Annotated in this window: 35 protein-coding genes and 2 pseudogenes (1 of these 37 cut by a window edge); 17 read left to right on the top strand and 20 right to left on the bottom strand. The window is 52.9% G+C overall.

The genetic code is table 11. From position 1 onward, the window contains the following. Window positions 1–154 precede the first annotated feature (154 nt). The gene (locus HMPREF6485_RS02005) at window positions 155–1,153 is read right to left on the bottom strand and encodes a helix-turn-helix transcriptional regulator (protein WP_004344304.1); all 999 of its coding nucleotides are present in this window, start codon (window positions 1,151–1,153) and stop codon (window positions 155–157) included. Window positions 1,154–1,524: 371 nt separating this feature from the next. Here HMPREF6485_RS02005 and HMPREF6485_RS13150 point away from each other — a divergent pair, with 371 nt between their 5' ends. From HMPREF6485_RS13150 to HMPREF6485_RS01995, 3 genes are read left to right on the top strand one after another with little or no spacing between them, the layout of a single operon-like run. Further along, entirely contained in the window at window positions 1,525–2,529 is a 1,005-nt protein-coding gene (locus HMPREF6485_RS13150) for a hypothetical protein (protein ID WP_004344302.1), read from the top strand. Beyond that, entirely contained in the window at window positions 2,439–3,122 is a 684-nt protein-coding gene (locus HMPREF6485_RS14085; RefSeq protein WP_169310379.1) for a hypothetical protein, read from the top strand. Before HMPREF6485_RS13150 ends, HMPREF6485_RS14085 begins: the two co-directional genes overlap by 91 nt. Before the next feature lie 35 nt (window positions 3,123–3,157). After that, on the top strand, window positions 3,158–3,355 hold the full coding sequence (locus HMPREF6485_RS01995; protein ID WP_036927118.1) for a hypothetical protein: 198 nt from the start codon (window positions 3,158–3,160) through the stop codon (window positions 3,353–3,355). A 418-nt stretch (window positions 3,356–3,773) separates the two neighbouring features. On the opposite strand, the pseudogene HMPREF6485_RS14300 reads toward HMPREF6485_RS01995, so the two are convergent. Further along, window positions 3,774–3,893 (bottom strand): annotated as a pseudogene (locus tag HMPREF6485_RS14300) (IS982 family transposase); the annotation flags it as partial. Here HMPREF6485_RS14300 and HMPREF6485_RS14520 point away from each other — a divergent pair. Further along, a pseudogene (locus HMPREF6485_RS14520) lies at window positions 3,862–3,984 on the top strand (IS982 family transposase); the annotation flags it as partial. The pseudogenes HMPREF6485_RS14300 and HMPREF6485_RS14520 sit on opposite strands and share 32 nt — an antisense overlap. Window positions 3,985–4,637: 653 nt before the next feature. On the opposite strand, the gene HMPREF6485_RS01980 reads toward HMPREF6485_RS14520, so the two are convergent. Together HMPREF6485_RS01980 and HMPREF6485_RS01975 are read right to left on the bottom strand one after the other, a co-directional pair. Continuing rightward, window positions 4,638–5,369: an ABC transporter ATP-binding protein gene (locus HMPREF6485_RS01980; RefSeq protein ID WP_004344296.1), complete on the bottom strand. Its 732-nt coding sequence runs from the start codon at window positions 5,367–5,369 to the stop codon at window positions 4,638–4,640. A gap of 52 nt (window positions 5,370–5,421) precedes the next feature. Then, window positions 5,422–6,801 carry a DUF5687 family protein gene (locus tag HMPREF6485_RS01975; protein WP_004344295.1) on the bottom strand — a complete coding sequence of 460 codons (1,380 nt, stop codon included), beginning with the start codon at window positions 6,799–6,801 and terminating at the stop codon, window positions 5,422–5,424. A 1,170-nt stretch (window positions 6,802–7,971) separates the two neighbouring features. Between HMPREF6485_RS01975 and gpmI the strand changes: the two genes are divergently transcribed. The 4 genes from gpmI to HMPREF6485_RS01955 all read left to right on the top strand — a co-directional run bounded on the left by gpmI (window position 7,972) and on the right by HMPREF6485_RS01955 (window position 11,078). Beyond that, window positions 7,972–9,495: a 2,3-bisphosphoglycerate-independent phosphoglycerate mutase gene (gpmI, locus tag HMPREF6485_RS01970; protein WP_004344293.1), complete on the top strand. Its 1,524-nt coding sequence runs from the start codon at window positions 7,972–7,974 to the stop codon at window positions 9,493–9,495. 92 nt (window positions 9,496–9,587) lie between these two features. After that, entirely contained in the window at window positions 9,588–10,253 is a 666-nt protein-coding gene (gene ung / locus HMPREF6485_RS01965; RefSeq protein ID WP_004344292.1) for a uracil-DNA glycosylase, read from the top strand. A 21-nt stretch (window positions 10,254–10,274) separates the two neighbouring features. Next, window positions 10,275–10,472 (top strand): hypothetical protein, encoded by a 198-nt coding sequence (locus tag HMPREF6485_RS01960; RefSeq protein WP_248622195.1) that lies wholly within the window; start codon window positions 10,275–10,277, stop codon window positions 10,470–10,472. Window positions 10,473–10,484: 12 nt separating this feature from the next. Continuing rightward, a complete protein-coding gene (locus HMPREF6485_RS01955) occupies window positions 10,485–11,078 on the top strand; it encodes a DUF3109 family protein (protein ID WP_004344290.1) in 594 nt (197 codons plus the stop codon). A gap of 21 nt (window positions 11,079–11,099) precedes the next feature. Here HMPREF6485_RS01955 and HMPREF6485_RS01950 read toward each other — a convergent pair whose 3' ends face one another. From HMPREF6485_RS01950 to rpsT, 5 genes are all read right to left on the bottom strand, one after another. Then, window positions 11,100–11,978: a helix-turn-helix domain-containing protein gene (locus tag HMPREF6485_RS01950; RefSeq protein ID WP_004344289.1), complete on the bottom strand. Its 879-nt coding sequence runs from the start codon at window positions 11,976–11,978 to the stop codon at window positions 11,100–11,102. A 94-nt stretch (window positions 11,979–12,072) separates the two neighbouring features. Beyond that, entirely contained in the window at window positions 12,073–13,083 is a 1,011-nt protein-coding gene (locus HMPREF6485_RS01945; RefSeq protein WP_004344288.1) for a hypothetical protein, read from the bottom strand. A gap of 11 nt (window positions 13,084–13,094) precedes the next feature. Further along, window positions 13,095–15,485, bottom strand: coding sequence for a glycoside hydrolase family 95 protein (locus HMPREF6485_RS01940; protein ID WP_044125724.1), 2,391 nt, complete (start codon window positions 15,483–15,485; stop codon window positions 13,095–13,097). A 119-nt stretch (window positions 15,486–15,604) separates the two neighbouring features. Continuing rightward, entirely contained in the window at window positions 15,605–17,575 is a 1,971-nt protein-coding gene (gene gyrB, locus HMPREF6485_RS01935; RefSeq protein WP_004341587.1) for a DNA topoisomerase (ATP-hydrolyzing) subunit B, read from the bottom strand. A 146-nt stretch (window positions 17,576–17,721) separates the two neighbouring features. Then, the gene (rpsT, locus tag HMPREF6485_RS01930) at window positions 17,722–17,976 is read right to left on the bottom strand and encodes a 30S ribosomal protein S20 (protein WP_004341586.1); all 255 of its coding nucleotides are present in this window, start codon (window positions 17,974–17,976) and stop codon (window positions 17,722–17,724) included. A 206-nt stretch (window positions 17,977–18,182) separates the two neighbouring features. Here rpsT and recO point away from each other — a divergent pair, with 206 nt between their 5' ends. The 9 genes from recO (at window position 18,183) to HMPREF6485_RS01875 (ending at window position 32,498) form a co-directional block, all read left to right on the top strand. Then, window positions 18,183–18,908 (top strand): DNA repair protein RecO, encoded by a 726-nt coding sequence (gene recO, locus HMPREF6485_RS01920; protein WP_004344286.1) that lies wholly within the window; start codon window positions 18,183–18,185, stop codon window positions 18,906–18,908. Between the two features lie 687 nt (window positions 18,909–19,595). Next, entirely contained in the window at window positions 19,596–22,973 is a 3,378-nt protein-coding gene (locus HMPREF6485_RS01910) for a TonB-dependent receptor (RefSeq protein ID WP_004344284.1), read from the top strand. 45 nt (window positions 22,974–23,018) lie between these two features. After that, complete coding sequence (locus HMPREF6485_RS01905; RefSeq protein WP_004344283.1) at window positions 23,019–24,548, top strand: RagB/SusD family nutrient uptake outer membrane protein; 1,530 nt, start codon at window positions 23,019–23,021, stop codon at window positions 24,546–24,548. Between the two features lie 17 nt (window positions 24,549–24,565). Further along, window positions 24,566–24,847 carry a LysO family transporter gene (locus tag HMPREF6485_RS01900; protein ID WP_004344282.1) on the top strand — a complete coding sequence of 94 codons (282 nt, stop codon included), beginning with the start codon at window positions 24,566–24,568 and terminating at the stop codon, window positions 24,845–24,847. Continuing rightward, a complete protein-coding gene (locus HMPREF6485_RS01895) occupies window positions 24,837–25,439 on the top strand; it encodes a lysine exporter LysO family protein (protein WP_004341581.1) in 603 nt (200 codons plus the stop codon). The genes HMPREF6485_RS01900 and HMPREF6485_RS01895 overlap by 11 nt, the downstream gene beginning before the upstream one ends. A gap of 25 nt (window positions 25,440–25,464) precedes the next feature. Beyond that, complete coding sequence (locus tag HMPREF6485_RS01890; protein ID WP_004344281.1) at window positions 25,465–28,581, top strand: glycoside hydrolase family 2 TIM barrel-domain containing protein; 3,117 nt, start codon at window positions 25,465–25,467, stop codon at window positions 28,579–28,581. A gap of 12 nt (window positions 28,582–28,593) precedes the next feature. Further along, on the top strand, window positions 28,594–30,501 hold the full coding sequence (locus HMPREF6485_RS01885) for an MGH1-like glycoside hydrolase domain-containing protein (protein ID WP_004344280.1): 1,908 nt from the start codon (window positions 28,594–28,596) through the stop codon (window positions 30,499–30,501). Window positions 30,502–30,634: 133 nt separating this feature from the next. Continuing rightward, window positions 30,635–31,207, top strand: coding sequence for an RNA polymerase sigma factor (locus HMPREF6485_RS01880; protein WP_004341577.1), 573 nt, complete (start codon window positions 30,635–30,637; stop codon window positions 31,205–31,207). A 316-nt stretch (window positions 31,208–31,523) separates the two neighbouring features. After that, complete coding sequence (locus tag HMPREF6485_RS01875; protein ID WP_004344278.1) at window positions 31,524–32,498, top strand: FecR family protein; 975 nt, start codon at window positions 31,524–31,526, stop codon at window positions 32,496–32,498. Between the two features lie 687 nt (window positions 32,499–33,185). On the opposite strand, the gene HMPREF6485_RS01870 is transcribed toward HMPREF6485_RS01875, so the two are convergent. The 11 genes from HMPREF6485_RS01870 to murD all read right to left on the bottom strand — a co-directional run. Then, a complete protein-coding gene (locus tag HMPREF6485_RS01870) occupies window positions 33,186–34,607 on the bottom strand; it encodes a RagB/SusD family nutrient uptake outer membrane protein (protein WP_004344276.1) in 1,422 nt (473 codons plus the stop codon). 40 nt (window positions 34,608–34,647) lie between these two features. Then, complete coding sequence (locus HMPREF6485_RS13300) at window positions 34,648–37,908, bottom strand: SusC/RagA family TonB-linked outer membrane protein (RefSeq protein WP_004344275.1); 3,261 nt, start codon at window positions 37,906–37,908, stop codon at window positions 34,648–34,650. A 392-nt stretch (window positions 37,909–38,300) separates the two neighbouring features. Then, window positions 38,301–38,894 (bottom strand): porin family protein, encoded by a 594-nt coding sequence (locus HMPREF6485_RS01860; protein ID WP_004344274.1) that lies wholly within the window; start codon window positions 38,892–38,894, stop codon window positions 38,301–38,303. Window positions 38,895–38,983: 89 nt separating this feature from the next. Further along, a complete protein-coding gene (locus HMPREF6485_RS01855; RefSeq protein WP_004344273.1) occupies window positions 38,984–39,436 on the bottom strand; it encodes a GatB/YqeY domain-containing protein in 453 nt (150 codons plus the stop codon). Between the two features lie 97 nt (window positions 39,437–39,533). Next, window positions 39,534–40,847: a cell division protein FtsZ gene (gene ftsZ, locus HMPREF6485_RS01850; RefSeq protein ID WP_004341570.1), complete on the bottom strand. Its 1,314-nt coding sequence runs from the start codon at window positions 40,845–40,847 to the stop codon at window positions 39,534–39,536. Window positions 40,848–40,902: 55 nt separating this feature from the next. Beyond that, on the bottom strand, window positions 40,903–42,354 hold the full coding sequence (gene ftsA / locus HMPREF6485_RS01845; RefSeq protein ID WP_004341569.1) for a cell division protein FtsA: 1,452 nt from the start codon (window positions 42,352–42,354) through the stop codon (window positions 40,903–40,905). 15 nt (window positions 42,355–42,369) lie between these two features. After that, complete coding sequence (locus tag HMPREF6485_RS01840; RefSeq protein WP_004344272.1) at window positions 42,370–43,200, bottom strand: hypothetical protein; 831 nt, start codon at window positions 43,198–43,200, stop codon at window positions 42,370–42,372. Further along, window positions 43,200–44,576, bottom strand: a complete 1,377-nt coding sequence (gene murC / locus HMPREF6485_RS01835) for a UDP-N-acetylmuramate--L-alanine ligase (protein WP_004344271.1) — start codon at window positions 44,574–44,576, stop codon at window positions 43,200–43,202. The genes HMPREF6485_RS01840 and murC overlap by 1 nt, the downstream gene beginning before the upstream one ends. 6 nt (window positions 44,577–44,582) lie before the next feature. After that, window positions 44,583–45,695 carry an undecaprenyldiphospho-muramoylpentapeptide beta-N-acetylglucosaminyltransferase gene (gene murG, locus HMPREF6485_RS01830; protein ID WP_004344270.1) on the bottom strand — a complete coding sequence of 371 codons (1,113 nt, stop codon included), beginning with the start codon at window positions 45,693–45,695 and terminating at the stop codon, window positions 44,583–44,585. Between the two features lie 87 nt (window positions 45,696–45,782). Next, complete coding sequence (locus tag HMPREF6485_RS01825; RefSeq protein ID WP_004344269.1) at window positions 45,783–47,069, bottom strand: FtsW/RodA/SpoVE family cell cycle protein; 1,287 nt, start codon at window positions 47,067–47,069, stop codon at window positions 45,783–45,785. 111 nt (window positions 47,070–47,180) lie between these two features. Continuing rightward, on the bottom strand, window positions 47,181–48,022 hold the 3' portion of the coding sequence (gene murD / locus HMPREF6485_RS01820; protein ID WP_004344268.1) for a UDP-N-acetylmuramoyl-L-alanine--D-glutamate ligase. 490 nt of this gene lie beyond the right edge of the window; the window shows 842 of its 1,332 coding nt (coding positions 491–1,332); its start codon lies off the right edge, out of view; it ends in the stop codon at window positions 47,181–47,183.

Here is a 48,022-nt window from a genome sequence, read left to right as displayed (position 1 = left end):
GTTGGTAATCTCGCTTATTTCTTTGTAATTTTATAGTTGAAAATCAATTAATTACAAATAATATAAGCGATGTTCTCCAATCCCGCATCCTACAACCGCTTTGTGGAACTGATGCCTCGTGTGTTCTTCCAACTTATCAGCTGCTCCCCATCACTTAAATATCCAACACCCGCTCTTCCAGAAACTCTTTCAGATCACGGTTTGAGGGTACGTTGAGCTTTTTGCGGATGTGGTTGCGCGTCACGTCGACGTTGTTCTCTGTCTTGTCGAGCAGCAGGGCGATTTCGCTCCGTTTTTTCCCCGCGAGGATGAGACGACACACGTCCGTTTCTGATTTAGTGAGACTGGGGAAGAGGCGAGCAAGAGCGCAGTCGTCCGTCAAGTGGTTCTTCAAATGCAGACGCACGGCGTTGACGAGGTTGCGCTGTGATTTCGGCTTAATCATGGAAAACAGGCGGTCGATATCCTTGGGCGACGGGTGGTCGTTGCTGCTCATGCGCAGATAGGCCTCTATTTCCCGTTCATTAAGCCTGACGGCGTGCATCAGTGCCGTCTCACGGTGGTGCAGGTCGGTATTCTCCTTCGATACGCTCATCACGTTGTATCGCAGCAGTTCGCCCAGCACGCAGAGAAAGAACTCTATGCCCAAGAAGAAACCGAAAATTTTCCATAGGGACGGCTCTTTCAGGTAGGCGGCGACGCTTCCGTACGCGACCAGACTGATGGCGGCAATCGCGAACGGCGTATACTTCACAAAACACAGCACGAGGAATACCACCGCCAGCACCGACACCATCTGGTTGAGGATGATGAGTTGAAGGAAATGCTCAGGGCGCACGTAGGCAAAATAGGCGAAGCGGCACATAATGGTGGCCTGTGCCACAAGGGATACGAGCGAGAGAGCCGCAGGTACGGACAACCTTCGGAAGAGATAGAGCGGCAGGGTCGTGAGGCACGTCGCCAGATGGACGACACTCATCGTCTGTGGCACCGCTTCCTGAGAGCCTCCCAATCCTATGAGCTGCATCATAATGACAATGACGACGATGGCGGAATGGAGCAGATAAACGATAATCTGGTGCCGCTTGAAGGTGCTCGCGGCGCGCGACCGCAGAAATGCCGAAACCTTTTCGGTGAGATAATGAGTGATCATGGTTGTCGTCTTTACTTTTTATAACGACAGCAAAGATACGTTTTTATTTTCTCTTTGTCAATCTTTTCGTTAAGTGTTTTTAAGGGGGATGTTAAGTTTTTTAAGGTGCAATGACACATTAAAATTGTCTTTCTATTAAAAAAAACAAATTCACAACTCTCTTTTTTGTTATCTTTATATAGCCTTTTGCTGTTTTTGCACAAATGTTTCTTGAGGAACAGCCCGGAAGAGAAGCATCCGGCATGCGAAATTCAAGAGACAGGAATGTGGAATGCACGACAGAGGCACGGCGAGGATGGCGCGGCTGTGTGTCCTTCCCTTTCCCCTACACTTCTGACAAACGCTCATTTTAACTTCAAATATTCAGCAAAATGAAAACAGAAAAACTCATTCCGAGACTCAGCCTTTTTATCTTTGCCATGGCACTGACCATGTCGGCATGGGCACAAAACGCCTCGGGCAACGAGGATTACCTTAACATCGCCACAAAGGAAGACTGGAAAGCGTTCGGTGACCGCGTGAGGAGCGGGGAAAGAGACCTCAATGCCAAGTTGACGGCCGACATCAACCTCGGCACGGATATTTGGAAGATAGGCAGCGAGGGCACCGGCTATTCAGGCACGTTCGACGGACAGGGGCATACGATTACGATCAACTGGAGCGACACAGCCGGTGGCTGCATGGCGCTATTCCCGTTTGTAACAGACGCCACCATCCAAAACCTGCACATCAAAGGGCAAATGACGTCTGACGATGTTCCTTTGAGCGTATTCTCTTATGAGGCGAGTGGCACGACCACTTTCTCGGGCTGCATCAGCGAGGTGAATATCACGAGCGGCAACACGAAGGACAACAGCTGCGCCGCAGGAATGGTTATCACTGCAGGCCGTGACGCCCGGCTTACCTTTAACGACTGCCTCGTGATGGGCGACATCACCGGCACGACCGCCAACAGCAAGAGAGGAATGGCGGGCTTTGTATGTTATCAAGATGACAATGCCACCTGCACCCTGACCCACTGCCTCTACCTCGGCACGAACAACGCCGACGGCGGCGGCTTCACCTTCGCCCCCAACCCCACCTTTGAGAGCTGCTGCTTCTACCTCAACGCCTGCGGCGAGCCAGATGGCATATATATAGAAGAGGATGAGCTGTTCACCGGCATTCTGGCGTGGTACCTGCAGGACTACCGCACCGACCGGTGCTATTGGGCACAGGTGTGGGCAAAATGCCGATTCTCTACCGCGAAGCCGACAAAAGCAAGACCAACTACGTGTATTACGACGTGGCGAATGAGCAGTGGGCGTGCGACGACTTCCGACTCACCGACGGCACGCTACTGCCCATCGGCCTCAACTTCACCGCAGCCAGGGTAACCTACGACCGCACGCTCTCCGTGGGGAAGGCCACGGTGTGCCTGCCCTACGAGCTTCCCATCCGGGGTTTCAAGGCCTACTTCCTCTCGGGCGGCAACGACAGTAAAGTCTACTTCGAGGAAGTAGACATGCTTGAAGCCTACTTTCCTTATCTGCTCGTGGCCGACGGCGTGGTACAGCTTGACGGCGAGAACATACAGGTGAAAGCCTTTACCCCCGAATTCATACATATGTCTACCGGCAATTATACCTTCAATGGCACAATACACAACTTCTATTTCTGGGAAGTTGACAAGCCTGCCTACATCCTGCAGAACGACGGCAAGTTCCATAAGGTAACAGGTAATCCCGCCGCCGTGATTCCTCCCTATCGTGCTTTTATCACCCGCCGCAACAGCCAAGAGGCCAAGGAACTCTCCATCATCCTCGACGGCGAGACCACCGGCATCCATGGCGTGACGGACGACGCGGCAGGCCTGAACGGCGGTCCGGTGTATGACCTTCAGGGTCGGTGTGTGGCTGACCGCCTCATGCGTCGCCAACTGCCCGCGGGCGTTTACATCGCCGGCGACCGCAAGGTAATCGTGAAATAAACCAAATGAATAACCAAGAGATAAAAACAAGAAAAATGAAAAAGTACATCAAACCGGGCATCAAGGTCAAGCGTATTGAATTGGGAAACAGTATCCTCGCCGGCTCCATCGGCGTGGGCATCGACGACGATCCCGCCACAGGACCGGCCTTGTCGAAAGGGTCTTTCTTCTCCGACGACAAAGAAGAGGGTGGCAACAGCGACCGTTCCTCGTCCTCGCTGTGGGAGGATTAAGGCTCTCTTATTTTCATCGGGAGCGCGTCCAGCAACGAGGGACGCGCTCCCCGAAAATCGAAAACTTGATGCGCCGATGGGCATGATTTATTACGTTCAGAATTGGCAAACAGACCTTATCAATTATTAACCATCAAAACAACCCGATACTCTGACGAATAAATTCCACGCTATGACAGGAAGCAAATACAGAAATGGATGTGGCAAGAGCCAAATGCAAAAACGAAACGTGATAAATCACACCCCTACGGCTCACGCCATTTACAAACGGACGATTTTATTTGCAAATATATGGAATCTTAGTGACTATTAGACCTTTTTTATGAGGGAAAAATATGTTCCTGACACGCAGCAGCTTAGACCTTTCGCTTTAATCTATTACTAACTGATACTACTTATACTTGAGTTCGGGATAAGTTTAGCATGAAAAAAGTTCCAACTGCCTTGATTTTTCCACATACACCGGCAGTGCCTCCGGCTTGTTCTCAAAGAAGCAGTATGCTGTAAGGGCAGAACACAACTTCATCATGAATCTGTGTGCAGCACTTGCTGCTTATTGTTTCTTCGACAACAAACCGGAGGCACTGCCGGTACATGTGGAGAAGTCCAGACTGTTGGAGATATTTTAAGTGAACTCTTATACCGAACTGGCGTATAATACAAAAAATCTCTGCAATTTTGTTTTCGGTAATCATTGCTTATAATGTCTGTAATTGATTACTATAAAGTTACAAAAACAAGCGAGATTACCAACTTTTTAAACAACTTTCTTATCCCGGACTGGCGTATTGGTGAAAGATGTCTCTGCAAAATGCCGGACAACGACGAATAATCTCAACAAAAACACACGCGCGAGAAATCTCCAAACAGATAGGGAAAACGGTCTTGAAAGGCCGAAAAAGTCGCTCCGACTTCCCGTTTGGGTCCTTCGGGTTTGCGAAAGGGCTACACTTGCACGCCGAAAGGGGCACAGTTGCGCTTCAACTGTGGCCCTTTTGCAAGTCCGTTCGGGATCTTTCAGACCCATTTTGGGGATAAAGCATGTGTCAATAAAATTCAACTGGCTGATTGTCAATGTCTTAAAAGTGTCGCCAAAATCGCCTATTTGCGGCCGGGCGGCTGTTCGTTGCGAATATCGCAAGCAGAGAGGCTGAAAATGAATAAATAGTTTGACAACCATTCTGCCGCGAAACATGAATTCCCCCAACACATTCGCCATCTCCCTGTCTGCCGCCTACGCCCTTGGGGAAGTCTCCCCCACTCAACATCGACTGAGCCTATATCAGGCCGTGTCGGCCGGCTTCTCCTCGTTTTCCATGCCGAAATACTCGTTGAGTTCGGCCTTGGCTGCACCGTCTGCGTTGGGCAGGTCTTTCACGATGAGCCCTTTTTCGAGCAGCAGGATGCGTGTGGAGATGTCGGCTACGAAGCTGAGGTTGTGGCTGGAGAGGATGACGGTAGTGCCGAAGTCCTTGCAGGTGTGTTCGATGAGGCGGGCGATGGTGATTTGCGACGACGGGTCGAGATAGTTGAACGGCTCGTCAAGGATGAGCACTTGAGGCCGGATGAGCATGGCCCCGATGATACCCACCTTCTGGCGGTTGCCCTCGGAGAAGTCGCGCAGGTATTTTCGCGTGCCGAGTATCTCGCCGTGCATGAGCCCTTCGAAAGTTTGCAGCCGCTGTTCGAGCGTCTCCTTGGAAATGTGGTAGACATCGGCGATGAACGAGAAATACTCCTCGGGTGTGAGATAGTCGATGAGGAAACGTCCGTCAATGAACGACCCTGTGTAGTTTTTCCACTCCTCGGTCTCGCTGACCGGCTGGCCGTTGCTCGTCACCCGCCCCTCGTCGGCCTTAATGAGGTCGACGATGAGACGCATCAGCGTGGTCTTTCCCGCCCCGTTGTTGCCCACGAGGCCTATCAGTTCGCCCGAGTGCAGTGTGAGTTCGGGTATGTCGAGCACGGTGATGCCACCGTACACCTTTTTCAAGTTTTCTATTTTTATTTCCATTGTTATGGCTGTTGGTTTGCGTGTATTTTATAGTTGGTTGTGTGCGGAAGCGTCATTCCATAAAAGTCTCCATCCGTTCATATCGCTTGGCTATGAACATGGAAGCCAGTTTGGCGATGACCGGCCGGTGGAGGGCAAAGCCCAAGAGGCTCGCGCCGAGAAGGACAAGATCGGCCTGCCACTCGCTGAGCAGTGCGAAACACACGGCTGACAGTCCGATGGGCACTAAGAAGGCGATGCCGTAGACATTGATGCGGAAGTTGGCCCCCTGATAGTTGAAGAACGCCGAGGAAAAGAGATTGAGCCGCGAGGAGAAGAGGCACGTGGGCAGCATCATGAGATTGAGCACGCCGGCGGCGAAGGCAAATGTGGCGAAAAGCGTGAGCGGCGACAGGGAATACAGGAACACGAGTGGCAGGAAGAGCATCGCCATGCCGGCATTGAGCATGGCGAAGAAGTAGAACTTGTTGCGCAACATGCGCTCTATGCTCACGGGTTTGCTCCACAGACCGTGGAAATAGTTGCCCTCCACGCCGAATGTCCACTGTCCCAGCACCAAAGAGGGGCCGCACACGGCAAATTCCAGAAAGACCAAACTGGCGACTTCGTGTTGCAATTCGCCATCCATGAAAAACATGTAGCACTGAAACAGGAATACCGCCACGATGGTTATAAACATCTGCCGCAGGCGTTTGGCCCGCAGCAGGCTGATATATTCGGTGCTGAAAAGCGAACCGTGCCCGAGACTCCGCACGTGTCCGGCGTTGCCCCTACGTTCGTCATAGCGTTTCAGCCGGAAAAGGTAGGCCATCAGTCCGGCCAGTGTGCCCAAAGCTATGACCACATAGCCGAGTGTGTGGATCCACACGTTGAGTCCTGCAAAGAGCATGATGTAGGCCCCCACAAACATGAAATAGCCCCACCAGCCCAGCACCAGCGGCCATCGGAACATCCACTCGTCGGCCTTGCGCAGGCAGGTGATGAACAGCCCGTTGACCAGCGAAGTGAGAAGGAGCAGTGCCAGCGTTGCCACACCGGGCCCCGTGGGCATGAGGAAAAACACGATGGGGATGAGCATGACCGGCACCACGAGATTCCAAAAGCTCCCAAGGTTGGTGAGCAGCAGGAAGCGGTTCCACACCTTCCCGGGCATGGGGCGCGACTTGAGATAGTCATCCGGAACGGTGACATCGTGCTTCATGAGCAGTTTTTGGATGATGTCGGGCAGCATCATGCCCACACACAGCATCAGCCCCATGCTGCCCACATCGCTCGCTCCCTGCATCTTCGACAGCGCATCGCCTGACTGCATGTAGGTTATTGTGAGTATCACGGCATAGAGGAACACGAAGTAGCAGGCCACGAATACGTTTTTCCACGAAAAACTTCGGCGTTGTTGCAGCCACCAGAGCCGCAAGAGTATCTTCATCATAACTGTTTCGGATAATCGGTTTTCAGAGTTCTGAGGTTACGGTTTTTTATCTCTGTGTCGGCAAAGATAATGAAAAAGCATGAAAGGTGCTCGCTCTGTTAAGTTTTTTTAGAGAGATAATGTGTGCTTGGAGGGTGTCCTGCGCGGGTGCGCATTTCTCCGTGGGGTGGGAGAGAGCGTTCTGCCGACAAGAGCACTTGTGTCAAAGGGATGCCGTTGATGAATTGTAAATACTTGTATGTCTGTTGGTTGAGCCATCTTCCGTATGTCAATGGCGGAGGGGGTATTGCACCTTTTCCGCCGGTAGCGTATCTTTGCATCGACGTATTACCAATACTCAAATCTGCAACTCGCGACCCTGCGGAGAGGCCAGTGGCATGGGACTTCCGGGCAGGGTCGCGTTTTTTGTGCCCTCGAGTGTGCCGCTTTGTATTTGGGAGACGGGATGGGAGAGACTTGGCCCCTACCGTAGGGCATACGCTCCATTCCCTTCCTTTTGTCCTTATTTTTCTTTCTCGATTTGCATTTCGCCCCGTTTTGTTGTATCTTTGCACAGGCAAAGGAAGCACGCGTGTGTTTCCTTTTTTCATTTCTCCAGCCCATCACTGCCCCCAAAACCCGGAAATGGCGTACCTTCCGGGCTGAATGAGCCGATGAAACGGCCTCTTTTGGATTGTCGTTCGGCCCAAACGAGCTTCCAAGTGTGGCCCTTTTGGATGATCGTTTGGGCCGGATGAGAATTTTGATGGGCCGGATGAGGAAAACAAGGCGGATAAAAACAGGCGGCCGAATGGGCGTGGAAAAATCGTGTGTAAGGCTTTTTCTCAATCTTAGTAAGTTTCGCGCTATATTATGGTATTGTTCCCCTTGTTCAGACCCCCAACCCCCTAACTTAGGGGGCTTAGGCTTTTTCGCAATCTTGGTAAGTTTTGTGCTATATGCCTTTTGCCGGTGAATTGTGCAGATTATACGAATTCATCCTCACAGTCCGTATTCGCTTTATTCGCACAATTCGCCGGCAAATGGCTTTGTCTCCGAATGACACGCGTTATCGTCTCCGCAGTATTCGCTTTGACTCGCAACGCAAAAAAGAGCGTTATTCCTTTGTTTTTCGCACGATTTAGCGTAACTTTGTATGCGAATTTTGATTTTTAAGGTATTTATCTAATTATGGCAAAAAAAGCTCTTTTGATGATTCTCGACGGATGGGGAATCGGCAAGCATGGCAAGGGTGACGTGATATACCGCACGCCGACACCTTTTCTGGATTATTTGACAGCAGTTTCAGCTCATTCGCAGTTGCGCGCTTCGGGCGAAGATGTCGGCCTGCCAGACGGCCAGATGGGCAACTCTGAGGTGGGCCACCTCAATATCGGTGCCGGCAGAGTGGTGTATCAGGATCTCGTGAAGATCAACCGCGCCTGCAAAGACGGTTCCATTCTGCAGAACAAAGAGGTGGTGGCAGCCTACAGCTATACCAAGGAGAAAGGCAAGAAACTCCACCTGATGGGACTCACCTCGACGGGTGGCGTGCATTCTTCGCTCGACCATCTCTTCAAACTCATCGAGATAGGCAAGGAATACGGCCTCAAAGACCAAGTGTTCGTGCATTGTTTCATGGACGGTCGCGACACCGACCCGAAGAGTGGCAAGGGTTTCATCGAACAAGTGCAGCAGTGCTGTGAGCAAAACGATGCCCACATTGCCCACATCATCGGCCGCTTCTATGCCATGGACCGTGACAAGCGGTGGAATCGGGTGAAAGAGGCCTACGACCTGCTCGTGAAGAACGAGGGCAAGCAGGCTACCGACATGGTGAAGGCTATGCAGGAAAGCTACGACGAGGATGTGACCGACGAGTTTGTGAAAGCCATCAACAATGCCGGCGTGGACGGCAGGATAGAGGAGGGGGATGTGGTGATTTTCATCAATTTCCGCAACGACCGTGCCAAGGAGCTCACACAGGTGCTCACGCAGCAGGACATGCCCGAGGAGGGGATGACAACCATCAAGGACCTGCAATACTACACGATGACTCCCTACGATGCCGGTTTCAAGGGTGTGCATGTGCTTTTCCCGAAAGAGAATGTGATGGACACGCTCGGCGAATATCTGTCGCGGCTGGGCAAGAAACAGCTCCACACAGCCGAGACGGAGAAGTATGCACACGTGACATTCTTCTTCAACGGCGGACGCGAGGAACCCTACGAGGGGGAAGACCGCATCTTGGTGCCGTCACCCAAGGTGGCCACCTACGACCTCAAACCGGAGATGAGTGCCTACGAGGTGAAGGACAAGCTCGTGGCAGCTATCCGCGAAGACAAGTACGACTTCATCGTGGTGAACTTCGCCAACGGTGACATGGTGGGCCACACGGGCATCTACAATGCCATCGCCAAGGCCGTTTGGGCGGTCGACCAATGTGTGCATGAAGTGATCGATGCCGCCAGAGAGACCGGCTACGAGGCTATCATCATTGCCGACCACGGCAATGCCGACAATGCCATCAATGAAGACGGTACGCCAAACACGGCCCACTCACTCAATCCGGTGCCGTTCATTTATGTGACCGATAACAACTCGGCCAAGGTGAAAGACGGACGGTTGGCCGATGTGGCTCCTTCCATTCTCCACATCATGGGCCTCGAACAGCCTGCCGACATGACGGGTGAGTGCCTGATAGAAGACAAGTAAACAATGAAATGGAGTTGCCCAAGCCTTGACCGGAACGCAACGCGGGAAACCGATTGCGCCCATGGTAAAGACTTGGGCAGATTTTTTAGAGTATGAATGTACAGATAGAACCTTCATGGCAACGGCAGCTTGGGGCGGAGTTTGAGAAAGACTATTTCGCCCGTCTCACCCATCTGGTGCGCGAGGAGTATGGCCGCTATGCGTGCTATCCGCCGGGCCGGCTGATTTTCAATGCCTTCAACCTTTGTCCGTTCGACAAGGTGAAAGTGGTCATCATCGGTCAAGACCCCTATCACGAGCCGGGGCAGGCCATGGGACTTAGCTTCTCTGTGCCGGAAAGCATCGCCATGCCCCCCTCCCTCATCAATATCTATAAGGAAATAGAGCAGGACTTGGGCAAGCCGATGCCGCACTCGGGCGACCTCACCCGTTGGGCGGAGCAGGGTGTGCTGCTGCTCAACGCCACTCTCACCGTGCGTGCCCATGAGGCCAACAGCCACCAGAGGCTGGGCTGGGCTACATTTACCGATGCCGCCATCAAGGCACTCAGCGAGGGTCGCGAGCACTTGGTGTTCATGCTGTGGGGAGGTTTTGCGCGTTCAAAAAAATATCTCATCGACCAGTCCCGCCATTGCATCCTCGAGTCGGTGCATCCCTCTCCGCTGTCGGCCAACCGTGGCGGATGGTTCGGCCAGCACCAGTTTTCGCGCTGCAATGCCTATTTGGCAGAGCAGGATATAGAACCTATAGATTGGTAGGTGAACGGGAAGGAAGAGACAATGGAAGAAAAAGAAAAGTTGATTAGGCAGACGCTCTTGTCTTACCTCATCACCTATACCATCTATGCGGTGCTCTCGTCGGTGCCCGTGTGGCTTGGTTGGTATGACTATGAAGAGGCTTTCCGGGTGTTTCTTACGCTGGCGGTGGTCGACTTTGTGGTGACGCGGTTTGGCAAGAAGTTTAACAAGAAGAAGTAAAACGATGCATCAATGACAGACAAACCGATGATGCCCATTCTGCAAGTGGGCAATGTGCTGGTCTCTCCCGACATCGTGACGGAGAGATTTTGTTGTGATTTGGAGGCTTGCAAGGGACAGTGCTGTGTGGAAGGCGATGCCGGAGCGCCTGTCACCCTTGATGAAATAGGAGGTATGGAAGACGCCCTCGATGAAGTGTGGGGCGACATGAGTGCCTCGGCCCAGTCGGTGGTTGACAGGCAGGGGGTGGCTTACACCGACCGTGACGGCGACCTCGTGACGAGCATTGTCGGCGGCAAGGATTGTGTTTTCACCTGTTATGAAGGCGGTACGTGTCTTTGTGCGCTCGAAAGGGCCTATCGTCGGGGGTGTACAAAGTTTGTGAAACCTATCTCCTGTGCGCTCTATCCCATCCGTGAGAAGCGATTGTCGGGCGGCTTTATCGGACTCAACTACAACCGGTGGGATATTTGCAAGGCAGCCGTGGCCAAGGGCAAGCAACTCGACTTGCCCATTTATAAGTTTTTGAAAGGTCCGCTTGTTCGCCGCTTTGGCGAAGAGTGGTATGCCGAATTGGAGGCTTTCGCCCGTGAGTTGGGGCGATAACCTGTGTCCGGCCGGTCGGACTTATGACCGGCGATAGGCAGAGGGGCTCATGCCTACATGTTCCTTGAAGTATTTGCCAAGGAAACTCTGGTTGGCGAATTGCAGTTCCTGCGCTATTTCCTTAATGCTTTTGGTCGTGTTTTTCAGTTGCACCCGCAGTTCCAGCGTGATGTAGTAGTCTATCCATTCGTTTGGTGTGCGGTGGCTGACCCCTTTCACCGTCTCCGAGAGATACTTCGGTGTGATGCACAGTTGCCGCCCATACCAGCTCACCCTGCGCTCACTTTTGAAGTTGGCTTCCAGCAGTTGGATAAATTTCGAGAAGATACTCTCTGCCCGGGTCAGTTTGCGTTCGGGGGTGTTCTGTATGCGGTAGATCACGTTGGATAGGTCGTAGACCACCATCCCCATGAGCATACGCACCATGTCGCGGCGGAAGTGATGATGCTTGTCATTTACTTTCTCTTTGAGCAGATGATAGTAGCTGATGATGTTTTTGGCTTCATCGTTGTGCAGGCTGCACACGGGATGGCTTCTGGAAAAAATGAACAACGACGACATCTCATGCACACCGGCTATCACTCCACGGAAGAAATCGCCGCTGATCATCACGGCTATGCCGCTGCAGTCGCGACTCATGAGGTAGTCGGCTATCACTTGCCCTTCGCTGATGATGATCATGTCGCCCGCATTCACAGTGTGTTCCACGGTGTCTATCGTGTATTGCACCTTTCCACGCAGACACAGAGCCATGAGTATGCAGTCCATTTTGCGCGGGTCAGTGGGCAAAGGCAATTCTGCCACCTCGTCAAACAGCAGCAGGTCGTTGTCCATGTAGCTGCCTTTCCTATAGAGTTTCTTCGTGTTGGTGATGTTGATGATGTCCGTTCCCTTGTCCATGTGTGTGAGAGTTTGGATGCAAAGATAGCATTATTTCCTTCTTTGACAAAATAAAGTGGGGGGAAATAGGATAGTTTTACAGGGTGTAAAGTGTCTAAAAGGAGAATCCAAAGGCGCGTTGTGGGGCTATCTCGAGTCCTTCCACGGCTTGTATCTGTTCAGGTTTGAAGTATTTGTCGCCCGTCACAGTGACTTCTTTCTGTCGGGCGATGGTGAATTTGCGACACATTTGCTCGTCCATTTCCCCGCTGCATATATAGGTCAGGCCTCCCATTTGCAGGCACTGACCCTTTCGCGCATCGCGGATGGTGAGGCGCACCCAACCGTCGAAAGCGCGTCCGAAATCGTATTGCAGACCTTGTTCGGTGGAAGTGATGCGCACGGGAGAGAGCAGGCTGACGATGCGGTAGGTGTAGGCAGCGGTTGTCAGGTCGGTGAGTGCAAGGCGCGTGTGGTCGGATGAAGGAGTGGGCCGCACCCATCCGCGCAATGAGAGCGTGGCAGCCTTCCACCTCTTGTCGTAGTCTGCAGCGGAGATTTGTTCCCCTCCGGCAGGCGTGGAAGCGGCTCCGGCTTTCTTGCAATCCCAACTCACGTCGGCCTGATGGCAGAAACTTGCCCCCCGGGGCATGGTTCCATAGTAGGTGAGTGACAGTTGTTTGTCTGAATGGAAGCCTGCAACGGGAGCATACCATACAGCAATCACGTTGGAGTCAGGCCTCAGATAGCGGGTTACATCTATGGTCAGTTGGCCTGCTGTAGGTCTGTTGATGTCGTCAGTCGGCTTGTTGCCATTGTGTGGCGGCCTGTTGGAGATTCCCCTTGCACCGCCCGCTTTTTCGTGGAGCGTCTGTGGTATGCGTTCGGTAGTGGGAAGCAGCACATCCCCCGACACATTACGCTCATTGACAAACAGCTGAAAGCGGCCTGTGCTGGCTATAGTGACAGCGGTGCGGGCAGGCCTTTGAAGGGTTACGAAGGTCTTGCGAAACCATATCTGCGACGTGTCATCTGCGGCAGGATGGCACACCCACTGCGTGCCGAACTCCTGTGCGGAGGCATGGCACATCCATAACAGCATGGCGAGAAGGGTTGAGGCACGCATGGCAGATATGTTTAGAGGTTCTTTCTTTCGCCGGTCTTGAAGCTGAGCACACGCTCCCGCCCGTTGTATTTTACGGTCAGCTTGCCACCTTTAAGTGCTGTTATCGTGGCCAGGGTCACTTTTCCGTTTTTCCAAGTCATGTCCACCCGGTAGTTGCCACGGGCCTTCAAACCGCTCACCGAGCCTGCCGGCCACGCCTCGGGCAGTGCCGGAAGCAGCTCCATCAGCGTGCCGTCACTCTGCACGAGCATCTCGCACACTCCGGCTGTACCTCCGAAGTTGCCGTCTATCTGGAAAGGCGGATGGGCGTCAAACAAGTTGGGATAGGTGCCTCCGGCCGGCCGGTGTTTGGGATCGTTGTAGTTGGCCGGCCTGACGTATGTGAGCAGTTTGCGCAGCATTTGGTAAGCCTTGTCCCTGCGGTGCAGTCGTGCCCACAGACTGATGCGCCATCCGGTGCTCCATCCGGTGGAGTTGTCGCCCTTTATCTCCAATGTCTTGATGGCGGCATTGGCCAACTGCGGTGTGTGGTACACCGAAATCTGCTTAAAAGGATACACGCCGAGCAAGTGACTTTGGTGGCGATGATGCCAATCTTGGTCGTCCCAGTCGTAGTACCACTCTTGTAGATTGCCCCGTTTGCCTATTTTATAAGGAGCGAGGTGGTCGAGTGACGACCGCAGCTGTTGCCGGTAACCGGCATCTATATTGAGAATTTCGGCCGCCCGGAGGGTGTTGGTGAAGAGTTCCCTGACGATGGCGAGGTCGCTTGTCCCTCCGTAAAACGTGCATCCCTGATATCCTTTGTCGTTGATGTATTCCGCTTCGGGCGACGTGCAGGGAGCGGTGATGAGTTCGCCCCGCTTCACCGGACTTTCCACGAGCCATCGGAGCATGAAGTCGGCCGCCCCTTTCATCAGCGGATAAGCCGTGTTGCGGAGATAGTGTGTGTCGCGTGTGAAGTCGTAGTGATCCCACAGTGTCTGCACGAGCCATGCTCCCCCCATGTTCCAGTTGCTCCACTTGGGACTTTCCTTACCCGTACCCACGGGGTTGGTCATGGCCCAGATGTCGCTGTTATGGCCTGCACACCACCCTTCGTCGATGCCGTAGTAGTGTGCCGCCGTGTGCCGTCCGGTAGCAGCCATTGCCCTCACAAGTCCGTCTACGGGCATCACCAATTCGCCGAGGTCGGTCATTTCGGCCGGCCAGTAGTTCTCTTCAAGATTGATGTTGATGGTGTAATTGCCCCGCCACGGGGAGTATTTCTGCGGTGCCCACAGCCCTTGCAAGTTGGCAGGTACCCCCGGTGTGCGTGAGCAGGAGATGAGCAGATACCGTCCGTATTGCATGTAAAGCATTTCGAGATAGGGATTCCGCTCTCCTTGGTCACTGTAAGCCATGAGCTGTTCTTCGGTGGTGCGGCTGTAGTTGGGCTTTGCCCCGCTGAGGGTGAACTTGAATCGATCGAACAGCCTTTTGTAATCGGCCACGTGGCGTTGCCTGCACTCATTATAGGTGATGTTCTCCGTGTGCCAAATATCGTCCGTGGCTTTGGCCAAATAGGGTGCTCCGGCGGTCACGGGATGCTTGTCAAACCCGTTGAAACTCGTCCGGTTGACGAAATAGACGGTCACTTCGGAAGCTCCGTTGACGGTCAGTGACGAGTCGGAGGCGGCCACCTGCCCATCGTCGGTCTTGACCTTTAGGATGGCGCAGAAGTGTATGCTTTGAAGCGGGTCGCCTATGGCGTGCCCCGTCATGGTGAGTTGCCGGCCTGTCGCTTTCACCTGATGCGGGACTACTGAGGTTAGGGCCAGACGACAGTTGATGGCCCCCGACCGATTGGCCCTGAAGCGTATGGCAATGAGACTGTCGGGAGCCGAAGCGAAATATTCGCGGATGTAGGTGACGCCCCCTCTGTGGTAAGTGTCGCTGCAGACGGCACTGTCAATGTCGAGGCTGCGCTTGAGTTCTCCGAAATCCTCTCCGGAACGCCCTTCTGCCGGCGATGCGTTGAGGTCGGTGAGGGTGAGTAGAGCCAACGACTGGTAGTATTCGGAGTTGTGCCCCTGCACAAGATGTTGCAGAATGTCGGCATTCTTGTAGTTGCCTGCAAAGAGTTCTTTTCTGATGACCGGTATCCAGCGGTGTGCATCGCCCCCCTCGTTGAGCTCGACAGGCTTTCCGGTCCATAGCGTGAGGTCGTTGATGTAGATGGAGTCGGTGTCGGCACCTCCGTAGACGAGGGCCCCAAGTCTTCCGTTGCCGATGGGCAGGGCCTCTTCAAAGGCGGTGGCCGGCCGGTTGTACCAAAGTTTCAGCGGAATGTCGTTGCCGGCATACAGGCACGAGGTCGATGCCGACAGCAAGACGGTCAGTAGAAATCTGAATGCTTTCATGTCGTTGATGTAGAAAGAAAAATCCCCTCTCATGCCGGGTAGCGGTCGGGCAGCGGCCGGCACACGTGCCGATTGCCATGCCCTTGCCGATTCCGGTAGGAGAGGGGATTGCCGTTATGTTATGCGTCGATGTTGGCGTAGGTGGCGTTCTTCTCGATGAACTCGCGGCGCGGTTCCACGTCGTCGCCCATGAGCATGGAGAATATCTCGTCTGCCTCAGCGGCATTTTGTATGTTCACCTGTTTGAGCAGACGCGTTGCCGGATCCATTGTTGTCTCCCAAAGCTGCTCAGGATTCATTTCGCCGAGACCTTTGTAGCGCTGCGTGTGGAGTGCCTTGTCGTCTTCGCGCCCTTCCACATACTTGTCGATGAACGCCTGTCGCTGCTGCTCGGTGTAGCAATATTCGCTCGCCTTCTTGTAGGTACACTTGTAGAGTGGCGGCGTGGCGATGTAGAGGTGTCCCTCCTCAATGACTTTAGGCATAAACCGATAGAACAGCGTCATGATGAGCGTGTCGATGTGAGAGCCATCGACATCGGCATCGGTCATGATGATGATCTTGTCATAGCGCAGTTTGTCGATGTTGGCTTCTCGGTCGTCTTCGCCTTCCACGCCGAAGCGCACGCCAATGCTCTGGATGATGTTCATCACCGATTCGGCCTCGAAGACCCGGTGCCACTGCACTTTCTCCACGTTGAGAATCTTTCCCCGCAGCGGCAGGATGGCCTGCGTGTAGCGGTCGCGGCCCTGCTTGGCCGAACCGCCGGCCGAGTCACCCTCCACGAGGAATATCTCGCAGTCTTTCGGGTCTTTGTTGGAGCAGTCGGCGAGCTTTCCCGGCAGGCCGCCACCACTCATCACACTCTTGCGCTGCACGCTCTCGCGGGCTTTTCGGGCCGCGATGCGGGCTGTGGCGGCCAGCACCACTTTCTCGCAAATCTTCTTGGCCTCAACGGGGTGTTCCTCCAAATAGTTGTTCAGTGCCTCGCCCACAGCCTGCTGCACGGCACCTGCCACCTCGCTGTTGCCCAGCTTGGTTTTGGTCTGTCCCTCAAACTGTGGTTCGGCCACCTTGATGGAGATGACAGCCGTGAGCCCCTCCCGGAAGTCCTCACCGGCTATTTCTATCTTGGCTTTTTCTATCTGCTTGGATATCTGTGCATCGTTGTCGGCGTAGGCCTTCAGCACGCGCGTCAGGGCAGCGCGGAAGCCCGTGAGATGGGTGCCGCCCTCGATGGTGTTGATGTTGTTGACGTAGGAGTGGATGTTCTCGCTGTAGTCGGTGTTGTACATGATGGCCACTTCGATGGGCACACCCTGCTTCTCGGTCTTGAGATAGATCACATCATCGAACAAGTGTGTGCGATGGCGGTCCACATAGCGTACAAACTCCTTGAGTCCCTGTTCGGCGTGGAACACCTCTTCACGTGTCTTGCCCTCCTCGTCGGGGCGCAGGTCGCGCAGCGTGATGCGGATGCCGGCGTTGAGAAAGGCGAGCTCGCGCATACGGCTGGCTATGATGTCCCACTTGTAGACCGTGGTGGTGAACACCGTGGGGTCGGGCCAGAACTGCTGGCGGGTGCCCTGGCGGTCGGTCTCGCCCACCACCTTCACGGGATAGAGGGGCTTACCCTTTTCGTACTCCTGCTGGTAGATCTTGCCGTCGCGGAAAACTTGGGAGAGCATGTGCGAAGACAGGGCGTTGACACAACTCACACCCACACCGTGAAGGCCACCGCTCACCTTGTAGGAGCCTTTGTCGAACTTGCCGCCGGCGTGGAGGACGGTCATCACCACCTCCAGTGCGCTCTTGTGGAGCTTCTTGTGTTCGTCCACGGGGATGCCTCGGCCATCGTCTTGCACGGTGATGGAGTTGTCCTCGTTGATGGTGACCTCAATGTTCTTGCAGTATCCGGCCATCGCCTCGTCGATAGAGTTGTCAACGGTCTCGTTGACCAGATGGTGCAGACCTTTTTCGGAGATGTCGCCAATGTACATTGCAGGGCGCTTGCGCACTGCTTCAAGTCCTTCAAGGACCTGAATGTTACTGGCCGAATAGTTATTCTCGGTGTTAAGATTTTCTGCCATTTTCAGATAAGTGTTATTACCTTGCAAAGGTACTAAAAAAATGGCAGACGGGAAAACATATTGTTGCTAAAAAATCACAAAATGACAAGGCTGCAATTCGCGGAGAATTGCAGCCTTAAAGCTATGAATCGTACAAGCCGGCGCAGTTAACCCAGCTTGTTGATGTGCAGGCAGAGGCTGGACTTGATGTTGGCGGCCTTGTTCTTGTGGATGATGTTGGTTTTGGCCAACTTGTCCAGAAGTTTTTGTACAGCAGGATAAAGCTTAGCAGCCTCTTCCTTGTCAGTTAAACCGCGGAGTTTGCGTACAGCATTACGCATCGTCTTTGCATAATATTTATTGTGCAAAGCCTTTTTCTTGTCCTGGCGGATTCTCTTGAGTGATGATTTGTGATTTGCCATCTTTATTTGCTTCTTTTATTTTCTTGGTAGTCCCTAGCAGAGTCGAACTGCTCTTTAGAGAATGAAAATCTCTCGTCCTAACCGATAGACGAAGGGACCAAGCTTCTCATTTTGCGGGTGCAAAGTTAAGACTTTTAATTCATCCTGCCAAATTTTCCTGCATGATTTTTCTCTAAACGGTTGATTTTTTGTAATTTTGCCCCTCTATGTTGGTTAAAACGAAGGCCATAGTGCTTCATTCCATCAAATTAGGTGAGTCGAAGACCATCGTCGATATGCTCACCGAGCGGCAGGGACGCGTGTCGTTTGTCTGCCGGATAGCCTCGTCGGGCAAGGCCAAAATCAAGAAACAGTTTTTCCAGCCTCTCACGCTGCTCGAACTGGAGTATGACTCGCGGCCCGGCCGGACGCTCCGCCACATCGGCGACATCCGCATTCTCACGCCTTTCCGCACGCTGCCTTTCGATGCTTTCAAGCTCTCGATAGCACTCTTTCTGGCTGAGTTCTTATATTATAGTACGCGCGAAGAACAGGAAAATGAGCCACTCTTCGCCTACGTGGAAAACAGCATCTTGTGGCTCGACGGGGCCGAACGGGCCTACGCCAACTTCCATCTCGTGTTCATGATGCGCCTCTCGCGCTTCATCGGCTTCTTTCCCAATCTTGACGACTACCGCCCCGGCGACTATTTCGACCTTCGCGAAGGGTTCTTCTCCGTCCAACCGCCCCTCCATACCGACTTTCTCCAGCCTGCAGAATCGGCCACGCTCAGACAGTTCATGCGCATGAACTACGAGACGATGCGTTTCTTCCGTCTCTCTCGCGACGAGCGCAACCGCTGCGCTGAGGTGGTGATGACCTATTACCGGCTCCACATTCCAGGTTTTCCGGAGCTCAAAAGTTTTCAGGTGGTGAAAGAACTTTTCGTGTGATTTTGTTTTTTCGTTGTCGTGACGGTGGATTTCCAACAAGAAGAATATATGACAAATCATAGCTCGTTTTTATAGGGCAAATAGCTCGGAAAAGTGCTTCCGTCTCCTCTTGAAATCCCTTCTTTTTATTCTTTTCATCCTTCGGGCCTGCTCGTTCGGCCCGAACGGGAAGCTCGCACGGGCCATTTCACCGTGCGAAACAGGCTCCGCTGTGTCCTCATTCGGGCCGATCGAGAGGTCTTTTTCGTTGTTTGGAGGTGTCAAGAAAATACAAGTTGTTGAGTGCCTGCATTTTAGAGGTGGTCTCATTTTTGCGTTATTTCCATCTGCAGGGTGTTTCGTTGCAAATTCGCCAAACCTGAGGGCGGTTTTCGATGAAATATTTTTAATAAATGGATGTGCCTGAACACGTGCATGAAAAAAACTTCCGTTTTTCTCGGTACTTTTCCGATTCTTTCTTGTCTAACCTTCCGAAAGTGCCCCCTTGGGGGCGGCGAACCTTGAAAAATAGCTGAACGGCGGATAAATAAGAATGTCGCAGAACGCGATGTTAGCGTCGGCAAATTTCGCGGATTGTGCGGATGCAGCCGTGGTTTCCATACACCGACAAAGCCGATAAACACGTAACCGCCGGCATATAAAGCTGTGAAGAAATGCAATCAATAACTAACCTAATCAATCGCTGTTATGACAGTACATCTAAACCTTAAGTATCTTTTGACAGTTTTGCTGTCGTGCCTGTTCGTGCTGTGTGCCCATGCACAGACACAGACGGTGACCATCAATGTGAAGAAAGCCTCGCTCAGGCAAGTGTTCAAGGCGATAGAGGCCCAGACCACCTATCGCATCTCCTATCGCAACGAGTTGATAGACAACCGTTCCGATGTTACCATCCAATGCACCAACGCCCCCGTGGAGCGCGTGCTCAACGATGCCTTGAAAGGCCGCAAGTTGAGTTTTGTGGTGGTTTCGTCCCACTCCATCGTCATTTCCGACCGCAAAGACGCTGCCGTTTCCCAACCCTCGGGTCCGGGCAACACCATCAGCGGAGTGGTGAAAGATGATGCCGGCGACCCCATTGTGGGTGCCACGGTGAAGGTGAAAGGCACCAATAACGGAGCCATCACCGATATCGACGGACAGTTTACCGTTGAGGCGCCGCAGGGCAGCACCATTGTGGTGTCATACGTGGGCTTCTCCGACCGCGAACTGCGCGCCTCCCGCAACATGGACATCACGATCACGGAAGATACCAAGGCACTCGACGAAGTGGTGGTTGTGGGCTACGGCACCATGCGCCGGGCCGACATGACGGGAGCCATCTCCTCGGTCAACACCAGCGAACTGGCCAAGCGCACCACCACCAATCCCGCCGAGGCCCTGCAAGGAAAGATTGCAGGCGTGAGCATCATGAAGAGCGGCGGCAATGCCGGAGCCGGCATGAGGGTGAAAATACGCGGTGTGAAGACCTTCGGGGACAATGCACCGCTCTACATCATAGACGGTTTTCCGGGCGACATCGAGAACGTGAACCCGCAGGACATCGAGTCTATGCAGGTGCTGAAAGACGGTGCTGCGGCTGCCATCTACGGTTCGGTGGCCGCTAATGGCGTGGTGCTCATCACCACCAAGAACGGCAAGCGTGGCGACCTCAAGGTGGATTTCCACTCCTACATGAGCCTCACCTCCATCTCCAAAAAACTGGAGATGCTCAATGCTGCCGAATACAAGCAGGTGCACAAAGCCATGTATGACAACTACAATGCCCAAAATCCTGCCAACCCCGTGACATTGCCCCTCTATCTGAGCAAGGACACGGGGGTGGACACCGACTGGCAGGATGCTGTGGAGCGCAACGGACTCTCGCAGAGCTATATGGTGAGCCTGCGGGGAGGGTCGGACAAGGCACTCTACTCCGTGTCCTACAACCATGCCTACGACAAGGGCATCTTCAGGGGCAACGACTACCGGCAGGACAACGTGCGCATGAAGCTGCAGATGAAGAAAGCCTTTATGACCTTCGATGCCAATCTCAACTTCAAATACACCGACAGCCACCAGCCCCAGTATTCGCTCAAAGAGATGTATATGCTTTCTCCCCTCTTGCCTATTTATAATAAGGAAGAACGCTACGGTTTCGGACTGACCAACTTCGACGGACTGCCCAACAACCGCAACATCATGGCCGATCTCCACTATCGGAAGGCCGACGACCGGGCCTATCACACGGATGCCAACATCGCTGTCACGTTTGACATTGCCCCCTGGCTCTCGTTTAAGACGAGCTACTCCTATCGTGGCGAGCACGGACGCTCCTCCTACCATGCCCCCGACTATATCGCCGACATCAAAGGCAAGAACGAATATCCCCTCAACTCCTCCGGTTCGTCCTATTGGGAGGAGCAGCTGTGGGACAATGTGCTGAGCATGAACAAGGTGTTTGGCCACCATAAGGTGGATGCCATGGTGGGTTCGTCGGTCACCGGCCGCAAATACACTTGGGACAACGTGTCGGTCGAGGGCAAGACCATCGTCTATAAAGTGGAAAAAGGCAAGCTCGTGACCATGGAGAAACCTGCAGGTTTTCTCTCGCCCGACTTCGAGACCATCAACGCCGGCAAGGGCGGCACCTTCAGCGGCAGCGGTTCCAACTGGAAATACAACCGGGTGTCGTTCTTCGGTCGACTCAACTACAACTATGCCGACCGCTATCTCATGCAGTTCACCATGCGCACCGACGGTTCGTCCAAGTTTGGCAGTGGCAGCCGTTGGGGCACCTTCCCCTCCATGGCCGTGGGCTGGAGAGTCTCCGAAGAGCCTTTCTTCCCCAAGCACACAGCCGTGAGCAACCTGAAGCTCCGTGGCAGCTGGGGACGTTTGGGCAATGAGAATGCACTGGGCTACTACGACTTCTTGGCCCTGATCTATAACAACAACACGATGTATCAAGGCTCCGTGCGCGGCACGGGAGGCACGGCACGGCCCGGAAGCATAGCCTCCGAACTGGAAAACCGTGACCTCAAGTGGGAGACAACCGACACCAAAAACCTCGGAGTCGACTTTGGTTTCTTCGACAACCGGCTCTCGGGAAGCCTCAACTACTATTATAATGAAACCAGCGACCTGCTCATCACCAAGCGGCTTGCACCCAGTACGGGGCTCGACAGTCCGGTGCTCAATGTGGGCAAGATGCGCAACACAGGCGTTGAATTGGAACTGAACTGGACACACAGCGTCGGCGGTTTGCAGTACAATCTGGGTTTCAACCTCTCTACGGTAAACAATAAGGTGATCGAACTGGCCGACGCCTCGCAGGTGCTCTATGGCGAAGGACTCAAATTTGGGGATGAACATTTCCCCACACAGACCCGGGTGGGCAAGCCCATCGGTGCTTTCTATCTCTATCAGGCACAGGGCATCTTCAACTCGGAGGATGAGGTGAAGGCTCATGTGAACAGCGAGGGCAAACTCCTCCAACCCGACGCCCGGCCCGGCGACATGCGCTTTGCCGATGCCAATGGCGACGGTGTGCTCGATGAAAACGACAAGGTGTATTCCGGTTCGGGTATTCCCAAGGTGGAAGCCAACATCAACTTCGATGCCGCCTACAAAGGCGTGGACTTCTCTTTTGTGCTGGGCAGCGGCTGGGGACACAAACTCTACAACGGCAACAAGTATTTCTATGAGGCCATGAACTCCGGTTCCAACATGCTCAAGTCTACCCTTCGGGCATGGACACCGGCCAACATGAATACCGATGTGCCCCGGGCCGTGTATCAAGACCCGTCGGGCAACAGCCGCGAGTCTACCCGTTTCCTCGAAAAGGGCGACTTCGTGAGACTGCGCCAAGTGCAGTTGGGCTACACCTTCCCCACCGTGCTCACACGCAAGATATACATGGACAAGGTGCGCCTTTACGTCAGTGCCGAGAATCTCTTTACCATCACCGGATACGACGGAATCGACCCCGAATTCTCGCGGGCCAGTGTGCTCAACACGGGCATTGACAAGTTCGTCTATCCCTTCACCCGCTCGTTCACCCTCGGAGCCCAGATTACATTCTGACCGTGGGAGGCAGACAATACCATCATTTAAAACAACGAATCCATTATGAAAAAGATAGTATGTATAACGGCCGCCTGCATGGCTTTAACCCTGACGGCCTGCGATGATTACCTGACGGTGAGTTCACCCGACAATCTCACCTCCGAATCTTTCTGGAGAGACAAAACCGATGTGGAGGCGGCAATCTCGGCGGCCTACTCGCAACTCTATTTCATGGACAGCAGCAAGGACAAATGGACCATGTGTGAAGTGTTGTGGCCCGTGGAAGCCTACCGGGAAGACCTCGTGAAACCGGGCAACGATGCCATGAACTACCAAAACTGGGTGGAACTCTACAATTTCACCTATACCAACGGCAATTCCCAGTTCTCCAACTATTGGCGACATCTCTATCGTGGGGCCAACTTCGCCAGTCAGATATTGGAAAAGATGGCCAAGGTTCCGACCGACAAACTCTCCGAAGACGAGCGCACCCGGTTGCAGGCCGAGGCCCACTTCCTGCGTGGGTACTACCACATGCGGCTGCTGCTCAACTGGGAACAGATCATCATTCGCGACAAATACATCACTTCGGGCGACCGTGCAGCCCTCGACAAGGCACTCTCCGCGCGTCCCGACTGTTGGGACTTTGTCATCGGCGAACTCCAAGCGGCTACGGCACTTCCCAAGGCCTACGGACCCGATGATGTGGGACGGGCCACCAGTGGCGCCGCTTATGCCTATTTGGGCTGGGCATGGCTCACCCGTGCGGCCGAGGAAAAGAAGACCGAATATCTCACCAAGGCGGTGGAGGCCTTTGACAAGGTGACGGGCTATGAACTGGTGGGCGACTTCGCAAGCATGTTCAACGGACAGGACAAGAACTCCCGCGAATCGATATTCGAGGTACAGTTCACCCTCAATGATGCCAACGGGGCCAACTACCGCACCCAAATGCACCGCTGGATAGGGTGCAGTGAGCTGAAGGGATGGGACGAGATTCTGCCCTCGAAAGCGTTGATGGATGAGTATATGAAGGAAGGTCAGACGGCTCTCAACGGCCTTTATGACAACCGGCTCTATAACACAGTCTTCTATCAGTGCGACTATTGGAACGATGCCTCGGGCCGTGTGTATGGCAAGAAATATGACGACTGGTTCCGCAACGACGGTGGGGCCTACAACCGGCCGGCCTTCCGCAAGTTTATGCCGGCCACGATAGAGGGGCTGGAGCAGGACAATACGGCCATCAACATCCCGCTGATGCGCTATGCCAACGTGCTGTTGATGAAGGCGGAAGCACTGAACAATCTCGGTGAGACGGCCAAGGCCATCACACTCATCAACGAAGTGAGGAAGGTGCATGGCAACATGCCGCCCATGCAGGGCACCGGACAGAGTGAGGTGCAGGCCCAGATAGAGCACGAACGGGCCATAGAATTCCCTTTGGAGAATCTCCGCTTCTATGACCTGCGGCGTTGGGGCAAGCTCGGAGCGGTACTCAAAGCCGACGGGCGCACCAATTTTGATGAGGCCACGAATTCGTTCTATCCCGTTCCGCAGACCGAGATCAACTCCAACGGACTCGTCAACTGACTATAAGAACCAACACAATGCTTCAAATAATTTGCGTGATGCTTGGCGGTGTCGGCGTGGGCTATGTGCTCCGCCGGCACTCCTTGAAAATCATTCCCCGTCTTGTAACCTTTTTAATATGGCTGCTGCTGTTCTTCCTCGGCATGGAGGTGGGCGGTAACCAAAGGCTCATTCGTGGAATTAGCACGCTCGGTGCCGAGGCTTTGTTGCTCACTTTAGGGGGTGTTGTCGGCAGCACGTCGCTGGCTTGGGGGCTTTGGGGCATCGTCATGCGGAAAGGGCAGGCCCATGAAAGGTAGTCTGACCATTATTCTGTTTTTCATCCTCGGCATTGCGGTGGCCCTTGCCGGCATCGCTCCCCGGTGGGTAGTTGAGAGCGACGTGAGCTATTATGCGCTCTGTCTGTTGATGTTCTGTGTGGGTATCACGATAGGCTGCGACAGTCAAGTGCTTGGAAAGTTCCGCCAACTTGATCCCAAAATCATGCTGTTGCCTTTACTGACGGTGCTCGGAACGCTTGCCGGCTGTGCGGCGGTGGCATGGCTGCTGCCCGAAAGACACCTTGCCGGTTGTCTTGCCATCGGTTCCGGCTTCGGCTATTATTCACTCTCAAGTATTTTCATCACCGAGATGAAAGGGGCCGAATTGGGCACCATCGCGCTCTTGGCCAATATCATGCGCGAAATCATCACGCTGCTCTGTGCCCCTTTGCTGGCCCGTTGGTTCGGACCGTTGGCCCCCATCTCGGTGGGCGGGGCAACCTCTATGGATACCACACTGCCCATCATCACCCGTGCTGCGGGGGAAGAATACTCCGTGGTGGCTGTCTTTCATGGTGTGGCGGTGGATTTCAGCGTCCCGTTTCTCGTTACATTTTTCTGCACTTTATAGTTCCATCCATTCATCTGTTTCTATAATGACTGAACGTTTGACCTTTTTTTTGGCCGTGCTCCTGTTTCCTTTGTGCAGCATGGCCGATGCCCGACCGTGGCAGAATCCGCATGTTTCGGCCCTCAACCGAGAGCCCATGACGGCCCATTTTATACCTTATAAAAATGATGTTTTGGCTCTGTCGCGCCTCGCGATGGGCGATGCAGAGCGTCTGAAATGCGACCCTCGGGCCGAACGGCGCATATCGCTTGACGGCACTTGGAAGTTTCTTTACTCGCGCAATGAGCGGCTCGTGCCCGACGGTTTCTTCCGCCCCGGTTTCGATGTGCACTCGTGGAGCAACATCCAAGTGCCCGGCAGTTGGGAGTTGCAGGGCTTCGATGCCCCCATCTATACCGATGTAAGCTATCCCTTCCCGGTGAATCCGCCTTTCGTGCCGGCCGACTATAACCCCGTGGGAGCATACGTGCGCGAGTTTGAAGTGCCTGAGGAGTGGCATGGGATGGACATTTTCATCGACTTTGAAGGCGTGGAGTCGGCTTTCTATTGTTGGATAAACGGGCACTTGGTGGGTTATAGCGAAGACAGCCGTTTGCCTGCCCATTTTAACATCACGCCCTACCTGAAGTCCGGTTCCAACCGGTTGGCCATGAAGGTGTACAGATATAGCGACGGTTCTTACCTCGAAGATCAGGACTACTGGAAATACAGTGGCATTGAGCGGAGTGTCTTCTTGCAGGCGCGCCCGGCCTATCGGCTACACGATTTCCGCCTTGTGGCCGGTTTGACAAACGGATATAAGGACGGCGAACTGTCACTTGACGTGTTTACCAAGGGCCAGCGGCGCGGGTGCTCGGTGGAGGTGAGTGTGCTCGATGGGGACAATCGTGCTTTGCTTCGGTTTTCCCATAGAGCCAAAGGACCGGCCGATTCCGTGTTTTCCATCCGACCGACCCTGCGGGATATCAAGCTTTGGAATGCCGAAACGCCCCACACCTATCGGCTGCTTATCACGACGCGTGACGGCAAAGGCAAAGTCACGGAGGCGACCGTACACACCTTCGGCTTCCGGACGGTGGAAATCACCAACGGTCAACTGCTCGTCAACGGGGTGGCCGTCAAGATAAAAGGAGTGAACCGGCACGAACACGATCCGCTCACGGGGCGCACTATCACCGTGGAGAGTATGCTCGAAGATATTCGTCTGATGAAGCAGACTAACATCAATGCCGTGCGCACGTCGCACTATCCGAACCGCCCGGAATGGTATGACCTCTGTACGAAATACGGACTTTACCTCGTCGATGAGGCCAATTTGGAAAGTCATGGCATGGAAAACTCCCCTCATCCCACCTTGGCTGACAACGAAGACTGGACTGATGCTTTCCACCAGCGCATGTACCGCATGATGATGCGCGACCGGAACGCCACCTCCGTCATTATTTGGAGTCTGGGTAACGAGTCGGGCTATGGCCCGCTCTTCGAGCGCAACTACGCAATGGCCAAACGGCTCGACCCCACCCGGCCCGTTCAGTATGAAGGGGGAGGATATGAAGGCAAATCAGACATCTACTGTCCCATGTACGCTCGGATTTGGGCTTTGCGCCGACATGTGAACCGGCGGGATGCCCGTCCGCTCATCCTGTGTGAATATGCGCACGCCATGGGTAACAGTGTGGGCAATCTGCAAGACTATTGGGATCTCATCAACCGCTACGACCAGTTGCAAGGGGGCTTCATCTGGGACTGGGTGGACCAGACATTCGAGCGGCGCGACAGTGCCGGCAACCACATTTGGGCATACGGGGGTGACTTGGGTTTTGTAGGGGTCGAGAACGACTCCAACTTCTGTGCCAACGGTTTGGTGGCTGCCGACCGCACCCCGCATCCGCACATCAGCGAGGTGAAACGGGTGTATCAGAACATTCATTTTGCCCCGGAGCCTTTCACGCCCAATCGGGTCAGGGTGCGCAATGCGTTTGACTTCACCTCGCTTGCCGGCTACGAACTGCACTGGGAGGTGAAGCGCGAGGGGCGCATTGTGAGTCAAGGCGTGTGCGATTTCCCGTTGGTCAAGCCACACGGGGAGGCCACGTTGCCGATACCTTTTGCCTGTGACACGACCTTGCCCGGTGAACATTTCCTCACTTTACGGGCTGTCACTAAACACGCCTCAGGTCTGCTGCCCAAGGGATATGAAGTAGCCAATGCGCAGTTTGCGCTTCCCACGGAGGCCCCGGGTTTGCCCCCGACAGTCCCGGAAGGCGGCCCCTTGAAGCTGACAATCAAGGGCGATGCCGTCACCGTGGCCGGGGACGGATTCTCCGCCGCTTTCTCCCGTCAAAGCGGCCAACTCGTCTCGCTCCGTTACGCCGGACGGGAGATGCTGATGCAAGGACCCAAGCCCAATTTCTGGCGACCCTTGACCGACAACGATGTGGCCAACGGCACATCTGTGCGTTGTGGCACGTGGAGGCAGGCAGGTGAGGAAATGCGGCTGAAAAGTATGGAGGCAACGGCCGGCAAATCATCGGCCAGCATCAAAGTCTCCTACGACATGCCCCGGCAGGAGGCACGCACCGACATGGAATATACGGTTGATGCAGGTGGCAATGTGCGTGTCACGATGCACTTTGTTCCGGGAAACAAACCACTGCCCGAGATGCCCCGTTTGGGCACAGCAATGCTGTTGCCTGCTGCTTTCGACCAAATGAGGTGGTACGGGCGCGGGCCACAGGAGAACTATGCCGACCGTAAGGAGTCGGCACTGGTGGATGTGTATGCCCAAAACGTGTGGGAGCAGTATCATCCCTACGTGAGAGCGCAGGAGACGGGCAACAAGTGTGATGTGAGGTGGGTGGAGATGACCGACCGGCAAGGGCAGGGCATCAGAGTCGCAGGCGACGAGGTGCTCAACGTGAGTGCATGGAATTTTCTCCAAGACGACATCGACTACATTCCCGCCAAGAAGACCCACCGGCATGGGGGAAGCGTGAATCGCAAGCCACTGGTGTGGCTGAACATCGACCACAGGCTCATGGGCGTGGGCGGTGACAACACTTGGGGGGCCGAGGTGCATCCCGAATACACCATTACGCCACGGGAGTGGAGATATTCTTACACCATAAGTCCTTTGAAATAACCGACTGAAGAGATGAAAAAGACCTTTCTGATAGTATGTGCCTGCCTGCTGACGATGCTCGGCGGGCGGGCGGAAAGCAAATCGGCTGGCGGCGGATTCACCCGCGACGACTACGCCGGCATCATTGATATAAGCCTCACGCCCACGGGACAGGAGAAGCAAATCGGATGTTTTACCGACCAAGGGGCGTGGATGGGCTTCACGCTTCCCGGCCGCGACAAGCCCGCGGGAGGCTTTTGCGGCCCTTTCAGCATCAATGGGCGGTGGTGGTTTGCCAAGTCGGCCTTGAGTCTGATGGCGGGCGGAAAGCCCTTGCCACACGAGCGTGCCGACTATGTGCCGGGCAAGATAGGCCTGTGTCTGAAGGCGGATGACGGCTGCGTGGAGGAACAGTTGCTGTTTGCCGATTCGCGCACGGCCTTACTCCATGTCACGAACACCGGTCGACGGCAACTCACTTTCTCGGCACTGGAGCCCCACCGGGCACTCACAGTGAGGAAGGAGGGCAACCATCTGGTGCTGGGTGGGCTGCCGGGTGAGACACTGATGTTGACCTTTCCGCCCTCTGCCGAATTGCGCGTGGCGGGCAACAACTACACGGCTACGCTGCCCCCGGGTCTCGGGGAGGCCGATATTGTGGTCTCCATGCTGCTGCCGGGCGACCGGCAGGAGGCGCAGAGGTGTTATGCCAACTCGCTCTTGGGTAACTACCGTGCGTGCGAAAACGACAATCTCGCACGCTGGAACGGCTATCTCAACAAGGTGTTGCGCCCAGACATGCCGACCGACTACAACCGCGTGGCCGTGAAAGCCGTCACCACGCTTGTTTCCAACTGGCGCTGCCTGCGCGGCGGACTGCTCCACGACGGCATTATGCCCAGTCATGCCGTGGGCTATTTCGTGGGCTGTTGGGCGTGGGACTGCTGGCGTTTTTCGGCTGCCATGGCATCGTTTTTCCCCGAATTGGCCAAGGATAACATACGCGTGATGTTCGATTATCAGCAGTCCGACGGTATGGTGATAGACTGCATCTATGTCGATCCGCGCGAAAACAATGCCCGCGACAGCAAGCCTCCTTTGGCCTGTTGGGCTGTAGACAGGGTGTTTGAGGCCACCGGCGACACGGCTTTCGTACGCGAGATGTATCCCAAACTGCTGCACTACTACCGCTGGTGGTATCGCCATCGCGACCACAATGCCAACGGCATCTGCGAGTTCGGTTCCGCCGACGGCACGCTTGAGGCGGCTGCATGGGAGAGCGGGATGGACAATGCCATCCGCTTCGACGGGGCCAAGATGCTGCACAATGGCGGGGCGGCATGGAGCATTGATCAGGAGAGTGTCGACCTGAATGCCTATCTGGCCTACGAGTACACCCTGCTTGGGAAGTTTGCCGCACTGCTCGGCATGGCTTTCGACGAGCCCGACCTGCGCGGGAAGGTCGCCGACTACTTCTTCGACGATGCGGAGGGTTATTTCTTCGACCGCCGACTGGCCGACGGCCGTTTCGTGCGCGAGCCCGGTTGTGAGGGCTACCTGCCTTTCTGGACGCGCATAGCCACCCGCGCCCAGTGGCTCAAGGCCCGCCGGTTGCTGGAAGATCCGCGCAAGTTTGCCACCTACATCCCCTTTCCCACCATCGCCGCCGACAACCCCAAATACGATGCCAACGGCTATTGGCGCGGCCCCATCTGGCTCGATCAGACCTACTATGCCATCGAGGCTTTCCGCAACTATGGCGAACCCCGCAAGGCCGATGGCTACACGCGCCGTGTGTTCGACAGGCTGCAAGGACTCTCGGGCGATGCCCCCATCTACGAAAACTACGATACTTTCACGGGCCGCCCGCTTCAGGCGTCCCACTTCAGCTGGAGTGCAGCCCACCTGTTGCTGCTCTATGAGCGTTACGGGAAGAAATGATATGCGGTTTCGCTTGTTTTATTGACCAATTCTTTATATCTTTGTCGCTGTCGGGGCTGCGTGTGCAGAAGAATCCGCCTGCCCGCATACGCTGCGAAGGGCGGCAGCCGACGATAAAGATAGCTGAAATAACATGACGGAAACAAACGAGGCATTGCTCATCCAACAGTTGAAGAAAGACTCACAGCAGGCTTTCCGGCGGTTGTATGACAAATATGCCGCCCGCCTCTATGCCTTCGGCATGCAGTACACCCACTCGCGGGAAAGTACGGAAGAATTGGTGGAAGACACGTTCATCTGGCTGTGGACCAACCGTCGCAGCATACGGCAGACCGAGACGCTCAAGTCGCTGCTCTTCATCCGTATGCGCCACTATCTGGTCAATGCCTACCGGGCCACGGTCAATGCGCCCGCCTTTGAGAGTTATACCGACTATCTGGGCCATCTCTCCGAGTCCTCGTCCGACAGGGTGGAGTATGATGACTTCCGGCGAATGTTCTTTGCGGCGTTTAGCCGGTTGCCCGAAACGCAGCGCCGAGTGGTGAGGCTGTCGCGGTTGGAGGGGAAGACCAATAAGGAGATTGCGTTGCAGCTCAACCTGAAAGAGCAGACGGTGAAAAACCAACTGTCGCTGGGCGTTAAGGCGTTGCGCCTGTCGTTGGGGACTCTTTACGTGTCGTTGGGATTCTTATATTTTGTTAATTGAAGGTACTTTTCGTCCTTTCCGTTGTTATAACTAACAAACAGAACTTTGGCAAGTCCGGCAGGAGTTAAAGGAGAAGTTCCTTGAGCGATAGCGAGAAAAGGAGTGACAGGGAGGAGTGCCTTGAGCGATAGCGAAAAAGACGACAGCTCTACTCCTCCTATTCTCCAAGGGAATCAAGCAATAAGGCTGTTGTCTTTTTTCGCTATCGCTCAAGGAACTTCTCCTAACGAGCGAAGTGAGTGCTAACTCCCTTTAACTCCTTTAACCCCTAAAATTGAGCTTGCGAAACTTAAATAACAAACAAAAGCAAAGAGAAATGGCCGAACTGGAAGATAAATATTTCAAAGGCGACCTCACCGTGGAGGAGTTGCGGGAACTGCGCCGGCAGGTCAATGCCACCGACGACGACGCGCTGGGCGAAGCCATGCGCCACCGGTGGATGGACGGCGACCTCTCCGAAGATGACTACACGGTTGCCACCCGCCCGATATGGCAGCGCATAGAGACAGCGACCCGGACTGCCGGGCACGACTGGCGCCGCCGTGCGTGGAAGTGGATGCAAGCGGCAGCTGTGTTTCTTGTACCCGTTTTGTTTTTCTCCACCTATTGGTTCTACCGGCAAGAGGCGGTGTCACCGACCGGTGTGGCCATTTTCCGCACCGATGCCGGAGGCAGAGCCACTCTCGTCTTGCCCGATGGTACGAGTGTGGTGCTCAACGAGCGGTCGAGGCTTTCCTATTCCCCGGCCGATTTCAACGGCACTTCGCGCCGGGTGAGCTTTGAGGGCGAAGCCTTCTTTAGCGTGGCCAAAGACAGTCTGCATCCCTTCTCCATCCGTGCCGAGGGGCTCGATGTGCGCGTCGTGGGCACGAAGTTCAATCTCTTTGCCCGCAAGGGTGTCGCCCTTTCGCGATTGTCGTTGGAGGAGGGCAAGGTGCTGTTCACCTCGCTTGCCTCCCACCGTCAGACTGCCGTTTGGCCCGGTCAGGTGGCCGTGCTCGACAAGCAGACGGGCCGCATCTCGGTGGAGCAGAAGCCCGAGGAGGTGAACGACGCCACGGCATGGCAGCGCAACGAACTTGTGTTCCGCAATGCGACGCTCCGTCATGTCATAGCTGTCATGGAAACCACCTACGGCGTGAAGTTCCGCTTCTCCGGCCGTCTCAACATGGATGATATTTTCACGGGCACCCTGCCGAGCAACAACCTCGGCGAAGGGCTCGAAATCATCAGGCATTCCTATCATGTCAGGGCCGAGCAACGCAATGGTGTGGTCACCATCACAAAATAAGTGCCTCGCTTTTCCGCCGTGGCACATCCTCCGGGCATCCGCCCTCTCGCCCTTTCCTCATACTGATGGCAGGGAAAATATACGACAAATTCTTGTCCGCTTTTATCGGTCAAATAGCGCGTAAAACTCCTCCTGCATCCTGCTAACATCCCCTCCATTTTGCCTTTTTGCCCTTTGCTTTTGTGAAACGGCCCGAATGAGAAGTTCGTTCGGGCCGTTTCGTCATCCAAAACAGCCTCTTTTGCATCCCCATTCGGCCCGTTTTAGGATCCTTTTCCGTCGTTGAATCGTGTCAAGAAAATACAAACCTCTGATTGCCATCCTTTTATGAATCCCTTCATTTTGCGTTTTTCCCATCCACCGGCACATTGGTTGTAAATTCGCCAAGCACAACCGCGTTTTTCGCTGAATTACCTTGACTAATTCCCCGTGCCGCACTGCATGAGCGGAAAGGCATAAGCAACCATTCGCTTCCTCCGCTCCATTCGTCGAATAACATGATTATCGCCGGCGAATTTTGCGAATTAAGCGAATCAGACGACTAAAATAAATTCGCCTCATTCGTATCATTCGCCGATAGTTTTTGGTCGGCGAATGGTATGAATGAGGCAGTAAGAAGGTGTTTATTGGATTTGCAATCCTCGTCACGGACTCTTTATTTTAACACTATAAAATAAAGGGATTGGTTTATTTATAGGCATTGTTCTGTCTGATGACGGTGGGATTCTGGTCTACCACATATTGGGGAATTGGTAGTAAGAATTGGTTGGCATTGGTAATTTTGCCATGCTCTTTAGAGCATTGATTGATAACGGTCATGGCTGTACCATGGCGCAGCAAATCAAACATGCGATGGAACTCACCTCCAAATTCCACTTGCTCCTCATGCTGCAAGGCTGCTTCAAGTGTATTGTAAGCTGTGGGATAGTTGGGGTCTCCATATCCGGGAAGTCCTGCCCTTGTGCGCACTTCGTTCATATATTTGGCCTCGCCTGTAGCCTCAGTCAGCATGAGCAATACATCAGCATAACGCAAGATTATGAAATTATTGTTTGCTGCCTCTGTCAGTTTGTCGAGTTCGGCCCCATTATCTCTCCATTTAACGAAAAATTTGTCAGCAATAAAATTTCCATTGGTGTTTGTATATCCGTTTTGCACAGTGGCTTCTCGTCGTGGATCTCCCTTTTCAAATGCTTGGTATAGATCTTCAGTCACTTGATTGGCCCCCATTCCCCAAGCTGTGACACATCGATTGTCAAGTGGGGCGAAAACAGCCCAATACTTGCTATAAGGATTTGATTTTCCACCGAGATATTGAACCTCAAATATAGACTCCCGACAGTTTTTATTTTTTGGATTCCATAACTTGGCATACTCAGTTTCAAGCGAAAATTTTCCATATTCTTTCATCAGTACCGTTTTGGCAGCCTCTTTGTTACCCATTGTGAGATAAACCTTTCCGAGTAGCACGTTAGCTGCGTCTGATGTTGCAGCACCTGCGAAACGTTCGCTGGTTTTTGGGGGGAGGTTGGAAGCTGCAAATTCTAAATCGTCAATAATGGCCTTGTAGATATCGGCGGTAGAGGTGCGGGCCATACCGTATGACTGTGCCACTGTCACGGGTACCAGCACCAAAGGTATATCGCCCCAAGCGCGTACCATATCGAAATAGTAGAGTGCACGGATGAATCTGCATTCGCCTTGTATCTGTTTCTTAGTGGAAAAGTCCGAGCCTTCCATCTTATTCAGCACATTGTTGATTTTAAACATGGCTTTGTAATAAGTATTCCAGAAATCGAGAACGATAGCATTAGCCGTTGTCAAATTCTGATGTTTGGTCAGTGCATATTTGTCATTGTAGTCACCTGCCGTTTCATTGCAGTAAGCATTGTCCGATGCACACTCCCCGAAATAGGAAGGTAGCGACTGGGGGCCGTAAATGGTATGTAGGGTAGCATAGACGGCATGCATAGATGTTGTGAAGTCCTCTTCCGTCTTGTAGTACCCGTTTTCATTGACCTGAGATTTGGGGGATAATTCAAGGAAACTGTTGCATCCGGAGAGCATGAGAGCGAGAAGGGATGCTATGATGTATTTTAATTTATTCATGATTTCACGGCTTAATAATTGTTTGAAAGAAAGTGTTGTGTTAGAAAGAGACATTCAATCCGAACGTAGCGCTGAACGGGGTAGGGTAGGCACCATAGTCATAGCCGACTCGGTAGCCACTTTGGAAGGTGGAGTTTTCAGGGTCGTAGTTGCGATAGTTGGAAAATACATGCACGTTTTCCAAATTGACATAGGCACGGAGTCCACTTAATCCTATTTGTTGTATGAGTTTTACAGGAAAGGTGTATCCCAAACGTATATTCTTGATACGGACAAAAGAGGCATCTTCTACCCAATAGCTTGTGCTTTGCCCACGCACACCGGTAGATACTGTTCTGGGCTTGGGAGTCATGCCGTCTCCGGGTTCTGCATCAGACCTCCAGTAATTGGCCACTGAAGCGTAGACATTGCGGTTTCCGTTGAATTCACCGAGAAAACGCGCATTCTGGTTCATTATCTCCCCACCTTGCGCGCCTGTGAGCATGAAAGAGAAATCGAAGCCCCGGTAAGAAAAAGTGTTTGTAAGTCCCCAAGTGAAGTTAGGCTGGTAGTTGCCAAGAATAGTTCGATCATTGGCATCTATTTTCTTGTTGCCGTCCACATCGCGCACCAATGGATCACCGGCTTCACTTCCTGCCGGAGCTGGTACGCCGTTGGCAATATCTTGGCTGCTTAACACGCCATCTATCTTGTAACCGTAGTAGCAACCGATGGGGTGTCCCACTTGGGTGATGGATAGTGCCGAATTGGTGTTGACGAGAATGGGCTCGTTATTGTTGCCCAGTTTCAAAACTTTGTTGCGATTGGCAGAGATATTGAAATCTGTTGTCCATGTAAATTTACCTACGAAGTTATGGGAAGTGAGATTGAACTCTACACCTTGGTTGCGAAGTGAGCCGATATTGTTGAGTGATGTCTCAAAACCGGTAATAACGGGGATGGGAACATTTAGAAGCAAATTGTTGGTTTTCGAATAATAAAGGTCGAGAGCGACATTCAGTCTGTTGTTGAGTATTGTTGCATCCAGTCCGAGGTTAACTTGCCATGTTTTTTCCCATTTTAAATCGGGTGACGGATTGGTAGAGGTGTACAGACCTTGAGCGATGGCTCCATTTACGACATAGGATGAATAACTGAGCAGACCTATGGAGCCATAGTTGTCAATCTGATTATTGCCTGTTTCTCCATAACTAAGGCGAATCTTGAGGTTGTCAAGCCATTTGAGGTTGTTTTTCAGCAAAGATTCTTCTGATAGTCTCCATGCAAGCGATGCTGAGGGGAAGTAGCCCCAACGACTGTTGGCTCCAAAACGTGAACAACCATCAGCACGAAGAGCGGCCGAAGCCAAGTATTTGCCTTGGTAGGCATAGGTTATACGAGACAGATAGGAAATTAAGCTCCATTGGGTTTCAGAGGTACTGCCGTTGTTCACTTTGCCGGCATTTAGCGTATGCACCATGTCATTGGGAAAATCGGTAGCCGACATATTGCTTACTTCGAGTGTCTGTTTTTGCATGGTGTAGCCGAGCAATCCCGTGACGGAATGCTCACCGAAGGTGTGGATATAATTGAGTGTGTTTTCCCATGCCCAGTTAAATTGGTGCAAAGTCTGATTGGATCCCGTTGCATGCACCCAACCTGAGTAGCCCCAATTTTGTCCTTCGTTCCAATAAGAGTTGAAGTGCATGTCTTCATTGTCGGCATTCAGCGCTGTGCGGAAAGTGAGTCCATCAATGATTTTCCAGTCAAGGTAGGTGTTAAGTAGTTGTGTGTTGGTTATGCGTTTTTTCGTCATCTCTCGGGTGAGGGAATAAGGATGCCAAAGTTGAAAACCATATTTGACAAAAGTATTCCAAATAGATTTTGGATCTTTGAAACCGAGACTTCCTGTTTCCACGTGTAATGGAAATATTGGATCACTTTGGCAAGCTAAAGATACAACATCAGATTTTCCGTTTAACCCGTTTGGGAAATCCTTACTACGGGTTAAGGCGAGTTTGATAGAGAGGGAAAAGCGATTATTGAATCGATGGTTTAAATTGCTGCGCACGCTGTACCTCTGATAAAATGTACGGTCTACGACACCATTTTGATCAAGAAAATTTCCGGAGACCATGAATTGTGTATTTTCACTACCTCCCATAACGCTGGCTTGAACATTGTGAGATTGTGCGGTGCGGAGCATTATATCTTGCCAATTAGTACCATTTCCAATACGGGTTAACCATTCGGGATCTGAAAATTCATCGGGCACGTAATAATTAGTCATACTTGATGAAGGCTTAAGATTTGGGTTGTTCAATTTTGCCGTATTGAAACTATTGGTACGTGCTGCTGTCTCGAAGTCAATCCATTGCCGAGCATCCATCAGATCTATTTTACGGATAACTTTTGATATGCCTGTTTCGTAGCTTATATCTATTTTAGTCCTTCCGGCCTTACCCGTCTTTGTTGTAATAAGAACTACACCATTGGCTCCTCTAGATCCGTAGATTGCAGCTGATGAGGCGTCTTTTAGTACCTCAATACTTTCTATATCATTGGGGTTGATGTTGTTCATTGGGTTACGATTAGCAGTCAACACGTTTCCTCCATTGGTGCCTGTAGAACTTGTATTGTCTTCTAGGGGTATGCCGTCAATAACATATAAAGGAGATGTCCCCGAGTTGATGGATGACATACCGCGCACTTTGATAGTAGGTGCCATTCCGGGTGCTCCCTGTGTTTGCGTGATGTTGACTCCTGATACTTGCCCTGCCATCGATTGTAGGGCATTTCCATAGGGCCGATTTTTAAGTTTATCGGCTCCAACGGCTGCTACTGCTCCCGTGAGATCACGTTTTTTTACAGTACCATAGCCGATGACTACAACATCGTCAAGTCCTTGGATATCAGGTTGCATAGTTGCATTTTCTCCGGCTCGTATCTGCATGTCTTTATAACCGGTATATGAAAGCTTGAGAGTTGTTCCCTTGGGGACGCTCAGGGCATAGTTTCCATCAAGGTCGGTGATGGTTGCGGACTGGCCGCCAACTTCTCTCACCGTGACTCCTATCAATGGTTCACCGTTTTCGTCTACAATGTGACCTTTTGTTGTGTTGTTTTGTTGAGTACTCATATTGAGTACTGTATTTTCGAAAGTGGGAAAAGAGGGTGCTTTGTCTGGCAAGGTGTGTGTTAAGGCATTGCCCATAGCCAAAGTGGTAATTGGAATACTTGTGAGAGTTCCTATTGTAATAAAAGAACTCAATGCTGCCATGTATATAGGCAGACATGTTTTGTGTTTGATTTCATGTTTCATAACCGTAATTTTAGTTAACCATATTGTTTAAGTTATTCGGTCAGTAGATTGTGAAAGAAAAAGAAAGCTTTTGTTATGTGTCGATTTGTTCTGTAGATAGCGCAAATATAGTATTAATTATTAAAAGTTCAAAGAAAAATAAATAAATATTTTGTTTTGTAGCTTAAAAATTTTCCAGAAATCTTCTGTGTGAAGAATTACATAGGCAGTGCAGGAATATATGACACTTCTTACTGTTGTCAGAAAAAGAATTGAAGTGAGTAAAGAAAATACAAAAATGTAGATGGGAAAACAGTTAACTCATAAGTTATAGTCTAAGCGTAGTCGATTATCCTGATGATATTGCCGGACGAGTCATGGTACCTGACGGCTCGCCCGGTAAGGTAGTGCGACTAAAAATGGAACCTCACGCCGACCAAGGCGTTGAGCCTGACGAAGCCGTCGATTTCGTTATCATTGTAGTCGGATTTGCCGTAATTGCCCGACATGGAGTTGAGTTCGGCACCAATGCCGAAGTGGCGGGTGAACTTGTATTCGATGCCTCCGGAGAGATTGGATCCCAAGCCGTAGTGGCTGGCAGCCTCATCGTTGTAGTAAGCCAAACCGAGGCCGGCAGAGGCTTTCACCCGCCAATGGTCGCCCAAATCGTGGGCAAAGACAAACTCGGGGGCTATGTGCAGCTGAGTGATTTGTGCTGCGGGATACTCGGTCCAGTTGAAAGAACCGACGAGCCCGAAGCCCAGACCTTGGGCAAACACGCAGGTGTACTCGGTTTGCAACTCCTGTCCCTCTCGCCAACGGTAGTTTTTGTACGCCCGATAGTCGTAGACTTTGGAGACGATCCATGAGAGGCCGTAGTTGAACGAGATGGTGTGTTGCGCGGAACGTTGATGCCCGGTGGGGCTGTCGAGGTGGATGGTTTCTGCCTTGCTGCCGATCGGACTTGTGGCAATGGATAACGCCAAGGCTAAAAAGAGCTTTTTCATGTTTGTTGGATTTTAAAGTGGAAAGTGGGGGCAAAGCCACACGCCGGTAGTGCGTGTGGCTTTGCCATAAACTTACTGCCGGATAGTCTTCAGGCCCCGAGTAATTGTTTCACGATGGTAGAGATGGCTTTGCCGTCGGCCTTGCCCGCCAGCAGTTTGCCGGCCATGCCCATCACCTTGCCCATGTCCTTCATCGAGGTGGCTCCGGTCTGGGCGATGATGTCTTTCACGGCCTTTTCTATCTCCTCGGGTGAGAGCTGCTTGGGCAGATACTCTTCCATGACAGCCACTTGGGCCAGTTCCTCGTCGGCGAGGTCTTGCCGGCTGTTGTCAGTATAAGTCCGGGCGGTCTCGCGGCCCTGCTTGGCCAACTTCTGAATGATTTTCAATGCGGCCGCATCGTCGAGTTCGTCGTTGGCACCGGGAGCGGTCTTGGCCTCGATAAACACTTTCTTGATGTTGCGCAGCGTCTCCAAGCGCACTTTGTCACGGGCTTTCATGGCAGCCTTGATGTCTTCACTGATTTTGTCGAATAGTGTCATAGTTGTTTTCCTTTCTTATAGATTTTAAAAAAGGGCCGACTAAGTGAATAGCCGGCCCGTGGTTATTGATCATTCATAAACTGTCAAAGGAGTTGGTTCAGGCAAAGCTGATGGTTCCCTGAATGGGTTCGCCGGCCTCCTTGTCGCTCTCCTTGTTGCTGATGCCGGTAGCCTGACTGCGTATGTCGTCGAGCATCTGGCGCGTGCGCTTGTAGGTGGGCGTACTCTCCACGGCCATGATGACATCTTCGTTGTCGAGATCTTCGGGGCGGAAAAGGAAGATGTGGGGGCGGCGCTTATACTGGTTGTTTTTGCCGATGGAGCCATAGTAGCGTCCACGGCGCTCCTCGTTCTCGGCCCTGCGCTCCTCCTCTTGGGCTATGCGGTCGGCCTCTTCCTGCGTGTGCTTCTTCAAGTGGCCGTTCATGCCGTCCACATCTTCGATGCCGAAGCCCGTGGCAAGAATGGTCACTTTCACTTTTTTCTCCAGTTCGGGATCGATGGCTACGCCCCATTTGATTTCGAAGTTGCTGTCGAAACGCGCCATGAAGTCGTTCACGTCGTTCATCTCGTCCATCATCAGTCCGCTGTCACCGCTCTTGTCGCTGGCGTAAGCAATGCTGAGCAATATCTTCTTGGAGTTGTAAATGTCGTTGTCGTTGAGCAACGGCGAGTTGAGTGCATCGTCGATGGCCTGCTTCACGCGCCCCTCGCCCTCACCGTAGCCGGTGCTCATGATGGCCACACCGCCGTCTTTGAGCACGGTTTTTACATCGTTGAAGTCGAGGTTGATGAGTCCGTGGGTGGTGATAATCTCGGCAATGCTCTTGGCTGCCACGCTCAGTGTGTCGTCGGCCTTGGCAAAGGCGTTGAGCAGGGAGAGTTCAGGATAGATTTCGCGCAAGCGCTCATTGTTGATGACGAGCAGGGCATCTACGTGTTTCGACATCTCCTCCACGCCGTCGAGGGCCTGATCGATCTTCTTGTCGCCCTCGAAGCGGAAAGGAATCGTGACGATGCCCACGGTGAGGATGTCCAGCTCCTTGCTCACACGGGCTATCACGGGAGCGGCCCCCGTGCCTGTGCCGCCACCCATACCGGCCGTGATGAAAGCCATCTTGGTGCCGTCGTTGAGCATGTTCTTGATGTCGTCGATGGTCTCCTCGGCCGCCTGACGGGCACGTTCGGGTTTGTTGCCGGCACCGAGTCCCTCCTTGCCCAGTTGCAGATGCACGGGCACGGGAGAGTCGTTGAGTGCCTGATTGTCCGTGTTGCAAAGCACGAAACTCACGTCGTGGATGCCTTCACGATACATGTGGTTGACAGCGTTGCCGCCGCCTCCACCCACACCAATCACTTTGATGATGCTGTTCTCTTTCTCGGGTTCACCGAAATCTAATATGTCTGGCATGTTCTTATCTGTACTTTAAAGGATTAGTAATGTGCTGTCTGTCTCGTGTGTGTGGTCACTCCTCCTCCGACACCATCTGTTTGATGAACTTCTTCAAGCCGGTAGACATCTTGTGCAACGGGCTGTTCTCCTTGCGCTCCCGCTCTTTACGGGCGGCCTCTTCGGCAGCGGCTTTGCGTGCAGCCTCCTCCTCAGCCTCCCTCTTGCGGCGGGCCTCCTCTTCGGCTTTCTGCTTTTCGGCCGCCGTGAGCACCACGCCTGTGCCGCTGGTCTCGTTGGGAGTGCGCGGGGTGGTGTGCAGTGTGCCGGTTGTGGTTGTGGGGCGTGGCTCACCGGTGCCGAAAAGGTCGGCTTTGATTTCGCTGCCCGCACAGTTCATGTCGCCTTTGGCAAGCAGACTGAGCACGGTGTTCATCATCCCGTTGTGATCAGTAATCTTCGGGTCGTTGGAGTTGATGGTCTGTGTGACAAACTTGGCTATGCGTATCTTCTCAATATGTGTGTGGTTGCGCACGGCCCGTTCCAGATTGGGGATATTGGAACCGCCGCCGGTGAGTATGATGCCGCCCAAGAGTTTGTCGGCATACTCACTGGGCACCTGAAACCACGCGTTCTCGATGATTTCTTCCAACCGCCCCTCCACAATGTCGATGAATTTGCGGCTCTCCACCTGCCGGTCTTGATCGATGGGGTAGGTGAGGGTGCTGTCGATGTCGTTGTTATCGGTGAAAGCCTTGGCATATTTGAGTTTCATCTTCTCGGCATCGCGCTCTTCCATTTGCAGGGAGGCGATGTCCTTGGTGATGTTGTTGGAACCGAGTGGAATTACGGCCAGATGGCGGAGGATATTCTTGTGATAGACGGAGACGGTGGTGGTGTCGGCACCGATGTCTACAAGGGCACATCCCGACCGCTTCTCGGCCTCGGTGAGTACGCTGTCGGCCATGGCCAAGGGGGCGAGATACATCTCGGCAATGGCTATGCCGGCATTGTCGAAACACTTGTTGAGATTGCGGTAGAAAGTCTTGCGCCAGAGAATGTTGAGGAAATTGCCTTCCAGTCGTGAGCACTGTATGCCTACGGGGTCAAGCTGATACTGGTTGTCTATCTTGTATTCCTGCGTGGCCGCATCGAGGATTTCCTGGTCGGTGTAGCTCATGTTGCGGTTTCCGTCCATGAGGGCGTTGATCATGTCTTGGGTGACTACCGTCTCGTTAGGCAGTTCTTTGACAATGACATTTTTCACACTGCGGATAGACTGTCCGCCCACACCGACATACACGTGGACAATCTCCTGCTTGAGGATGGTCTTGAGCCTGTTGATGATGTTGGTGAGGCACTGGCCGGTCTTGTCGATGTTATATACTACACCTTTCCGAATGCATGACGTGGAATCTTCGGTGACGACGGCCAACACAGTGATGCTGCCATCGAGATTCTTCTGTCCCGCAATGCCGGTCATCTTGGATGAACCGAGTTCTATAGCTACGATAAATTCTTTTGGCATAGGTTTATGTGATTATCAATTCGTTTGTGATGATGTTGCCGGAGTGGGCGTGGTGTCGGCTGCATGTTTCTTGCAGATGATTTGGTTGTCAAACTCCAGACTGATGTATGAGTATTTGTTCCACCCGGCCTGCGAAAGACCGTATTTGTAGAACTTCTCCAGCCGCGCCATCTTTTTCTCCACGTAGGCTTTTATCTCTCCATCGCGTACCGACTGCCGGTTGCTTTCGGGCAGATGGCCTATGAAGATGATGTGGTTGCCCACACGGGGAATGAGTTCGATGCCCCGGTCGGGAAGCACATTGATCTGCTCTATCTGGTTTTTCCAGAGGTCTTTCTCCATGAGTGCCTTGCTCAGCACGGAGACATATTGGCGGGCAAAGGGGCGGTTGATGTAGCCCGTGGCAATGATGAGATCGCTGGTGTACTTGGTGCCGGGCATGATGCTGTTGTGGTCGTCGATGTAATAGTCGTCGCCGTTGATGCTTTTGATGCGCACAATGGGCATGCGCTGGGTGAGCGAGATGCACACCTGCCCGTCCTGCGTTTTGTAGCATTCGGCCGTCTTGACAAACGGGGTGGCTCTGAGCATTTCTTCGATCTTGCGCCCATTGACATAACGCATGGGCTTCTCCAGTGGATAGAGTTGTTGGGCCACAAGTCGGTTTTTAATCTCCTTTACGTTGAGAAAACCGTTTGTCATCTCGTCTTGGATGTTGATATTCACCTTGATGCACAAGGCGTTTGATTCATCCGGTTTGTTGAACGAGGTGAATGCCAGTACAAGATAGGCAGCCAGAACGGCATCAAGCACTACAATGGTCGTTTTCTTCCAGTTGATGTGCATTATTTGGATTCGAGCAGTTTGGCTATTTGCGGCACGTAGTTGTCAAGATCGCCGGCCCCGAGGACGAGCAGCACGTCAAAGTCGCGCGACTTCACGAGGTCGAGTACATCTTCCTTATGTATCATACTCTTTTCCACACCCGGCTTCAGGTTGTCGTAGATGAGCTTAGAGGTCACGCCTTCAATGGGTTTCTCCCGTGCCGGATAGATGTCGCAGAGTATCACTTCGTCGAGTAGGCTGAGGCTGTTGGCAAAGTCTTGATAGAAATCCCGTGTTCTTGTGTAAAGATGCGGTTGGAAAATGGCCGTAATCTTCCGATCCTTGTAGAGTTCGCGTATGCTTTTGGCACTCTGGTAGATTTCCTTCGGGTGGTGGGCATAGTCGGAGAGGAAGACATGGCGGTCGTTCTTGATTTTGAAGTCGAAGCGGCGGTCCACGCCCGCGTAGGTCTTCATGCCGTAGCGCAATTCCTCGGCCGTGCAGCCGTTGAGCTGAGCCATGGCCATGGCTGCCACGCCGTTTTCGATGTTGATGGGAACGGGTTGACCGAGCATGACATTCCTTACACATTCCACGGGAGAGATGAAGTCGAAGGTGATTTCACCATTCTCTATCTTAATGTTCTCGGCATGGAAGTCGCCTTCGTCGAGACTGTATTCGTAGACGCGTACCCCTTCCTGCACATGTTGCTGCATTTCGAGATTTTTGTGGAGGATGAGTGCACCGCCGGGTTGGATGAGTTCGGTGTAGTGGCGGAAACTCTCAAGATAGGCCTCCTTGGTACCATAGATGTCGAGGTGATCGGGGTCGGTGGAGGTAATGACGCTCATCCACGGGTGCAGCCAATGGAACGAGCGGTCGAATTCGTCGGCCTCGATGACCACGAAATCGCTCTTGTCGGACAAGATGTAGTTGGTGCCGTAGTTCTTGGAGATGCCTCCGAGAAAGGCATTGCAGTCTTGCTGGCTTTGGTGCATGATGTGAGCGCACATGGTCGATGTAGTAGTCTTGCCATGCGTTCCTGCCACACAGAGTCCTTTATGCGTGCGGGTCAGTGTGCCGAGCACTTGAGCGCGTTTCTCTATTTCGAATCCCCCTTCACGGAAGAAAGTCAACTCCTTGTGGTCTGCGGGAATGGCAGGTGTATAGACGACGAGGGTAGAAGCAGGCTTTTTGCAAGCATGGGGTATCTCATCGACACTCTCTTCATAATGTATGAGCATCCCTTCTTTCTCCAGGCGTCGGGTAAGCTCGGAAGGAGTCTTGTCGTAGCCGGCCACGACCATTCCTTTGTGGATGAAATAGCGCGCGATGGCACTCATGCCGATACCGCCGGCACCTATAAAATAAACCGCTTTGATGTCCTTTAATTCCATGACAAACTATCTTGTTGCAAGTTTGATGACTTCGTCGGCAATGATGTCGGCAGAGTCTTTCAATCCTAATTTTTTGATGTTTTCGCTGAGAGAAGCGAGTTTGGCATCGTCTTTGACGGTGGCCATGGCCAGTTGGATGAGTCTCCCCGGGGCCTCGGCATCTTTCACGTAAAGCGCAGCATCCTTATTCACCAGTGCCATGGCATTCTTCGTTTGGTGGTCTTCGGCCACGTTGGGGCTTGGAACGAGGATCACCGGTTTACCAATGATGCAAAATTCGGATATGGAACTGGCCCCGGCGCGGCTGATGACGAGATCAGCGGCCTTGTAGGCTGCTCCCATGTCGCTGATGAAATCCATGAATTTCAGGTTGGGACATGTCTTTTGTCCAAACTCCCGTTGAATTTCAGGATAATAGTATTTGCCCGTCTGCCAAATGAATTGTATGTCGGGATTCTGCCCGATCAGTTCAGTGTAGGCATTCTTCACACTATCGTTGATGGTGCGGGCTCCAAGGCTGCCGCCCACTAACAAGATGGTTTTTTTGTCGGGATCCAGTCCGAACCCTTTCCGGGCATCCTCTTTGCTGATGCTCGTCTCCAAGACGTTTTGCCGTACCGGGTTGCCTGTCATGATGATTTTGTCGGCCGGGAAGAACCGTTCCATTCCTTCGTAGGCCACACAAATCTTATCGGCCTTCTTGGCCAGCAACTTGTTGGTGACTCCGGCGTATGAGTTCTGTTCTTGGATGAGGCAGGGAATTCCTTTATCAGCGCATACGTTGAGCGTGGGACCGCTGGCGTAGCCTCCCACTCCGACGGCAGCCATGGGCTTGAAGTCGCGGATGATGGCCTTGGCCATGCGCTGGCTTTTCCAGATTTTGAACAGCACAGCGATGTTTTTAAGCAAGTGCTTGCGGTCGAATCCGCAGATGGGAAGTCCTTTGATCTCATATCCGGCAGCCGGCACGCGCTGCATTTCCATGCGTCCCTCAGCCCCTACGAAAAGAATGCGGGCATCGGGGCGCTTGGCCTTGACAGCATTGGCAATGGAGATGGCCGGGAAGATGTGGCCTCCCGTGCCGCCACCACTGATGATGATTCTCAATTCCTTATCCATAATAGCTTTTATTCTTTAGTTGCAAAAGTAATCATTTTTTTTATTATCAGCACTATTTGACGTATGAAATGTGCCCCTTTTTCCATATTAGGCAGTTCCAAGGATATTTCCGCCGGTAGCCTCTTGTGGGATGGCTTTCCGTTTGGCCGACCGGCTGATACTCAGAATCACGCCGATATAAACACAGTTGATGACCGTGGAGGTCCCACCTTTACTGATGAGCGGCAACGGCTGTCCGGTCACAGGGGCGAGACCTACGGCCACAAGCATGTTGAACAGGGCTTGTATGACAAGCATGATAGCCAGTCCCATGGCAAGGAATGCCGGGAAGTTATTTTCGCAGCGATTGGCTATTTTTCCCGTTCTGAACAGGAGGATGATGTAGAGCATAGCCACGAAGAAGGCTCCTTCGATGCCCATTTCTTCGATGATGATGGCATAGATGAAGTCGGAGAAGGCTTGTGACAGGAAATCGCGCTCAACGGAATTGCCCGGTCCTTTACCCACAACGTTGGAAGTGGCAATGGCTATATTGGCATGTGCTTTCTGGGCATCCTTGTCAAGATCGATGTCGCCGGGTTTGAGGTCTTTGTCGTTCATGAAGCCTTTCATGCGCGACTTCCATGTGTCGGCCCGGTGAAATATTTTACCTATCATGCCGACATTCTGCGCATTCTGCTCTTGTTTGCCCTTTCCGGCAAGTTCGGTGAGATTCCGGTTGGCATCGGGCTCGGGACGGTCGGTGCCCACCATCCATATCAGAGAGAGGAGGATGACCACACAAAGGGTTGCGATGCCGGCCAACCGGCCCAGTTGCTTGGTGGGCACTCTGCCTATCACCATCATACAAAAGATAGTGACGCAGAGCAGCATGGCGGTAGACAGGTTCTCGATGGCAATGAGGACCGTAAAGAGCCCGGCTACAGTGAGGATGAACTTCAGTGCTTTCTTGTCGGCTCCTTTATCTGTCTGCATGGCACTCAATATTTGTGCCGTGGCCAGCACTACGGTGCCTTTGGCTATCTCCGAGGGCTGAAACTGAATGCCCAATAGGCTTATCCAGCGTTGGGCCCCGTTGGTAGATTCACCGGCAAACCATACCCATATCAGGGTGATGAAAGAGATGACAAGCAGAATGGGGGTGATCACTTTGAAGTATTTACACTGAATGTTGAGTGTGACGAGCATCACGCCTATGCCCAAGAGTATCAAACCGGTATGCTTGATCATCGGAGCCCAGTAGGCTCCGCTCTTGTAGGTCATAGAGCTTGAGGCCGAATACACTTCTACAATGCTGATGATGCAGAGGAAGAAGAAGACCATCCAAATCACCTTGTCACCCTTGAATATATTGCCTAAAGTCTTGTTTATCATCTCTATTTGTTTTTTGTTTCTGTTCTTTGAGTCTAAGCATCTTGATGGCCCGTGTGTGACCTGTGGTGGGGGGGCATATCCAGCTATGGGGCCGGCGACAGCCGGGCCGGATTACAGATTTCTTACGAGTGTCTTAAACTGGTTGCCGCGGTCTTCCATATTCTTGAACAGGTCAAAGCTGGCACAGCATGGGCTCAGCAGCACCGTATCGCCCGGTCGGGCCATCTCGTAGCAGGCTGCCACACAATCTTTCATGGAGTGTGTGTCGCGCACCGGAATACCCAAGGCGTCAAAGTTGTCGTGCAGCTTCTTGTTGTCGGCCCCGAGGTATACAAGGCCAACGCACTTTTTCTTAACCAGTTCTTTGATTTGGTTGTAATCGTTGCCTTTGTCCTTACCGCCAAGAATGAGGATTGTCGGGTTCTTCATGCTCTCCAAAGCATACCAACAGGCATCTACATTGGTGGCTTTGGAATCGTTAATGTATTGCACTCCGCCCACTTTGCACACCTTTTCCAAACGGTGTTCCACCCCGGGGAAGTCGCCCAGACTCTTGCGGATCACCTCTTTCTTGATGCCTGCAATGTTAGTGGCGATACCGGCCGCCAGACTGTTGTAGATGTTATGCTTGCCTGTCAGGCTCAGTTCCTCTTGCTCCATATTGAACGGTGTGGGCTTTTCTATCTTGTACTCGCCCTCCTCAATGTAACCGATGGAACCCTTTTCTTTCAGTTCGGAGAACGGGCACTTCACGGCTTTGATGTCATATTTTTCCAACTCCCGTTTGATGATGGGATCGTCGTTCCAAAAGATGAAACTGTCGTCGGCTGTCTGGTTCTGCAAGATGCGCATCTTGGCATCCACATAGTTCTGCATGCAGTTGTCGTAACGATCCAAGTGGTCGGGGGTGATGTTGAGCAGGATGGCGATGTTGGCCCGGAAATCATACATGT

Origin of the sequence: Segatella buccae ATCC 33574, from assembly GCF_000184945.1 — a bacterium.
In the GTDB taxonomy this organism is placed as follows: Bacteria; Bacteroidota; Bacteroidia; order Bacteroidales; family Bacteroidaceae; genus Prevotella; species Prevotella buccae.
Note: the sequence above shows the minus strand (reverse complement) of the source record. Positions and strands in the feature narration are given on the sequence as shown.

What these genes read in the sequence shown, in the direction of transcription:
- HMPREF6485_RS01910 (WP_004344284.1), top strand. Translation starts at nt 19,596, where the DNA reads ATGACAGTACATCTAAACCTTAAGTATCTTTTGACAGTTTTGCTGTCG.
- murG (WP_004344270.1), bottom strand. Translation starts at nt 45,695, where the DNA reads ATGGATAAGGAATTGAGAATCATCATCAGTGGTGGCGGCACGGGAGGC.
- HMPREF6485_RS13300 (WP_004344275.1), bottom strand. Translation starts at nt 37,908, where the DNA reads ATGAAACATGAAATCAAACACAAAACATGTCTGCCTATATACATGGCA.
- HMPREF6485_RS01905 (WP_004344283.1), top strand. Translation starts at nt 23,019, where the DNA reads ATGAAAAAGATAGTATGTATAACGGCCGCCTGCATGGCTTTAACCCTG.
- HMPREF6485_RS01840 (WP_004344272.1), bottom strand. Translation starts at nt 43,200, where the DNA reads ATGCACATCAACTGGAAGAAAACGACCATTGTAGTGCTTGATGCCGTT.
- HMPREF6485_RS01950 (WP_004344289.1), bottom strand. Translation starts at nt 11,978, where the DNA reads ATGGACAAGGGAACGGACATCATCAACATCACCAACACGAAGAAACTC.
- HMPREF6485_RS01955 (WP_004344290.1), top strand. Translation starts at nt 10,485, where the DNA reads ATGACAGACAAACCGATGATGCCCATTCTGCAAGTGGGCAATGTGCTG.
- HMPREF6485_RS01885 (WP_004344280.1), top strand. Translation starts at nt 28,594, where the DNA reads ATGAAAAAGACCTTTCTGATAGTATGTGCCTGCCTGCTGACGATGCTC.
- recO (WP_004344286.1), top strand. Translation starts at nt 18,183, where the DNA reads ATGTTGGTTAAAACGAAGGCCATAGTGCTTCATTCCATCAAATTAGGT.
- HMPREF6485_RS01880 (WP_004341577.1), top strand. Translation starts at nt 30,635, where the DNA reads ATGACGGAAACAAACGAGGCATTGCTCATCCAACAGTTGAAGAAAGAC.
- HMPREF6485_RS01860 (WP_004344274.1), bottom strand. Translation starts at nt 38,894, where the DNA reads ATGAAAAAGCTCTTTTTAGCCTTGGCGTTATCCATTGCCACAAGTCCG.
- HMPREF6485_RS01855 (WP_004344273.1), bottom strand. Translation starts at nt 39,436, where the DNA reads ATGACACTATTCGACAAAATCAGTGAAGACATCAAGGCTGCCATGAAA.
- HMPREF6485_RS01870 (WP_004344276.1), bottom strand. Translation starts at nt 34,607, where the DNA reads ATGAATAAATTAAAATACATCATAGCATCCCTTCTCGCTCTCATGCTC.
- HMPREF6485_RS01995 (WP_036927118.1), top strand. Translation starts at nt 3,158, where the DNA reads ATGAAAAAGTACATCAAACCGGGCATCAAGGTCAAGCGTATTGAATTG.
- HMPREF6485_RS01960 (WP_248622195.1), top strand. Translation starts at nt 10,275, where the DNA reads ATGGAAGAAAAAGAAAAGTTGATTAGGCAGACGCTCTTGTCTTACCTC.
- HMPREF6485_RS01875 (WP_004344278.1), top strand. Translation starts at nt 31,524, where the DNA reads ATGGCCGAACTGGAAGATAAATATTTCAAAGGCGACCTCACCGTGGAG.
- HMPREF6485_RS13150 (WP_004344302.1), top strand. Translation starts at nt 1,525, where the DNA reads ATGAAAACAGAAAAACTCATTCCGAGACTCAGCCTTTTTATCTTTGCC.
- HMPREF6485_RS01895 (WP_004341581.1), top strand. Translation starts at nt 24,837, where the DNA reads ATGAAAGGTAGTCTGACCATTATTCTGTTTTTCATCCTCGGCATTGCG.
- HMPREF6485_RS01825 (WP_004344269.1), bottom strand. Translation starts at nt 47,069, where the DNA reads ATGATAAACAAGACTTTAGGCAATATATTCAAGGGTGACAAGGTGATT.
- gyrB (WP_004341587.1), bottom strand. Translation starts at nt 17,575, where the DNA reads ATGGCAGAAAATCTTAACACCGAGAATAACTATTCGGCCAGTAACATT.
- HMPREF6485_RS01900 (WP_004344282.1), top strand. Translation starts at nt 24,566, where the DNA reads ATGCTTCAAATAATTTGCGTGATGCTTGGCGGTGTCGGCGTGGGCTAT.
- ftsZ (WP_004341570.1), bottom strand. Translation starts at nt 40,847, where the DNA reads ATGCCAGACATATTAGATTTCGGTGAACCCGAGAAAGAGAACAGCATC.
- HMPREF6485_RS01975 (WP_004344295.1), bottom strand. Translation starts at nt 6,801, where the DNA reads ATGATGAAGATACTCTTGCGGCTCTGGTGGCTGCAACAACGCCGAAGT.
- HMPREF6485_RS01945 (WP_004344288.1), bottom strand. Translation starts at nt 13,083, where the DNA reads ATGCGTGCCTCAACCCTTCTCGCCATGCTGTTATGGATGTGCCATGCC.
- ung (WP_004344292.1), top strand. Translation starts at nt 9,588, where the DNA reads ATGAATGTACAGATAGAACCTTCATGGCAACGGCAGCTTGGGGCGGAG.
- HMPREF6485_RS01980 (WP_004344296.1), bottom strand. Translation starts at nt 5,369, where the DNA reads ATGGAAATAAAAATAGAAAACTTGAAAAAGGTGTACGGTGGCATCACC.
- HMPREF6485_RS02005 (WP_004344304.1), bottom strand. Translation starts at nt 1,153, where the DNA reads ATGATCACTCATTATCTCACCGAAAAGGTTTCGGCATTTCTGCGGTCG.
- murC (WP_004344271.1), bottom strand. Translation starts at nt 44,576, where the DNA reads ATGGAATTAAAGGACATCAAAGCGGTTTATTTTATAGGTGCCGGCGGT.
- HMPREF6485_RS01890 (WP_004344281.1), top strand. Translation starts at nt 25,465, where the DNA reads ATGACTGAACGTTTGACCTTTTTTTTGGCCGTGCTCCTGTTTCCTTTG.
- gpmI (WP_004344293.1), top strand. Translation starts at nt 7,972, where the DNA reads ATGGCAAAAAAAGCTCTTTTGATGATTCTCGACGGATGGGGAATCGGC.
- HMPREF6485_RS01940 (WP_044125724.1), bottom strand. Translation starts at nt 15,485, where the DNA reads ATGAAAGCATTCAGATTTCTACTGACCGTCTTGCTGTCGGCATCGACC.
- rpsT (WP_004341586.1), bottom strand. Translation starts at nt 17,976, where the DNA reads ATGGCAAATCACAAATCATCACTCAAGAGAATCCGCCAGGACAAGAAA.
- ftsA (WP_004341569.1), bottom strand. Translation starts at nt 42,354, where the DNA reads ATGCCAAAAGAATTTATCGTAGCTATAGAACTCGGTTCATCCAAGATG.